The 53,370-nt window shown below is 60.0% G+C and carries 50 protein-coding genes and 2 pseudogenes; 24 read left to right on the forward strand and 28 right to left on the reverse strand.

The window, feature by feature from the left end:
• Positions 1–448: 448 nt before the first annotated feature.
• From PU724_RS30225 to PU724_RS30300, 16 genes are all read right to left on the reverse strand, one after another.
• The gene (locus tag PU724_RS30225) at positions 449–829 is read right to left on the reverse strand and encodes an exopolysaccharide production repressor protein (RefSeq protein ID WP_426213735.1); all 381 of its coding nucleotides are present in this window, start codon (positions 827–829) and stop codon (positions 449–451) included.
• A 27-nt stretch (positions 830–856) separates the two neighbouring features.
• The gene (gene fdxB / locus PU724_RS30230; RefSeq protein WP_354425383.1) at positions 857–1,174 is read right to left on the reverse strand and encodes a ferredoxin III, nif-specific; all 318 of its coding nucleotides are present in this window, start codon (positions 1,172–1,174) and stop codon (positions 857–859) included.
• Positions 1,171–1,374, reverse strand: a complete 204-nt coding sequence (locus PU724_RS30235; RefSeq protein WP_354425381.1) for a CCE_0567 family metalloprotein — start codon at positions 1,372–1,374, stop codon at positions 1,171–1,173. The genes fdxB and PU724_RS30235 overlap by 4 nt, the downstream gene beginning before the upstream one ends.
• A 26-nt stretch (positions 1,375–1,400) precedes the next feature.
• Entirely contained in the window at positions 1,401–1,871 is a 471-nt protein-coding gene (locus PU724_RS30240; protein ID WP_426213736.1) for a DUF269 domain-containing protein, read from the reverse strand.
• A 356-nt stretch (positions 1,872–2,227) separates the two neighbouring features.
• Positions 2,228–3,385, reverse strand: coding sequence for a TlpA disulfide reductase family protein (locus tag PU724_RS30245; protein ID WP_354425378.1), 1,158 nt, complete (start codon positions 3,383–3,385; stop codon positions 2,228–2,230).
• A 1,336-nt stretch (positions 3,386–4,721) separates the two neighbouring features.
• Positions 4,722–5,588, reverse strand: coding sequence for a universal stress protein (locus tag PU724_RS30250; RefSeq protein ID WP_354425392.1), 867 nt, complete (start codon positions 5,586–5,588; stop codon positions 4,722–4,724).
• Positions 5,589–5,688: 100 nt separating this feature from the next.
• On the reverse strand, positions 5,689–6,393 hold the full coding sequence (locus PU724_RS30255) for a winged helix-turn-helix transcriptional regulator (protein WP_354425376.1): 705 nt from the start codon (positions 6,391–6,393) through the stop codon (positions 5,689–5,691).
• A 102-nt stretch (positions 6,394–6,495) separates the two neighbouring features.
• On the reverse strand, positions 6,496–6,975 hold the full coding sequence (locus tag PU724_RS30260; RefSeq protein ID WP_354425374.1) for a NifX-associated nitrogen fixation protein: 480 nt from the start codon (positions 6,973–6,975) through the stop codon (positions 6,496–6,498).
• A gap of 12 nt (positions 6,976–6,987) precedes the next feature.
• Complete coding sequence (gene nifX, locus PU724_RS30265) at positions 6,988–7,491, reverse strand: nitrogen fixation protein NifX (RefSeq protein ID WP_354425372.1); 504 nt, start codon at positions 7,489–7,491, stop codon at positions 6,988–6,990.
• Positions 7,457–8,839 (reverse strand): nitrogenase iron-molybdenum cofactor biosynthesis protein NifN, encoded by a 1,383-nt coding sequence (gene nifN / locus PU724_RS30270; protein ID WP_354425370.1) that lies wholly within the window; start codon positions 8,837–8,839, stop codon positions 7,457–7,459. The genes nifX and nifN overlap by 35 nt, the downstream gene beginning before the upstream one ends.
• Positions 8,840–8,848: 9 nt before the next feature.
• Positions 8,849–10,339 (reverse strand): nitrogenase iron-molybdenum cofactor biosynthesis protein NifE, encoded by a 1,491-nt coding sequence (gene nifE / locus PU724_RS30275; protein ID WP_354425368.1) that lies wholly within the window; start codon positions 10,337–10,339, stop codon positions 8,849–8,851.
• Positions 10,340–10,499: 160 nt separating this feature from the next.
• A complete protein-coding gene (nifK, locus tag PU724_RS30280; protein ID WP_354425390.1) occupies positions 10,500–12,041 on the reverse strand; it encodes a nitrogenase molybdenum-iron protein subunit beta in 1,542 nt (513 codons plus the stop codon).
• Between the two features lie 133 nt (positions 12,042–12,174).
• The gene (gene nifD, locus PU724_RS30285) at positions 12,175–13,677 is read right to left on the reverse strand and encodes a nitrogenase molybdenum-iron protein alpha chain (protein WP_354425366.1); all 1,503 of its coding nucleotides are present in this window, start codon (positions 13,675–13,677) and stop codon (positions 12,175–12,177) included.
• Positions 13,678–13,775: 98 nt separating this feature from the next.
• Positions 13,776–14,669 carry a nitrogenase iron protein gene (gene nifH / locus PU724_RS30290; RefSeq protein ID WP_354425365.1) on the reverse strand — a complete coding sequence of 298 codons (894 nt, stop codon included), beginning with the start codon at positions 14,667–14,669 and terminating at the stop codon, positions 13,776–13,778.
• Between the two features lie 537 nt (positions 14,670–15,206).
• Positions 15,207–15,635: a hypothetical protein gene (locus PU724_RS30295; protein ID WP_354425364.1), complete on the reverse strand. Its 429-nt coding sequence runs from the start codon at positions 15,633–15,635 to the stop codon at positions 15,207–15,209.
• Positions 15,636–16,427: 792 nt separating this feature from the next.
• Positions 16,428–16,685 (reverse strand): hypothetical protein, encoded by a 258-nt coding sequence (locus PU724_RS30300; RefSeq protein WP_354425362.1) that lies wholly within the window; start codon positions 16,683–16,685, stop codon positions 16,428–16,430.
• 140 nt (positions 16,686–16,825) lie between these two features.
• Between PU724_RS30300 and PU724_RS30305 the strand changes: the two genes are divergently transcribed.
• Together PU724_RS30305 and rpoN are read left to right on the forward strand one after the other, a co-directional pair.
• Positions 16,826–17,359 (forward strand): peroxiredoxin, encoded by a 534-nt coding sequence (locus PU724_RS30305; RefSeq protein WP_354425360.1) that lies wholly within the window; start codon positions 16,826–16,828, stop codon positions 17,357–17,359.
• Positions 17,360–17,428: 69 nt separating this feature from the next.
• Positions 17,429–18,916 carry an RNA polymerase factor sigma-54 gene (rpoN, locus tag PU724_RS30310; RefSeq protein WP_354425358.1) on the forward strand — a complete coding sequence of 496 codons (1,488 nt, stop codon included), beginning with the start codon at positions 17,429–17,431 and terminating at the stop codon, positions 18,914–18,916.
• A gap of 582 nt (positions 18,917–19,498) precedes the next feature.
• On the opposite strand, the gene PU724_RS30315 is transcribed toward rpoN, so the two are convergent.
• The 6 genes from PU724_RS30315 to PU724_RS30340 form a co-directional block, all read right to left on the reverse strand.
• Positions 19,499–20,113, reverse strand: a complete 615-nt coding sequence (locus PU724_RS30315) for a nitrogen fixation protein NifQ (RefSeq protein ID WP_354425356.1) — start codon at positions 20,111–20,113, stop codon at positions 19,499–19,501.
• Between the two features lie 27 nt (positions 20,114–20,140).
• Positions 20,141–21,193 (reverse strand): LLM class flavin-dependent oxidoreductase, encoded by a 1,053-nt coding sequence (locus PU724_RS30320; protein WP_354425355.1) that lies wholly within the window; start codon positions 21,191–21,193, stop codon positions 20,141–20,143.
• Positions 21,194–21,467: 274 nt separating this feature from the next.
• Positions 21,468–23,066, reverse strand: a complete 1,599-nt coding sequence (locus PU724_RS30325) for an SDR family oxidoreductase (protein ID WP_426213737.1) — start codon at positions 23,064–23,066, stop codon at positions 21,468–21,470.
• 323 nt (positions 23,067–23,389) lie between these two features.
• Positions 23,390–24,031 carry a nuclear transport factor 2 family protein gene (locus tag PU724_RS30330; protein WP_354425387.1) on the reverse strand — a complete coding sequence of 214 codons (642 nt, stop codon included), beginning with the start codon at positions 24,029–24,031 and terminating at the stop codon, positions 23,390–23,392.
• A 210-nt stretch (positions 24,032–24,241) separates the two neighbouring features.
• On the reverse strand, positions 24,242–24,451 hold the full coding sequence (locus tag PU724_RS30335; RefSeq protein WP_354425354.1) for a ferredoxin: 210 nt from the start codon (positions 24,449–24,451) through the stop codon (positions 24,242–24,244).
• Between the two features lie 47 nt (positions 24,452–24,498).
• A complete protein-coding gene (locus PU724_RS30340; RefSeq protein WP_354425353.1) occupies positions 24,499–25,716 on the reverse strand; it encodes a cytochrome P450 in 1,218 nt (405 codons plus the stop codon).
• 420 nt (positions 25,717–26,136) lie between these two features.
• Between PU724_RS30340 and PU724_RS30345 the strand changes: the two are divergent.
• A pseudogene (locus tag PU724_RS30345) lies at positions 26,137–26,432 on the forward strand (hypothetical protein).
• 115 nt (positions 26,433–26,547) lie between these two features.
• Positions 26,548–26,700 carry a hypothetical protein gene (locus PU724_RS30350; protein ID WP_426213738.1) on the forward strand — a complete coding sequence of 51 codons (153 nt, stop codon included), beginning with the start codon at positions 26,548–26,550 and terminating at the stop codon, positions 26,698–26,700.
• Between the two features lie 617 nt (positions 26,701–27,317).
• Here PU724_RS30350 and PU724_RS30355 read toward each other — a convergent pair.
• The 3 genes from PU724_RS30355 to PU724_RS30365 form a co-directional block, all read right to left on the reverse strand.
• On the reverse strand, positions 27,318–28,430 hold the full coding sequence (locus PU724_RS30355) for an IS110 family RNA-guided transposase (protein ID WP_354425352.1): 1,113 nt from the start codon (positions 28,428–28,430) through the stop codon (positions 27,318–27,320).
• A 198-nt stretch (positions 28,431–28,628) separates the two neighbouring features.
• Entirely contained in the window at positions 28,629–29,690 is a 1,062-nt protein-coding gene (locus PU724_RS30360) for a hemin-degrading factor (protein WP_354425350.1), read from the reverse strand.
• A gap of 33 nt (positions 29,691–29,723) precedes the next feature.
• Positions 29,724–30,023: a hypothetical protein gene (locus PU724_RS30365; protein WP_426213739.1), complete on the reverse strand. Its 300-nt coding sequence runs from the start codon at positions 30,021–30,023 to the stop codon at positions 29,724–29,726.
• 248 nt (positions 30,024–30,271) lie between these two features.
• Here PU724_RS30365 and PU724_RS30370 point away from each other — a divergent pair, with 248 nt between their 5' ends.
• The 19 genes and pseudogenes from PU724_RS30370 to PU724_RS30460 all read left to right on the forward strand — a co-directional run bounded on the left by PU724_RS30370 (position 30,272) and on the right by PU724_RS30460 (position 49,145).
• Positions 30,272–30,592 (forward strand): HesB/IscA family protein, encoded by a 321-nt coding sequence (locus PU724_RS30370; protein WP_354425348.1) that lies wholly within the window; start codon positions 30,272–30,274, stop codon positions 30,590–30,592.
• Between the two features lie 15 nt (positions 30,593–30,607).
• A complete protein-coding gene (gene nifS, locus PU724_RS30375; protein ID WP_354425346.1) occupies positions 30,608–31,825 on the forward strand; it encodes a cysteine desulfurase NifS in 1,218 nt (405 codons plus the stop codon).
• Complete coding sequence (nifV, locus tag PU724_RS30380; protein ID WP_354425344.1) at positions 31,822–33,030, forward strand: homocitrate synthase; 1,209 nt, start codon at positions 31,822–31,824, stop codon at positions 33,028–33,030. The genes nifS and nifV overlap by 4 nt, the downstream gene beginning before the upstream one ends.
• Positions 33,027–33,407 carry a nitrogenase stabilizing/protective protein NifW gene (nifW, locus tag PU724_RS30385; RefSeq protein ID WP_354425343.1) on the forward strand — a complete coding sequence of 127 codons (381 nt, stop codon included), beginning with the start codon at positions 33,027–33,029 and terminating at the stop codon, positions 33,405–33,407. The genes nifV and nifW overlap by 4 nt, the downstream gene beginning before the upstream one ends.
• Positions 33,408–33,590: 183 nt before the next feature.
• A complete protein-coding gene (locus PU724_RS30390; protein WP_354425341.1) occupies positions 33,591–34,442 on the forward strand; it encodes an electron transfer flavoprotein subunit beta/FixA family protein in 852 nt (283 codons plus the stop codon).
• Positions 34,443–34,457: 15 nt separating this feature from the next.
• The gene (locus PU724_RS30395; RefSeq protein ID WP_354425339.1) at positions 34,458–35,564 is read left to right on the forward strand and encodes an electron transfer flavoprotein subunit alpha/FixB family protein; all 1,107 of its coding nucleotides are present in this window, start codon (positions 34,458–34,460) and stop codon (positions 35,562–35,564) included.
• A gap of 10 nt (positions 35,565–35,574) precedes the next feature.
• Positions 35,575–36,882 carry an FAD-dependent oxidoreductase gene (locus PU724_RS30400; RefSeq protein WP_354425337.1) on the forward strand — a complete coding sequence of 436 codons (1,308 nt, stop codon included), beginning with the start codon at positions 35,575–35,577 and terminating at the stop codon, positions 36,880–36,882.
• A 10-nt stretch (positions 36,883–36,892) separates the two neighbouring features.
• The gene (locus tag PU724_RS30405) at positions 36,893–37,186 is read left to right on the forward strand and encodes a ferredoxin family protein (protein ID WP_354425335.1); all 294 of its coding nucleotides are present in this window, start codon (positions 36,893–36,895) and stop codon (positions 37,184–37,186) included.
• Between the two features lie 238 nt (positions 37,187–37,424).
• Positions 37,425–39,116, forward strand: coding sequence for a nif-specific transcriptional activator NifA (gene nifA / locus PU724_RS30410; protein ID WP_426213740.1), 1,692 nt, complete (start codon positions 37,425–37,427; stop codon positions 39,114–39,116).
• Between the two features lie 276 nt (positions 39,117–39,392).
• Positions 39,393–40,427: an L-threonine 3-dehydrogenase gene (tdh, locus tag PU724_RS30415; RefSeq protein ID WP_354425331.1), complete on the forward strand. Its 1,035-nt coding sequence runs from the start codon at positions 39,393–39,395 to the stop codon at positions 40,425–40,427.
• A gap of 79 nt (positions 40,428–40,506) precedes the next feature.
• A pseudogene (locus PU724_RS30420) lies at positions 40,507–40,809 on the forward strand (homogentisate 1,2-dioxygenase); the annotation flags it as partial.
• A gap of 152 nt (positions 40,810–40,961) precedes the next feature.
• A complete protein-coding gene (gene nifB, locus PU724_RS30425; protein WP_354425329.1) occupies positions 40,962–42,443 on the forward strand; it encodes a nitrogenase cofactor biosynthesis protein NifB in 1,482 nt (493 codons plus the stop codon).
• Positions 42,444–42,476: 33 nt separating this feature from the next.
• Positions 42,477–42,671 carry a 4Fe-4S dicluster domain-containing protein gene (locus tag PU724_RS30430; protein ID WP_354425327.1) on the forward strand — a complete coding sequence of 65 codons (195 nt, stop codon included), beginning with the start codon at positions 42,477–42,479 and terminating at the stop codon, positions 42,669–42,671.
• A 94-nt stretch (positions 42,672–42,765) separates the two neighbouring features.
• A complete protein-coding gene (locus PU724_RS30435; protein ID WP_354425325.1) occupies positions 42,766–43,092 on the forward strand; it encodes a nitrogen fixation protein NifZ in 327 nt (108 codons plus the stop codon).
• The gene (gene nifT / locus PU724_RS30440; protein ID WP_354425323.1) at positions 43,089–43,301 is read left to right on the forward strand and encodes a putative nitrogen fixation protein NifT; all 213 of its coding nucleotides are present in this window, start codon (positions 43,089–43,091) and stop codon (positions 43,299–43,301) included. The genes PU724_RS30435 and nifT overlap by 4 nt, the downstream gene beginning before the upstream one ends.
• Positions 43,302–43,341: 40 nt before the next feature.
• On the forward strand, positions 43,342–44,226 hold the full coding sequence (locus tag PU724_RS30445) for an SIR2 family protein (RefSeq protein ID WP_354425321.1): 885 nt from the start codon (positions 43,342–43,344) through the stop codon (positions 44,224–44,226).
• Between the two features lie 71 nt (positions 44,227–44,297).
• Positions 44,298–46,172 carry an ABC transporter ATP-binding protein gene (locus PU724_RS30450; protein WP_354425385.1) on the forward strand — a complete coding sequence of 625 codons (1,875 nt, stop codon included), beginning with the start codon at positions 44,298–44,300 and terminating at the stop codon, positions 46,170–46,172.
• Entirely contained in the window at positions 46,172–48,079 is a 1,908-nt protein-coding gene (locus PU724_RS30455; protein ID WP_354425319.1) for an ABC transporter ATP-binding protein, read from the forward strand. Before PU724_RS30450 ends, PU724_RS30455 begins: the two co-directional genes overlap by 1 nt.
• Positions 48,080–48,359: 280 nt before the next feature.
• Complete coding sequence (locus PU724_RS30460) at positions 48,360–49,145, forward strand: GGDEF domain-containing protein (protein WP_354425317.1); 786 nt, start codon at positions 48,360–48,362, stop codon at positions 49,143–49,145.
• Between the two features lie 486 nt (positions 49,146–49,631).
• On the opposite strand, the gene PU724_RS30465 is transcribed toward PU724_RS30460, so the two are convergent.
• Positions 49,632–51,053, reverse strand: coding sequence for a dicarboxylate/amino acid:cation symporter (locus PU724_RS30465; protein WP_354425315.1), 1,422 nt, complete (start codon positions 51,051–51,053; stop codon positions 49,632–49,634).
• Positions 51,054–51,678: 625 nt separating this feature from the next.
• On the opposite strand from PU724_RS30465, the gene PU724_RS30470 reads away from it, so the two are divergent.
• Positions 51,679–52,362 carry a Pycsar system effector family protein gene (locus tag PU724_RS30470; protein WP_483238253.1) on the forward strand — a complete coding sequence of 228 codons (684 nt, stop codon included), beginning with the start codon at positions 51,679–51,681 and terminating at the stop codon, positions 52,360–52,362.
• Here the strand turns inward: PU724_RS30470 and PU724_RS30475 are convergent.
• A complete protein-coding gene (locus PU724_RS30475) occupies positions 52,279–52,695 on the reverse strand; it encodes a hypothetical protein (RefSeq protein ID WP_354425311.1) in 417 nt (138 codons plus the stop codon). The genes PU724_RS30470 and PU724_RS30475 overlap by 84 nt on opposite strands.
• A complete protein-coding gene (locus tag PU724_RS30480) occupies positions 52,688–52,966 on the reverse strand; it encodes a hypothetical protein (RefSeq protein WP_426213741.1) in 279 nt (92 codons plus the stop codon). The genes PU724_RS30475 and PU724_RS30480 overlap by 8 nt, the downstream gene beginning before the upstream one ends.
• Positions 52,967–53,370 lie beyond the last annotated feature (404 nt).

Genomic DNA, 53,370 nt, shown 5'->3' on the forward strand with positions numbered 1-53,370 from the left:
GACCCCATCATGCGGCGGCCTAACGTCGACCGCGAAGAGAAGCGAGTGACCCGCGGGGCGACATGGTCCGGAAAATTATCAGCAGGAGCTTGACCTCAACGACCCCAATCAGAGAAGCCTGCTAGAGATGCTTGCTGAGCCGGTCGAGCTTCTCGATGTGCGTCGGTCCAAAGGTAAGCGGATAGCGTTCGAACTTTTCCAGCATGTTCTCTCCGGCGATGCGTGAATGAGCCGAGACTAGCTATGCACATCAGCTTAAGGGGCGTGTTTGGTCTGAGGTCAGCTGCGCTGTCGACGTCTTAGAAGAGCTTCGTCACTATTCCAGCGCCTCATTCGCCTTCTCGACACGCAACGGCCACGCCGGCGTCCCTACCAATGCCTGTCGCTCCGAAAACTGCGTCGTGGGGATTGGAACGACGGAATGCGATCGCCGTCGACCGCACCAAGCTTAGCATTCCCCGTTGATCCGAAGTGGCGGGAATCTGACTTTGATCTCGCATCGCGCCTCAGTGGAGCAGCGATAGCCGCCCATCGGAAAGACCGGAGGCACATCGGAAGATTTATTCCTCACCATCTCATCATCGTCAGGCGGCTGATATTCCAACTGCGTCGCAACTCCGAAATGTTCAGCCCTTTGGCCAGATCTGCTAGTGCCGCCAGACCGCCAGATCAGAAAGAGCACGCTTGCGAAATAGACTATTTGGAGGAGCAGCGAACAAGCCAGCGTTGTGACGACTACTGTGCGGATGGAATGAGAAGCAAAGTAAACAGCCAAAGCGTTGCTGCACAGGACGACCCAAAAAGCGCGAAAAAAGATTCTGAAGGGCAACGCCGTTCTCCTGGTTTTCTCGCCACATCATGCAGCGACCTTGTCGGCCGCAACATGTGTCTGGCAGTTCTTCGGGCAGACGCGGGCGCAGGCTCCGCAGCCGACGCAGCGGCCGGCATGATCGACGACCATGATCATTCGATTGAGCTCGCCATCGAAGTCGTCGTCTTCGCCGTTGCAGGGCCCGAGGATTTCGCCCGCGTCATCGACGCCGTAAAGGTGCATGACCTCGCGCGAGCAAACCTTAAAGCAGCGTCCGCAGCCGATGCAGGTCGTGCCATCGATAGCGGTGAGATATTGCGGCATCCATTTGGAGCCGTCGCGGGTGACGAACGCGCTCATCATCGCGCATTCTCCGTTGCAGCGAGATCTCTCTTGGCAGCGTCCCACTCGGCAAAGACGGCGAACGTTCTCTCGGCAATCACCTTAATCTCGGTCCAGTTGACCGGGAGGTCTTCGGCAAGGTCGTGCAATTCCATCTGCGCGGTTCCCGCACGCGACTGCAGCTTGCGGACCTTCTTCTGCAGCTCTTCAAGGTTTGACATTAATCCTCCCTCGAAAACGGATTCCATTACACCAGCGCGACGTCGGGACTGACTTCGGTGTCTGGGGTCGCATCGTCGACCAGTTTCGTACCGGCCTCCGCGAGTTGTCGGAATGTCTCGAAGCCGAACCGGTGGATGTCTGGACAGAACGGCCCAACGCCTGGCATCGAAAAGCCCGCGCCCAGAGGCCTCACGGGTTTGGCCTCCACATTTGGCGATGTCACCAGGCGCAAACGCTCCGCGATCGCAAGCCCGACGGCGCTGTAAAACATGTCGAGCCTCCACAGCGCGTGGGGATCGGCATAGCTCATGCCAGGGATCGCGCGGCGCCTTTTTCTGGTGACGATGAAGCCGGCCAGCAGCGCTGCGTCCGATTTGCCTTCCCATAAGCAGTAGGACTCCTCAGCACGTATCAACCGGGCGAGGCATTTGACGAACGGGGTGGCAAGGGCCGCCTCGTCCTCGTTGATAGCAGCGCAGATCGCGGCTTCGGGCAATTTCATATCCTCCCCATTTCAGGCCTCTTCCTCGAATTTCCTTTGTCGGCAACGCCTAGTTCGGGCACATATGCGTGGCCGATGCCCGTCTCGGAGCGGGCAATTCCAAGCAATTGATGTCGCGGTGACGGCCTTGGACGCGTCTTCGACCGCGAGGCCTTCCACCACGGCGAGAATTCACGTCCAACATCACTTGCGCCATCACTTTGCGCCGCGACGCGGCCGCAGGTCATCGCAAATTTCGAGCTTTGAACTGCCGCAAACGATCCACCCGGTGCTGCATAGGGCCTACTTGCTGCAACCACGCCAGGGAAATGGACGAATTGGCCAGTAAACATTCAGATTGGCGCCTCTTTTTATGTATTTTTTCCGGCCGATCGCGCTTTGGTGTCGGGGGGAAATGTTTTGCGAAGCCGCGAAAAGAGCGCTGTAACGGCCCTCCCAGCCTTGTAGCTGGCTAGGGCCTGCAGCAAATCCGGTAGAAGGTGCTGTTTCAGGGCGTCCGGAATAAGCTCCGGACCTTCAAGCGACTGCAGTGCCAACCTGAGCAACTCGATCGCGCGATCCTTATTGCCGCTGTCGTAATAGTACCTAGCGACCGCCGGATAGGACCGGAACTTAGGGCCGTCGCCTTGCGGGGGATTGAGCGCCAGGATGTGTTCGGACAGCTTTTTGCCCATCGCGAAGCGCTCAGCAGATGGAAAGTGCGAATGGTCGTGCGCCGGACCGAAGATCTGGCCTAGCGCTGCAAGAATCCAGTTCTCGGAGTTTCTGTCGATTGCGTCGCGAACCAATTGGCGCATGACGGGCATGCCTTTTTGCATGTCGTGCATTCTGTGAAGTAACAGATGCACATGAGCCAGGCGAAAATTGATAGCGTCCGGCATCAAGGCGATGCCCTCTTCGATCGCCGAGAGCGCCATCGTCCAATCCTCTACCTTTATCGCCGCCCAGAATCTGTCATTGATCGGCTTCTTCAAGGCCTGTTCGCGCGCTACTGCGCCGCTTCTGACGATCCGCGCCGTGTCGGCGGCCTTCGCTTCATCGCTGGCGCGCCAGCTGCCGTTCAGCACCTTCGGCAAAACCTCGTCGAGGTGCCTCGGATGACCGATAAAGGCGATGTGACCGTCCCGGTCGACTACGAACGAGGTCGGAATTCCGACCGAAAAGCTGGGCTCCCTCCAAAGCTTGTTCATTTCGCCTGTAGGGTCGAACGCGATCCGATAGTTCAGATCCGGGCACTTTTCGGCCAACCACGCGCCCAACTTGGCTCGGGCCTCAACGGGCGAGAGATCGTCTTCATCGGCCGCGACTCCGACGACCTCAAGTCCGGCGTCCTTGTATTTCTCCTGCAGTTGCACCAGTTGGAGTGCCGCCGCCGCACATGGTCCGCACCAAGTCGCCCAAAACTCGACGACGTACACTTTGCCGGGCTGGAAACTCGCAAGCGGCTCGCCACGCAGCCAGGTCTCGACCTTGATCGGGGGAGCCTGTGACTCTATCTGCAATGCCATGTTGCTCTCCAGGCTATCGCCAAAGCTTGCGCGACTTTACGCGCGAGCTTGTTTCCCTCTAAGCGAGGGGCACACGGGGGGGGGAGAGCGAGCATCACTCGTCTCGCGCGTCTGCGCGCCTTGAGCGTTTACTCAGTCTTGCCGCATCCAGTGTTGCCGAATCTCTACTAGCAAAGGCTGTGCCAATGCGCTCAGCTCCAGTAACGGGTGATTTCGTTTGAAACCCAGCATGCGACGAAGACAGCCGGTTGTATTGAACCCGACATGTTTGCCGCCGTTGTCAGGTTTCTGACATGCATCACGCGCGGCGCGCCGCCAGCAGAGCTTTGGCCACGGACCACTCAACATGTATGCCGGCCAAGGGCCGAGCAGATGGACGTATCATGACTGCGTCGGCTATCGCCGGGTTCGTCACCATCGCCCGCTTCGCACCCATTGGGGTGAGCTGTGTGCCGTTGCGATACCTCAGGCGGTAGCGGAACTCGGCATTTGCAAAATAGCAAAGGGCCGCTCCATGCGCGTGCCGCTGTGCCCCCTCGCCCGCCTTGCGATTGAATTTCCCGGCTGGTGACATGGGCGTCCTCCATGACGACGCTGGTCCCGCTGCGGCCCGCCACTACCGCCATCGCCAATGCCGCCATTGTCAAATTGACTATGACGATCGTGGCCGGACTGGCCAGGAGTGCTGCTTGTGTTACCCAGTCTGCTTCCGGCGCCCGGGCGCTACAGCGCCCCCCGGGGTGCGAATGCGAACGTTGTCGGATTTGATCAGCCCAAGACCGTTCGGGCGCCACGTGGATCGGGCCGGACCGACTGAATACACTGAAGATGCGGTGTCCTCGCCCCTCTACCATCTCAGCCAATGACATAATGATTGATGCCATCGCTTGCCGCCCAATCCGGCAAGGGCCCGGCCGTCCAGACTCGAGGGTCTTGGCCGCGGTATTATGATTGCGTTGTTCAGCCCCAAGCCAGTAGTAAGTGCGATCCGTGATTTCGCCCGGGGGCCGATACGGGTCCGAACGGCGTGCCGCGTCGAAAGGATTCTCGTTTTTCGACCTGACGCCGACCTGCGAAGCCTTGAGTTTGACTGCATTGAGAAGCCGAGTACGTCGGCGCAGCCGTTGAGTTCCGCTCACGGATCATCTAGGGCGAGCAGAAGCCGTCCTAGGGCACGCTGGAGACGTCCGGGATGTCTCGGGCCGAGGCGCCTGTAAATTGTCTCGAGGCGCTCCGCGAAAACGTTGCGTTTGCCGAGACTTTGGCCGACTTGGCATCAGGATAGGCGACCGAGGGAAGCAGAGCTTCGAACAGCATCGGTGCGTCTTCGGAACCGTCACCGCGCCAAAAACAGCGGCAATACCGGCTTCTCAAAGATCCATTTGGTCACACCACCGAAGAGCCGCTCGCGCAGCCGCCGGCTGTCATAAGCGCCCATGACAATCATGTCGGCAGACGTGTCGATTGCGTGCTGCGCGAGCACCGTTGCCGCCGGCTTGCCGGCGCTCGGCAGCCGGTCGACCGACACCCGAGCACCATGCCGGGTGAGATAGGCAGCGACGTCGGCTCCCGGCTCGGTGCGGTTTCCGGTGCAGGTCACCTCCGGATCGACTAATGTGACGCGAACTTCCTCGGCACCTGATAGCAAATCCAGCGCTTCCCGAACCGCACGAGACGCCTCGACGCGCGAATCCCAGCCGACTAGCACGCGCCGCGGCGACAGAGTCGCTTCGGCACCCTTCGGTACGACGAGCACCGGCTTTCCGGTATCGAACAAGCTGCCGTTGATAACAAGAGGTCCTAGAATGATGTCGTTGAGAAGTGCGGGGCCGACGATGGTCAGGTCACTGCACAGCGTCCGCTGTCGCACCGTGTCGCCGACGCTGGCTTGGTCGCAGTATTCGGTATCGACGTCATAGCAAATCCACAGCTCTCTCAGCAGCCTTTGAATATCCCTTGATGTCTTTTCCAGAATGGCCATGTCGTGTGAAAATTTCTCGATTTGCCTATACCGCTTTTCCAGTCTGGCGATGGCCGCTGCGCGTCGTTTTGGCCACTCGGGGATGGAACCGCCTAGCGGCGGAGGCGCCATGATAAGTACCGAAAGGTTCGCGCCGACCTCGGCACACAAGCCGGCAGCTATTGAGACGTCCTGATCGGAGTGTTCAGCTCCGGTGACACTCAGTACGCTTTTGAAGGCCATGTGATCTGCTTCTTTTTGAGTATGTTGTACCTGCAGGCGTTTCGACGCCGCAAGACTTGGCCTCGCGAGGGAGATGGGAAATGGCAAACCGGCTCGCCATTCAGCCATCCGGCTTCTCGAGCGAGTAGCCGGCCGATCTGACGGTACGAATGACGCTGCCGGGCGAGGCCGCCTTCAGCGCCTTTCTGATCCGGCTGATATGGACGTCGACGGTGCGTGCACCGATATGGATATTGTCCGGCCAGGCCGCGTCGATCAGCTCGTCTCGGCTGAAGACTTTGCCGGGAGCTTCAAGCAAATGGCGCAGCAGGTTGAACTCGAGTGGTCCGAGATGGATGTCATGGCCATTACCGCGAACTCGGTAGGCATCGAGCTTCATCTCAAGGCTGCCGCAGCAGAGCCAGCTGCCGTTTTCGGTCCCGTTTGAACCCGACTTGGGCAGCGCCAGCTTCGTCCGCAGACAGTCAAGCAGCGTGGCCGGCGCGATCGGCCTCACAAAGCTCTCGTCAATACCTGCCTTCAAGAGTCCGAGGTGCTGGTTCTCGGCGCCTGGGGCGATCAGGGCAATCACGGGAAGGTCGCCGGTTCGGGGCTCTCTCTTGAGCCTGGCGCAGATTGTGGAGGCCGTCGCGTTTGCCGGCCCGCAATCCAGCACGACCGCCTGGAGCTCTCGTTCATCGGCCGCTGCAAGTGCTTCCTTCACGCCGCCTGCCGGCTCACTCGTGAAGCCGTCCACCCCCAGAATGTGGCTCAGGAACAGATACAACTCCGCATCTTGCGAACAGATCAAGACCAGTGGGTTCATAGGCGCTACCCCAAGAAGCAAATCGGTATCGACCGCCTCGGTTGGGTGGGCTGGTATGTCCTCAACGCCCGGCATGATCCCCTTGCTCGAAAATCGCTTCCATCACGCCCGCGCCACCTCGGGATAGACTTCAATGGCCGCGATCGCATCGCCGGCCAGTTTCGTACCCGCCGCCGCGAGTTTCCAGAACGTCTCGAAACCGAACCGGTGGACGTCGCGCAGGGTCTTCGACAGAACGACCAACCGCCCGGCCGTGAAGAGCACGCGCCCGAAGCCCTCATGGCTCATCTCCATCATCGGCGATGCCATCAGGCCGGAGCGCTCTTCGATGGCGAGCCCGACGGCGGTGTAAAACATGTCGAGCCTCCACAGCACGTCAGGATCGGGATCGCCGATAATCGGGATCGCACGGCGCTGTTCCTTTGTGATGATGAAGTCGCCCAGTAGCTCGGCGTCCGATTTGCTTTCCCATGTTCCGTAGGAATCCTGGGCACGGATGAGCCGCACGAGGCATTTGACGAACGGGGTGGCAAGGGCCGCCTCGTCCTCGGCGACATCAGGGCTGACCACGGCGTCAAGCATTTCGCCTACTCCTCATTTGAAGTCCTCGTCTTCGAAGCACGGTTTCTTTTCGGCAACGCCGGCCTGGCCCAGCACCTTGCGCAGCCAGGGGGGAGGAGCCTTCCTGAGCATCGTCTGCGTGCGCAACAGCACCTCTTGGATGGTTTGGGGCTGCGGCACTTTGATCGGATGGATTTTCGCCGAGATAACCTTGGCTGCCGAAGGTCCCCCAATAGCCAGGCAAAACAGGAGATGACAGCCCTTCAGCGCCTCCACCTTCGGAGTGATGCGATCGTCGCCCTCGCTGCGATGCGTCCCGCTCTCATCGGAAACGTCGTCGAAGGCCACGGCTTCCACAAGTTGCCATTCCTCGCGCGTCACGTCGTAGACTGCAAAGCGCTTGGCCGACCCGAAATGAGCGTTGAGGTTCTTCATGTCTTGCGTGGCGATGGCCACGCGCAAAGCGCCGGCTTGCCGCAGCGGCATAGATGCATGAACCTCGTCAGTGACGAGCGAGAGGCGACGAACGGAGCTCATCTGGCATTTCTCGGTGGGGGAATGGATCAAGCGCCTCAGGCGTCGGCGCATGCCGGTTGGCCTGGAAGATGTTGGCAACCTCGAAGACCAAGTCGCGGGTCCCCTGATAGAGGATTGTGAGCTTGTGCTGGCTGCCGAGCCGGTCGAAGATGGGGAAGCCGATCCGCATGAGCGGAACGCCAAGGCGCTGCGCCGCCTGGCGGCCGTGGGAATGAGTAACGAGAAGATCAGCGCCGGCGCCAAGAACTTCCAAATCGCTGAGATCGCCGATTTGAACCGACTCCGCCGGTATTTTCTCCAGAATTTTCGACATATCGGTCGTGGTGACCGCCGCCGCGATTTCGGAGCCCATGCCGATGAAGAAGGTCGCGAGTTGATACAATTGGTCCGGTTCAGCAGCGATCGCAATTTTCTTGCCTCCGAAATGGAAATGTCCGTCGAGCAACGCGTCCTGCAACTGCGCCCGGCGACGGCGCACCCTGGCCGGCACCGCTGCGCCCGAAATCGTAGACAGCAGCGAGACGAACCGGTCTGCCCTCTTCAATCCAGTCAGCGACTGGAACAGCACGTAAGGCACGCCGGTCAACCTGTGCAACATCTCCGCCGGCTGTCTCGTATGCTCGCCTATCGCGATGCAGTGCCCAGCCGAGCCAAGCTCGCGGATGTCCTCGATGCTTGTGCCGCCATAGGTGGTCGGGATCCAGCGGTCTGGCACCTTTCCGTCGAGCGAGCCGGAGATGTCCGGCACAATCACCGGCTCGAGCCCGAAGCTTTCAACCATCTCACGCAAATGCTCTATGTCGGCCACCGTGAGGTTCCAACCGGGCAGGATCACGATCTTCTTCGGCTGCCGCGCCCGCTGGCCGGGCCGTGTGATCCTTTCGAGCATCGCGGTGACAGCCTTGGCCCATCCTTCCTCGATCGCTCCGTCGAAATCCGGCGTATTGGCGAGCACGACCTCAGTACCCGCAAGTTCTTCCGCGCGCTTCAGCCTGATATCGGCCATATCGCCTGCGAAGTCTTCGCCACGTGTCTCCACCAGCGCCGTCGTGCAGACCCCAATCAGCTTTGGCATTGTGCGGGTCTTGAGGTTGATGATCGCCTGTTCCAGATGATCGGCGCCGCAAAGGATTGTCGCCACTTCGTCCATCGCCGTTGTTTGCAAGGGGATGGCTTCCTTGAAATGCCGCACGAGCAGCACCAGCGCGAAGCTGGTGCAGCCCTGGCTACCGTGGAAAAGCGGGATTGCGCCATCGACCCCAAGAAAGGCCAGGGCTGCACCCAGCGGCTGCGACGACTTCAGCGGATTGACCGCCGCGGCTTTGGTCTGGGGAAGGATGCGGACCATTGGCTTTCCTCAACACTCGCCGAAATCGTCGGCCGTCGTGCCGGCGCATTTCTTGAAGGCGTGGACAGTCGCGGTCTTGCTCTTCGAACTCGGCGATCCGTCCTCTAGGGCGGTCTGGCAATCCCACGGCGGCGGCTCCCGCACCTGGCGCCAGACCGGGTTGTGGATGGCGAGGTCGATCTGGCGTACGAGTTCCACCATGCCGTCATAACCGGCATAGGGCTGGTGACGCTCCTGGTTGATATCGAGCCAGGGAGTTGTCGCCTTCAGTGCAATGAATTGCGTGCGCCCGCCCGACAACATGATGTCGGCCTTGCGTTGCGAGAGCATGGCATAAAGGTCCCGCGGCGCCATAGACTCGAACATGTGGTTCTCGTCCTTGAGGATCTTCTTGATGCGCTCCTTGTCTTCGAGCGTTGATTTCTTGACCGAGGTGCCGACGATCTCGATGCCGATCTCCATCAGTGCGTGGACGACCGACCAGGACTTCACACCGCCGGTGTTGAGAAGCACGCGCTTGCCTTCGAGCCTCGGCCGGTAGGCCGCGAGCTTCTTCCAGGCAATCGCCTCCTCTTCAGCAATCAATGCCTCAGTGCGGCCGAGGATCTCCGGATCGGCACCCTTCTTCACGAGCAGTCGAGATATCTGCCGGAGCGCCTCAGAAGTGTCGGTGATGCCGTAGAAGGAGCCCTCGAAAAACGGGATCTCCCAGCGCTGCTCCATCTCGCGGGCGAGTTTGATGAGTGCGGTCGAGCACACCATCATAGTCGCCCGGGCGCGGTGCGCTGAGGCAACGTCGAGGTAGCGAGCGTCGCCCGGAATTGAGGCGCGCACCCGGATGCCGAGCCGATCAAGGAGCGGCTTCACCAGCCAAAATTCGCCCGAGAGGTTGAATTCGCCAAGGATATTGATGTCGTAAGGGCCGGCATCGTCGGGCTCGACCGTGCCGATTACATGGTCGAGCAACGCCTCGCCGGCAAGCTTGTTGCCGAGATTCTTGGAACCGACGAAGCCCGGCGCATTGACCGGCACCACCGGCAGGCCGAACTTTTCAGCCGCGCGTTTGCATACGGCCTCGATGTCGTCGCCGATCAGCGCCGTCACACAGGTCGAATAGACGAAGATTGCTGGCGGCGCGTAGGCTTCCTTGATCTCGCGGATCGCTTTGAAAAGCTTCCGCTCGCCCTGCCCCATCACCGCGTCGAGTTCGGTGAGGTCGGTCGTGAAGCTTGTGCGCCATAGGGTTGGCCCGGATGAAGCCGCGCCGCGGTTGTCCCACGAATTGCCCTCGCAGGCGAGCGGTGCATGGATCAGATGGGCAACATCGGTGATCGGCTGCAGCACGATTTTTGCGCCATCGAAGGCACAGCCGCCGGCTGCCGCCCCGGGGATCAGCGGCATGGTGCAGCCCTTTTTGCGCGCCTTGGCATCCTTGCCGCGGTTCTTCTCGCAGCCAGGCTCATTGAAGACATCCTGGATTTTGGCATTGAGCGAGGACATCGTGCCGGTCTCCAAAGTCCATTGAGAAGACGACCAGCCTCACCGAAAAGCCGGCCGCCCTAAAGCGCGTCGTGATCTTTCAGATTCGCTCCGTGCGCTTCAGGTTTTTGATTAGGCATGTCTTCGCCCCGAAACCGGTTCCACTTTCGGGAGACATGTTTTAGCGGGTGAGGTCATAAGAGTAGTCCGTCACCCCCGTCTTACTTGTCTCGCGATCGAGCTTGTCGAAGATCTTGTCGAGGATTGTCGTCAGTACGCGCAACCCGCCTTGGTAGCCCATGAGCGCAAAGCGATGGTGATGGTGCCGGTCGAAGATCGGAAACATCAGCCGGATCAGCGGCGTGCCGGTGTCGCGCTCCAGATACTTGCCATAGGAATTGCCGATTAAGAGGTCCACGGGCTCGGTGAAGAGCAGCGACCGCATCGCCCACAGGTCCTTGCCCGCCCAGATTTGAGCATCCTTGCCGAAGGCCGATGATGAAAGCAGCTCCTTCATCTCGGCTTCCCACGCCGCCGTGCCGTTGGTGGCGAGGCAATGCGTCGGCTCGCCGCCTGTCTCCATGATGAAGCGGGCCATGGCGTGGACAAAGTCCGGATCGCCGTAGATTGCGTATTTCTTGCCGTGCAGCCAGGATTGGCTATCCGCCATGGCGTCAACAAGTCGGCCGCGCTCCAGGCGGATTGCCTCGGGGATTTCCTTGCCGGAAATAGCGGAGACCTCCATCAGGAATTCGTCGGTCGCCTGAACGCCCAGCGGGTAATGGAACGAGGCCGTGGCCTGCCCGACCTCCTCGCAATATGACAGCGTTTTTCGGGTGTTGTGATGCTGTAACGAAAGTGTCGCCTCGGCGTTGAGTGCATTCCTCACGTCTTGGATCTTCGTGCCCCCGTCATACATGCGGTATTCGCCGTCCGACGGTGTGTCGAACTGGTCGGAGGCATCTTGGATGAAGGTATAGGACACACCCATCAGATCGAGCAGGCGTTTGAGTTCCCGGTTGTTGCCAACGCAAAAGCCGTCGAATCCCGGAATGATGTTGATGGTTCCTGAGGCTTCCGTCCGCTCCTCGCCTTTCCAGAAGTGCTCCAAAATGCCCTTGACCGTACCGTCATAGCCGTCGACATGGCTGCCGACGAAGGCCGGCGTGTGGGCGAAGGGCACGTCGAAGTCGCGCGGGACCGAGCCTTCTTCCTTGGCGTTCTCGATGAAGCTGTGCAGGTCGTCGCCGATGACCTCGGCCATACAGGTGGTCGATACGGCGATCATTTTCGGGTCATAGAGTTTATACGTGTTGGCGAGCCCGTCGATCATGTTCTTCAGGCCACCGAACACTGCTGCGTCCTCGGTCATCGAGGAGGAAACCGCCGATGCCGGCTCCTTGAAATGGCGCGACAGGTGCGAGCGGTAGTAAGCCACGCAGCCCTGGCTACCGTGGACGAAAGGCATAGTTCGCTCGAAGCCCGCGGCCGCGAACACCGCGCCGAGCGGCTGGCAGGCTTTGGCGGGGTTGATGACAAGTGCTTCGCGTGCGAGGCTTTTTTCGCGGTACTCCCACGTCTTGGTGAATTCGCGTTGATCGGCAACGGCCTGATCCGGGTGCGGACACTCGAAGTTCAGCTTCTTCTCGGCGAGCATCTGCGTGTATTCCGGCTCGCGGAAGAGGGGCGCATGGTCGAGAATTTTTCCGGCCGACTGCGGCATGGTGGTCACCTCTTTTTGCATCTGACCGCGCCATCCGGCGCGACAGGAACATCAAACGTTTCAGGTCTTCCGCGGATCGCGCGGCCGCGGGGGTTTATCGTCTCATTGGGGAGACCAGGCCAAGGCCAGGCGTTTATTCGGCAGCTATCGCCCGCCCACGGCTCGGAGTTCTTTTCCAAGGCGCCTCGAATAGGCCCCAGACCGGGTTGTTGATGGCAAGATCCACGTCACGGGCGAAAACGGCAAAGCCGTCATAGCCGTGATAGGGACCCGAATAATCCCAGGAGTGCATCTGGCGGAAAGGTATGCCCATCTTTTGCACCGGGTATTTTTCCTTGATGCCGGAGCCAACGAGATTAGGGCGAAGGCCCTCGATGAACTTCTCCAACTCGTAACCGGTCACGTCGTCATAGATCAGCGTGCCGTTCTTCACGTAGTGGGCGGTGCGTTGATAATCGTCGTTGTGGCCGAACTCGTAACCGGTGCCGACGATCACCATGCCGAGGTCCTCGTAGGCTGTGATGACGTGACGGGGGCGCAGGCCGCCGACATAGAGCATCACGGTATTGCCTTCGAGGCGCGGCCGGTATTTGGCGATGACCTCGTCGACCAATGGGCGGTATTTGGCGATGACTTTTTCGGTCTTCTCCTCGATTTCCGGCCCAAAATGCTTGGCAATCTTGCGCAAGGAGGCTTCGATCTGGGAGGGACCGAAGAAATTGTACTCCATCCAGGCGATGCCGTACTTTTCCTCCATGTGCCGGCAGATGTAGTTCATCGACCTGTAGCAATGGATGAGATTGAGCTTGGCCTTCGGCGCACGCTCTATCTCGGCGAGCGTAGCGTCGCCCGACCAGTTGCCCACCACGCGCAGGCCGATTTCCTCTAGCAGGATGCGCGAAGCCCAGGCGTCGCCGCCGATATTGTAGTCGCCGATCACATTGACGTCGTACGGGCCACCCTCGAAGTCGACGTGCTTCTTCTCGAAGACCCAGTCGCGGATCGAGTCGTTGGCGATGTGGTGGCCAAGTGATTGCGAGACACCGCGGAAGCCCTCGCAGCGCACCGGTACAATCGTCTTTTCCAGCTCCTTGGCCTTCTTGCGCGAAACCGCTTCGGTGTCGTCGCCAATGAGACCGATCGGGCATTCGGACTGCACGGTGATGCCGTTGTTCAGCGGAAACAGTTCCTCAATTTCGTCGATGATCTGTTCCAGCTTCTTGTCGCCGCCGAAAACAATGTCCTTCTCCTGGAAGTCGGAGGTGAACTGCATTGTCCCGAACGTGTCGATGCCCGTCATACCGACGTAGTAGTTGCGGCGCTGCGACCAGGAATATTGCCCGCAGCCGACCGGGCCGTGCGAGATATGGACCATGTCCTTGACTGGACCCCACACCACGCCTTTTGAGCCGGCATAGGCGCAGCCGCGAATCGTCATCACGCCGGGAATGGACTTGATATTCGATTTGACGTCGCATTCGGAAAGGACCTCCCCTTCCTCGCCGGCCTCGTCCCCGCTCTTTGCGACGCTGAGGTGCTTTTTGCGGCGCTTCGCCGTCTTGTCGGGATATTGCGAAAGCACCTCTTCGATAAGCTTCGCATGAATCGCACCGTCATTTTCGTATTCCAGGCTCATGGGACCCCTTTCAAGGTTCGCGTGGCGCCTTGCCGGCAAGGCGCCGTTGTTCCAAAGGCGCGTCAGGCCAAGGCTGCGCCTCATGTCGACAACGCTGGTTACAGTGCGGCCGCCTTCGCCACTTCCTTCGCCTGAAGCTCGGCAAGCATCTGCTCGTCGGTCTTCATGATGCCAAAGTCGAGCAGCATCTCCTCTAGCTCCTCCATGGTGATCGGGGTCGGGATGGTGCCCTGGCCCGAATTGGCATGGATCTTCTCGGCGAGCGCCCGGTATTCCCCTGCCTGCTTGGAGTCCGGCGCATACTGGATCACTGACATCTTTCTGAGCTCGGCGTGCTGGACGATGTTGTCGCGAGGCACGAAGTGGATGAGCTTGGAATTGAGCCTGGATGCCAGTGCCTCGGCGAGGTCGAGCTCGCGGTCGGTTTGGCGCTCGTTGCAGATCAGTCCGCCGAGCCGGACGCCGCCCGAATGGGCATATTTGAGGATGCCTTTGGCGATGTTGTTGGCGGCATAAAGCGCCATCATCTCGCCGGACATGACGATGTAGATTTCCTGGGCCTTGCCCTCGCGAATCGGCATGGCGAAGCCGCCGCACACCACGTCCCCGAGCACGTCGTACGAGACATAGTCGACATCATCATAGGCGCCGTTCTCCTCGAGGAAGTTGATCGAGGTGATGACGCCGCGGCCGGCGCAGCCGACACCCGGCTCGGGGCCGCCCGATTCCACGCACTTGATGCCTTTGTAGCCGATCTTGAGCACGTCCTCGAGTTCGAGGTCTTCCACCGAACCTTCCTTTGCCGCAAGGTGCAGGACGGTATCCTGCGCCTTTGAGTTCAGGATCAGGCGGGTGGAGTCGGCTTTGGGGTCGCAGCCGACGATGAGGATTCTCTGCCCTAGGTCGATAAGGGCGGCGAGCGTATTTTGGGAGGTGGTGGACTTGCCGATGCCGCCCTTGCCGTAAAAGGCGATCTGACGCAGACCTGACATGTAGCTTTCCTTCCTTCTTCCATTCATCGCGACTGTCCGCGACATGAATGCCGGTCGGCAGCTCTCGCCGCCTCGCACCGAAGGTCTCAAGACTCGTGCCAACTTGCCTGATCGGGTGGAAGAAAAATTTCGTGTTTGCTTTCAGCTGTTTAGCGCGAGGCAAAACAACAGATGGGCAATCAGCTCCTGCGTAGCGGACCCGACAAAGGCGACAGGACGCGTCGGATTCCGTCGCTTGCGACCGCTGTTGACGGCCGAAACGCGCAGGCGTCATTCATTTCAATGCGATTGAGGACCTGCGAACAAGAGGCCCGGCCTTCGACCGATCTAGGGGTGAGAAAAAGCCATTCTCATCGCGAAGTTCCTTGGCGGAAATCTGCGTGAACGCAAGACGCACAAGGTCAACGGGGAACGCTGCTTCTCCGCGCGACGATCCTTCACGTTGAAACCAACCTTAACGGCTACCTCCTCGGTCAAGCAATATCTCTGCCCGACCTACCTGAAAGGCGATGCGAGGCGGCAACATGACAACCAGTGCTAACCATCACTGAAATGCGGTGAAGCAGCTGGCGAGTTTGCCCAACTGCCAGATCCACTAAGGGTCCGCCCATGTTCAGGCGGATACGCATGGGGTGCTGATTTGGCAGCCTCCCGAGGCACCGCCGCATCATCATGCGTATCGAGGACCATCAGGAGCCCGAATATGAACGCCCACGCTTCCAGTTCCGCACGCCCCGCCTGACCCCGAAGATTCTGAAACGTCCGGATCCGTGGCGTTTTATTCACGTCGATCACGACGCTGAGGCGCGGAGGTGCGAAATACCAGGACGGCCAGCAGCTCTTGATGGCCGCGGAATGCCGGGACAGCCCATTCAGCGCCTCGTCAAGGTTCACGAAGAGGAAGCCAACGCGATCTTCTGCTGTCTCCAGTGGCCCGGGACGAATGGCGAGCCCGTCTGCCGCCATTGCAGCGTTCTCGACTGCTACGCGTTCCGCAGACGTGCCTTCAAGTGTTCTGTGTGCCGCCGCGAGTTCTCGGTCACCTCTGGCGCCGTGTACGCCTTCCACAAGCTCGTCCGTTGCACAACTTCTCCGTTCCCGCGGCCCGGCCCATCGCCCTTGGTCGAGCTTTCGACATTTTTTGTCCACCTCCGGACAATTCATCGAATCGGTCTGTTCGCGACCTCTTTCACCCCCCCGGGCATTAAACGCGTCTCACCGAGGTGCCCGCGGGCTGTTGCCGCCGCAGCGGCAATGCGGCGCCGGAAAGGAACTGGTGATCGATGCGGATACGGACGATGGCGCAGTCGCCGCCACGGGCGGGGGCTTTGACACTACACAGCCCAACATGTCTAGTCTGATGAGATCGCCGACTTACCGGCGGGCTTTGCCCCGTAGCCTGCCGCGAAGGCGTGGTCCTTCTGTTCAAAGCGAAATCGCTGCGATCTCTGCTTTCAAGTCAGATGGCATGGCATTTGCGCAAACTCATCAGAACCATCGAAACACACAAACTGAGAGCAAACCATGGCTGAAAGGCGACGCTCCAGACAAGCGCCTGAGGAGACGATGCCCAGCGCGAATAAACACCGGGAGGTTGTCCCCTCCAGACGTCCGTGCTCGGTAGCTTTTCAGCGCACGTTTGGTCCCCAGCCAACATCCAAATACGTGGCGTTGGCCCATTTGCTGCTTGCCGGTCCTCATCAGCACGTGAATGCTAGAGTGCTCCATCAAAGGGCCATCCAAGCTAGCGCCGGCACGTCACTGGGAACCATCTACAAGTCGCTGGGAACCATCTACAAAATGCTGAACCAGTTTCGCGAAGCGAGGCTCTTGCGCGACGTCGCAGTTGCGGCGCCACACGAAACTGACACTGTCGATCACCACTACTTTCTCCTCGACGACAAGCAGCCAGTAATCGACATTTCTTGCAGCGCCATTTGCCCTAAAAGGGTTGCTCGATCCGCCCAAATCGCCCATATCGATCCGGCCGTTCGGATGACAAAGAGGATGGGCCAAGCCCTTCCCGTACAACCGGATGGAAGAGCGATTTGGAAGCCGCCAGGGCCTTCATCTCATTTCCGGCATGCTTGCCGAGTCGACGTTGCGTCGGCCCAAACCGAGAAGCCGTGCCAGTTTTCTTCTAAAGGAGCAACTTGATGACTAACACGAATAAGGTTCCCTTCGTTACCTTTCGCACGCGTGTTCGCGATGAGTCCATCGAGGGGCCAAATCCATACCGCTGGCAAGACAAGACATCCGACGACTATTTCGATGGCAAGCGCGTCATCCTGTTCTCGCTGCCTGGCGCCTTCACCCCGACCTGCTCGACCTACCAACTGCCCAATTTCGAAAAGCTCTATGACGAGTTCGAGAAGGAGGGAATTGACGCAATCTACTGCATCTCCGTCAACGATTCCTTCGTCATGAATGCGTGGGGCAAATCCTTGGGGCTAAAGAAGGTCGAGCTTATCCCGGACGGCTCAGGCGAGTTCACGCGCAAAATGGGCATGCTGGTTGCGAAGGACAATCTCGGCTTCGGAATGCGCTCCTGGCGCTACGCCGCCCTGATCGACAACGGTGCGGTGGAGCAGTGGTTCGAGGAAGAAGGTTTCTCCGATAACTGCGAGACCGATCCCTATGACGTCTCATCCCCGCAAAATGTTCTTGAAACACTGAAGGCCGCCGCATGACCGAGTGAACGTCTGGCAGCCCCATTACACACGGCCAAGAGCCTCCTCGATAGGAGTTTCACGCTCATCATGCTGTCCTCGGCAAGGCTACTTCAACGCCAGAAGCAATCTATGGTGGCATCGCCTCAGCTCATTGAGTCGATTCGCCTGCTGCAACTGGCGCGTGCCGAACTGCATCAATTCGTGGAGCAGGAACTCGAGAAGAACCCACTTTTGGAGCCCGCTTCAAACGACGGCGAGGCTCTTGGCGATGTTTTGCCGAACTCAGGAGAGGATCAAGACCCCGACGCACGCGAAAAAGACATTGATAGGCCGACGAGCGCGGAGTCCCCCGAGCGGCTGGGGGAATGGAAATCGGTGCGCAACACGACGAACAACCCCACGGGTAGTCGCCCTGCCCTGGAAGATTTTGCCGCCTGCACCGAAACATTGCACGATCATGTCGCCCGTCAGATCGCGCTCACTGCATTCGCACCACAGGAGCGGCTGATTGCCGGCGAGCTTGCAGCCCATCTGGAAGAAACCGGGTATCTGCAGGTGGACCTTTTGGAATTGACCCGCAGACTAAACGTCAGAGAGACGGATGTGGAACGGGTTCTCGCAGCCTTGCAGAACTTTGATCCACCAGGACTTTTTGCTCGCACTCTCAGCGAATGTCTCGAGATCCAGTTGTGCCAGCGAGACCGGTTCGACCCGGCGATGGCCGCCTTGGTTGCCAACCTTGAGATGCTTGCGCGACGCGATTTTGAGGCATTGAAGCAGCATTGCTGCGTTGATGAAGACGACCTTCTCGAGATGGTGCATGAAATCCGTGCGCTCGACCCCAAGCCTGGAAACCGATTCCAATCCGGAGCGCCCGAATCCATCATACCTGATGTCCGGGTCACGCACTCGCCCGGAGGTGGATGGCAGATCGAACTTGACCCGGACGCGTTGCCCAAGGTTTTGATCAACCAAACCTATTTCGCAGAAGTCTCGCGACACACCGTCCAGAATTCGAAAGATCAGGCCTTTCTGAATGAATGTCTACAAAACGCGAACTGGCTAATCCGCAGCCTCGATCAGCGCGCCAAGACCATTCTCAAGGTTGCGGCTGAAATCGTGCGCCAACAGGATGCCTTTTTGGAACACGGCGTCGCCCACCTGCGGCCTCTCAATCTCAAAACTGTCGCCGACGCAATCAACGTGCATGAGTCAACGGTGAGCCGGGTGACCTCGAACAAGTATATGCTTACGCCACGTGGGGTGTTTGAACTGAAGTATTTCTTCACTGTCGCGATTGCCTCCTGCCAAGGCGGAGACGCGCACTCCGCCGAGGCTGTCCGCCATCGGATCAAAGCGATAATTGCTCAAGAGTCGCCCGGTGACGTGCTTTCCGACGACGACATCGCCGTCCAACTGAAGGAAACCGGCATCAATGTCGCGCGCCGCACCGTCACAAAATATCGCGAGGCGATGAACATCCCCTCCTCCGTGCAACGCCGCCGGGAAAAGCGCCTGCGGCTCAATGGCGATCAAGCTTGGCCGCCTCATACCCCCGACGAACACGCCTCTTAGTCCAATGCGATCCCGTTCTTGATCCTTGCGAGGCTGCGTTTGCCTTCCTCAAATGCACAGACAGGAGCCGCCTCAACTGAGGTAGCCTTAGAGAAACACGCAGTTGAAAGGCTACTGCGTGTTGGCTGAAGTCCCGATTGAAGATTCATCTCTTGCCAATCTAAAAGCTCCCACTTGCCCTTTGCTCCACGCCCGCTGTGCGTCGAACAAGGGCTGAGACGCTAGGGAGCGAGGGAGCGCGCCCTCAAAAGCGCCGTAGCGACCGAGCGACCGGTTTACAAGACATCATGGCTCGCATCGTTTCGCCGCGCTCGAACGCCGCATCGTCCGATGACTGGTACCAGCGAGAGCCGCGTGGTTTTTTGCATGAGAGGCCTCGGTCCTCTCGATCCGTCTTGTTCGTTGTCTCAACATTCTTGTCCTGCTTCCGAAACAAAGAGGTCTCGACCCGAGCCGAATCGACCCGCGCTCACCGCGATCAGGCGATGAACATCCCTCCTCCTGTGTAACGTCACCGGGAAAAGCGCCTACAGCTCGATGCGATCAAGGTTGGCCGCCTCATACCACTGTCGAAAGCAGCACTTAATCCAATGCAATGTCATTCTTGATTCGTTCGAGGCGATTTTCGCCTTCCTCCGGGCCGAAGCAGCTTGCGAAATCATTGCATTCCCGGCAACTGGCCGCGGTGCATAACGAAAACCCTTCGGCCTCACAGAGCTTGCGGTAAAAGTACTTCTTCCATTTCATGTTTTGGGTGTTGCCGGCCGCCAGCGTCGGAAAATGCGTGGCAAGCAGGCGGCTCAGCTCGGTGCGATTTAAAAGGCCAAGGCCCTGCCAGAGATGGTCGTTTCGCATGGCACGACGGGCGATGATCTTGGCAAACCGGGCGCTTGCCGGGTCGCCCGGCAGGGCATGGGCCAGGAGCAGCTCGCGCAGAAGTTTTTCCTCCGGGTCCGGCTCGGGTTCGCCCATCTCTTCCAGGGCGAACGCCTTGACGGGGACAGTGGGGAAGCTGCGAGCCAGGACATCGAGCAGTTCGGCGCGCGAAAGACCGGTTGCCTCCGTCGCCGTCGCCTCGCCGGCCTCGATTTCCTCGAGCGCACACGAAAGCACGCAGGTAAGCACATGCTGATCAAACTCCAGCTCGATCCGCGACGATTGGCCAGCGCAGATGCAGCCACAGTGGTGGACGAGCATGGGTGCCATTCTCCTGGTTTTGTCCCTTCAACCGCCCTGATGAGCGAGCGACTTGTTGACCGCCGGGATGATCTTGTCTCCCCAGAGCTCGATCTGGCGCAGCATGGTCTTTTGGTCGAAATCCCCCAACTGGGTCTGAATTGCGATCTGGTTGGGTTTCAAGATATCGACCTCTTCCAGTAGGCGATCGATCACGCGATTCACGCTGCCGATCGGCAGGTTCCGGCGCATCGTCGCGAATGACATATCTTGCTCCGTTGGCGTTTCTTTTAGCAGATAGCCGTCCAAGCTCTGATGGCGACGCTGATGCAGTGCTTCAGACAGCCGGCGCTGGAAGCGGGCATTGTCGAGATAACTGTTGATCTCTGCCTCGTCGTCGCTGGCATAGCAGCAACGCAGCAGAGATATCTTGGCGTCCGTGACATTCTTACCTTCGGCAACCGCCGCCTTCTCGATTGCTTCGCGCAGCGCGCTCAAAGCCTCCAAGCCGTTGTGGAATGCTGTGACAAAAAAGTTGTGGCCCTCACGATAGGCCCGGCGTATGCGCGCGCTCCCACCGGCGATCCAGATCGGCGGGGTCGGCCTCTGGACGGTGCGCACCGAAATCGCCGTTGGGGGTATGTTCTCATACTGGCCGTCGTGCTCGAAGATGTTCTGGTTCAGGCCCTTCAGAAGGATGTCCAAGTGTTCCGAAAAGATCGCCGGCGCCTCATCGATATTGACGCCGAAGCGCTCGAACTCGAATTGCTGGTAGCCCGAGCCAACGCCAAGCTCGAGGCGGCCGTTCGCAACAATGTCGGCGAGGCCGACCTCGGAAAGCAGGCGCTGCGGTTGATAGAGCGGCAGCACGCACACGGCAGTGCCAAGGCGAATGGTACTCGTCAAGCCGGCGCAGTGCGCCACCATCATCAAGGGCGAGGGAATGAGGCTATAATTATTGAAGTGGTGCTCCGCGAACCACGCGGTATCGAAGCCGGCCTGCTCCGAAAGAACGGCCTGTTCGATGGAGTTGCGGACAACGCTCTCGCACGATTGGTGATATCCGCGCTGGGCGGCCAGGATGAAGGTTGCGAATTCCATGGTGTTTCCTTGTTTGCAGACGGAGTTACCCGATCTGGCCGCGGTCTCGATCTTGCCCTTGGCGGCGGCGCGGTCATGCGCCAAGCCGTTCGGCAATTGCAGGTGCACGGAGCGGTTGGAACTGCTTCGACACCGATGAGGACGGACGTTTCGTCTCGCCGGGATGACATTTTCGGTCACAGCAGTTCGGGCGCGGCGCCCAACCGGACCATGAACCTTTCGACGAACTCGGCTTCGATGAGCCGCGGCCCGTCGCCTGGCGAATAGTCGACGATCAACTCGCGGCCTCCGCGAAATACTCGTTATCCAGTTCGCTGGCGTTTCCCGCATCACCGAAAGAGGTCCAGCCGCCGTCCACGTACAGGATGGAGCCGTTGACGTGTGAGGCAGCAGACGAAGCCAGGAAGAACGCTGCGTCAGCGACGTCTTCCGGCTGTCCCATCCTGCCCATCGGGATGCGTCGTGCGATCGTTTTCATGTCGATGCGGCCGACCTTCGCCAACTGAGCAACGCCAGGCGTGCAAATGAAGCCAGGAGCGACGGTGGCCGTCCGTATGCCGACCGGCCCGAGTTCGGCCGCCAGGCATCGGGTCAGAATGTCCAGCCCCGCCTGGGAGGCACCGTAGGCATGGCGCGGCGCGAAAGGCAGAAAGCTGTTGATCGATCCGATGTTGAGGATCACGCCGCCAGCGCGCATCGCCTTGATCGCTTCGCGAGCGCAGGTGAAGGCCCCGGTAAGATTGACATCCAGGACCTGTTGGATGTGTTCCGGTATTTGTTCGATTCCCAACAGCAAAGTGTCGGCGACAGCAGCACCGTTGACGAGCACATCGATGCGCCCGAAGCGCGCCCGAAGCTCCTCGAATAGCGCTACGACCTCGCTCTCGACGGCCACATTCACGCATTTGGCCGGGTTCTTGCCGCGGAGCCACGCAGCGAGCTCTGCCGCTGCAGCACCATCTTTATCAGCAATCACAACGGTATCGCCGTTTGCTGCAAAGCGGCGAACGATGGCCGCGCCTATGCCGTTCGCGCCGCCGGTGACGAGCACGATTCGCGCGTCGGTGTTTTCGGCCGGACAGCAGAGTTCGGCTTGGGGTGTCCCATCCACCGGCGGGTACGCATCCCCCGGCTGGTTGAATGACATCCAGCCTCCGTCGACCGCCAGCACTGAACCGGTGATGTAGCGCGCCTGCGAGCTGGTCAGAAAACACACGGTGGAGGCGATCTCGTCCGGGCGCGCCAAACGCCCCAGCGGCACGCGGCGGCGCACGGCCGCTAGGTCCACTTTACCCGCGCGTTCCAGTTCCGCTACCATCGGCGTGCGCACGTAGCCGGGCGCTACCGCCGACACGCGAATGCCGCGAGAAGCCCACTCGCATGCAAGCGACTTCGTCAACGAGATCAGGCCCGCTTTTGAGGCCGCGTAGGCGTTGCGCTTGGGATTGCCTACGACGCCCGCCATCGAAGCGACGTTGACGATGGCACCGCCCGGCCTCATGCGCCTCGCCGCTTCGCGGGCCATGACGAACGGTCCAATAAAGTTTACTGCCAGGGCCAGGCGGAAGGCATCGACACCAGTGTCGACGCTCGCAGCCATGGTGGGTCCCATCGCGGCGTTGTTGATGAGGACGCTGATCTGGGCGAACTGTGCTTCGACCCGACCGTAAAGCGCGAGCACATCCTCCTCCCGCGAGACGTCGCACTCAAGGCCGAGATGCGGGTGGCCGAGACCACGGGCGAGTTCAACGACGCCACTGCCAGGAAGGTCTACCGCAACGACAGTGTCTCCATCCCTGGCAAGAACTTCGACCAGGGCGCGGCCGATCCCACCCGCGGCGCCCGTAATGATGACGATGCGTCCTGTCTGCATGATGAGGACTTCTCCCGCGCTCCCTTCAGGGATTTCCGCCCATCAATTTTGAACGGCAAAATGATGCGTCGCGCTGAAGCAGCGCGTCCTGGCGATGGTCGGTTGCATATCCGGAAAGACGACGCAGCGATCCGGCTGCGGTCCAACTTCCGGTTTGGTAGCAGAGACTGCTGGGAGCCGGCCGAGGACAGGAGCTTGCCTCGATCATCGGCGCTGCCAACGACCCGCACATTTGGGCAAAACCAGTGTCGTCGGCGGGCTCATGGGACAAGCCGATCGCTCACGCCGTCGCGGGCAGAAAGGCAATCCAATTTGGCGCATCTTCACCGCGCAGTCTTTCGCCGGGATCGCTGTGGCATTGCAAAGTTGTCACGGCCTTGAGTCTCCACGGCCGATGCGGCTGTGTCGTTCGAAGCCTCCGAAGTGTCATGGCGAGAACGAATGCGACGATTTCCGAGCCTGTAGACCGGATCGTCCGGATGCGGTGCTCCAATCGGCCGTCGTGGGCCGAACCGATCTGCCTCAACGATTGCTGGTGGAATCTGCTCCTCTATCCAATCGTAGACGACTGTCCGTTCGGCAATCCGCCACTCCCCCTCCCTCTTGTGAAACAGATCGCAGTAACGGCCACACAGGAGCGTCTGGCGTACGTCTCCGTCTTTGTCCGGTGCGCGTTGCAGCGCGGTTAAATAGCTCTCGACCGCAGCCTCTGCCGAGTTGATGAATTCGATCAGGATGTTGGTGACCTGGTGGATGTTACGGGGTCCGCTTTTGAAGACACCGAGTGCAAACTGGATAAACCCCTCTGCCGGGCCGCAATAGGCCCCGTGATTGTCAAGCGCATCGGGCCAGTACGCGCTGCGTAGCGCCGCCTCATCGGCGCGGTCGATCCCGCGGCAGTACCGATAGAGGCAGTCGCGGATCGCCTCACGGTCGATCAGTTGAGCAATTTTCGTCTGTTCCATCGGCTTTGCCACAAATTCTGTGATTGGAAGAGGTGTTTCGCGAACCGCGCCTTGGCGTTTGCGCGTCATGGGAGGCATCTCGACACCCGTAGGTGCCCTGCGCAGTGGGACGAGGACGGTGGTGGAACAGAAGGCGCGTGCCTCCGTTCGCGTATGAGGCCACTTGGTCGATCCGTTTCATGCCCGCCGGACTCGGTGGATGACGTCGGTTCAACTCGTGCTGCAGGGTTCACGGTCGAGTTCAAGTGCACGTTCGGGACAGGATCGCGCGCCTCGCGATGCTGTCAGTTCCTCCCCTTCCGCAACTTCGATGTTACCGGGCAGGATGTAACCGGCATCATCGAGCTTGAAGATGTGTGGCGCGTGCGCCGCGCATCGCGCGTGACCCTGGCATTTGGCATTTTGGACGATGATGCGCATGGCGCTGCCTCCATTGTCTTTGCACCTCGGCTCGGGGCGGGGCTTGGTCAGGACCAGTCTAGGATCAGATTTTCGATCCCGAACACATGGCCGCCAGAGGTGATGGGTGCCGTACCGTTCTTGATCCGGAAGGCGGGGACGCGCGCCAGCCACTCCTCCAGGCCAATGACGATCTCGCGCCGGGCAAGGTGTGAGCCAAGGCAACGGTGGGGTCCATAGCCAAAGGTGGCATGGCGGTTGTCCTGTCGCCCCAGGTCGATCGTGTTGGGGCATTCGAATTCCGCTGGGTCGCGGTTGGCGATCATCGTGGCACAGGAAACATAATCTCCGTTGCGGATCGGCGCGCCTTCGAAGTCGATATCTTTCGTTGCCACGCGGATCAACTGAACGGGCGGATAGGCGCGCAGCAATTCTTCGGCCGCGGCCACGATCCGGCCTGGTTCGCCGCGCAGCAATTCCTGATCCTTGAGGTTGCGTGCGAGATAGGCCAGGTCAAAGCCTATGGCTGCTGCAACAGTGTCGAGCCCGGCAACAAAAACAAGCACGCCGACGCCGCGTACTTCCTGTTTCGTCAGGCGGCGGCCCTCGACCTGTGCCTGCACGATGAAGGTCATGAAATCATCAACCAGGTCCTTGCGGCGGGCGGTTGCAAGTTCATCAATGAACGATACGATCGTCCGGGCCGCGGCCCGCCGTTTCACATCGTCGCCGTGGAGCAGATCTCTCCCCCATCCGACAAATGTGTCGATTCGGTTATCCGGCAGCCCAAGGAGATGGAGGAAGACGCTTACCGTGAACGGAAATGCGAAATCCTTCATGACGTCGCAGCTTGTGCCCGATGCGGCGATCCCGTCGATGAGCCTGATTGCCCGCTCGCGGACAGCCGGCTCCAATGCCGCCACCCGCTTTGGCGAAAGCAGCGGATTGAGCAGGGAGCGAAAGGCGCCATGGGCCGGGGGATCGAGTTCAAGTGGAATCATCGGCCAGCTTTCGCCCAGCGCGGAGGCAAAGATGCTGCGATGGCTGGAAAAAGTTTCGGTGTCCTGCAGCACCTTACGCTGGTCTGCGGCGCGGGTGATGACCCAGGTACCCTTGCCGTCGCGCGTGTTGAGGGGTGAATAAAAGATAGGCGATCCGGAATGGACGCAAGCGACTGCTGCGTGAGGATCCCCGTTGGGAGCCGGTGACATGCCGGGCGAAGTAAACAGGCTGAAGTCCCTCACCATTTCGGGCGGGACATGATCTGGAACCGGATTTGTCGCCATTTGGCCTCTTCTCCTAAACGTCAGGCGTTCATGCGCTCGATTGAGATCGCCGGCCAGTCATAAGGTCGATGGCCAGCGCCCGCTAAGTCTCGGCTCAGGTGCCTTGCGATGGTGTTGCACGATGCACCCGACCTGCGCACCAGAGCGCAAAGAGAGCAGTCGCGAATTCAATCACTGCTGAGCTCCGCGACGCACTGGTGACGCCCCGCTGATAAAATCATCTAAGCAAGTAGCGTGCCGCATTGGCGCACCGATAGTGCTGTACCGAGCGATGCCCAGCCTGCACTGGGCCGCCTTCGCTCTAGTTGATGATCAACTTTCCATTTGTTAGGACCAACGTCTGATAGCCGACATCTACGGTCGGTTTGTCGGGTCTGCTACACGGGGCTGTTCAGCCTTGACTCCTGCCGCACCATATTTATGCCATTGCCTCGATCGCCTGGGGGCGGTGGCGAGCACACGATCGCCGTAGTAGAGGCGATCCAGCGCAAGGATCGGGTCCGGTTGGACAAGACTCAACGGCGCCTGCGCGAGATGATCGAGATCATCAACAAGGTCGAGCCGCGTTTCGGTTCGGCGCTGATGGCCTATGCCTGATATCGCTCGGAGCACTGCCAGGCTTTTCAGGTCAGACGGCGATGCAGCTCGTGCGCAGCAGTCGGGCCGACGACGTGCTCGACTATATCGATGCGGTCGATTCCGGCGTGCACACCTGAGCGTCCGCATGCGCTATGTTGGCAAGCTCTATCGCATGTTGAGCCCTATACATGCCCGCCAGCCGCTGTCTGGACGTGGCGCCTATCTCTATGGGGCCGCTTCAATCCGAATGGCTTGTCGGCGCTCTACCCATCCTTGCCTGTTATGACGGCGATGCGGGGAACCAACCAGGTTGGCAACCTGCAGCCGACAACGCTCGTCTCCTACGACGCCGAGGTCGACGACATCTTTGATTGCCGAGACTCGGCCCCGCTTGCGGCCGAATGATTGGACGCCACCGCCCTCCCGAAACGACATGGCGTGATCAGATCAAGGCGAGCGGCGAGGCGGCCTGAGTGGCGGCGGCTATCACGGCCTCCTTGTTCGAAGCTTTGCTGCCGGTGCGACTGCCCAGGATATTAACCTCATGCGGTGGAGGTGGTCCGACATTCCCCCACCCGTCTCATCCTGATCGACAACGAGAACCGCCTGTCGCAATAAAGCGCCTACGCGGCGATCTTATGACCGTGGTCAAGGGTGATGGATGAACTTTTCCGTCCATGTCCTTGCCACAGGTTTGTTGCCGTTGATTGGGGACAGCACGGGGACGGGATGGGGCCTTCAGACGACGGTCGATCAAGCTCTTATCCGCGGGTTGGTTACCGCACTTCCGTAATTCATCTTAGGGCTTTCCCTGTCTACTGTCGGGCGTTGGAGCGATGCTCCAGCCACATAGCTAGCACGGGAGTTTCCCCACCGTGGCCACATCCCGTCGCCGTGCTGTCCCCGGTGTTGCCGCCGGATTGAAGCCCGGTCAAATGGGGGGCTTCAATCCGGCGGCGGCGCCCGTGCGAGCGGAAGCCTTGCCACAAGCGCGATCTTCAAGGCGCAAGCGTACCGCATCGTCAGTGCACCGGTTCGACCTGGTGACCGATGGCCCACAGGAAGGCTGCCATCTCGCGCGCGATCGCCGCAACGACGATGGGTTTCTTCTTGCCGGCCGCCGTCATGCGGCGGTAGCGGGTGCAAAGCCGGGTCTGCGCCTTCCAGGCGATCTCCCGTACCGCCTTCGGCAGGCCCTCGAGCCGGACGCGAATGGGTTCGGTCACCCGGGCGGGATAGCGGTAACTCCAGGCGCCCTCGACCAGCACGCGGCGCGCACGGCGATTGCCAGCAAGCGTCAGGCCGCCGCGCTTGACCGTCTCGCCGGTCGAGCGCTCCGAGGGCACCAGGCCAAGAAAGGCCATCAGCTGGCGCGGATTGTCGAAGCGGCGGACATCGCCGACTTCGCTGACGAAGGTGACGGCAACGATGAAGGAGACCCCACGCAGCGCCTGATAGGCCGCCACCACCGGCGCCATCGACCAGCTCGGCACCAGCTCGGCCAGCTGGGCGTCCAATCGCTCCAGCCGAGCCTGCGCATCGGTGATGACGTCGACCTGGTCCTGGAACACGATCTGCTGGGCCGGATGATTGAACTTCTGCGCCGCCAGCCAGCGGGCATGGGCCCGGCTCCAGTGCTTATGGCCGCTAAACACCCGGCCATGGCGCAGCAGGAACGAAAGCAGCATCTGGCGCTTCTTGCGCAGGTCCTCGCTCGCCGCGGCACGCACCCGCGCCAGATCGCGCACCGCCTCGTGCACGATGTCGGGAACCCAGATGCCGGTCAGTTCGCCGGCCCGCAACAGCCGCGCCAGGCTGACCGCATCGCGCCGGTTGGTCTTGACGCGCTCGCCCGCACGCTTGGGGATCAGCGAGGGCGCAACGACATCGCAGCGCTGGCCGAGCGCAACGATCTGGCGGTACAGCCCGTAGCCGGTCGGGCCGGCTTCGTAGCAAAAATGCAGACGCGGATGCTTTTGCTCCAGCTTGCGCACGAAGCGCTCCACCGCCGCCTCTGTCGCCTCGATCTCGCCAAAATAGCGGACCTCTCCCTCCCGGCCTCCCGCGGCAATCGCAATCGCGTGCTTGGCTTTCGACACGTCGACACCGACGTAAAATACATTATCTTGCTTCATGGCCCGTCCTTCCTTTGCTTGAGGCTCGGCTCGCCGTTTGCTTTACAGCTGCAAAGTCTAGGGACGGGCCACCGCTCACACCACGGTCATAACGTCTACGCGCTCATTGGCTCCACTGGCAAAGCGACGGCCAGCAGAACGCCGAGCCCCGGCGCAAGCGCCGAGCGAAGCGGAAAACAACATGCAATGGGTCTTACCTCATGCAGCTGTCGGACCGGGAATGCGGGGCAAGGTTTCGGCCAGGAACCGCCAGTCCTCGCGCTCGCCCTCGCCTTCGTGGCGCTTGCCAAAGAACTGGATGATCATTTTGCCGTCGGCGCCGTAGGCTTCGAGCGAGGTAACGTTACCGTTCTTCGTCGGCTTGCGAACGGCCCAGACCTCGCGGATGTGATGGGTCCCGAGATGCAGGTGGAAGGTCTCGTCGAGCACATTGATCCACGGCCCGATTGTTTTGACCGACTTGATCGGACCGGAATGGATCTGGATGCAGCCACGATTACCGACAAAGCACATAATCGGCATCTCGTCTTCGGCCGCCTGTTGAAACATGGCACCAATGGCGTCCTTATCGAGTGCCCAAGCGTAATCCTCGCCGACCATACGGATCGCATCGCAGCGGCTGAGCTTCAGTGTCTTCAACATCCCGAAGAACTGATGCACGTCGGTCAGCTGGCTCCAGCGCTCGCGTAGATCCTCCACCGTGGCGGCTTGGTCGGGAACCTCTGCGTCATCGACCACTCCGCTCGCCTTGACAGCTACGATCGGCGCCTGGTTGCAGGATTCCAGCTCAGCCACCAGCTTCTGATAGGCATCGAGGTCTGAGGCGGCTCCGAGTTGCACCTTGTGCATCGCCTTGCCGGCGGCATCAAAGAATTGCAGGCTACGGCTGATGTCGTTGCCATTGCGTTTCTCGACGGCAAAGCCAGACGCCCAAACTTTTGGGAAGATACGCAAGTCGATGTCGTCGCCGAGCACCAGAGCATGCTCGTTGCCGGTGACTACCTTGTCGTAAACGCCGATCTTTTCGTGCATGGCACTTTCATTGCGGGTCAGCGCCGTCACCTCGCCGACCGTTTCGAGGCCGGACAGCAGATCATTGACGCGCGGCTCGACACGAACGGCGCTGAGACCGCAATGCGCGGCGATCAGCTCCGCCTCCGAAATGCCCAGCCGGGCGGCGAGATCGTGCTCACGGCTCTTCGGATTGTCTTCCTTCGCCCGCCGGATTTCGTGCAGTGACGGTTTCTCGCGCTGGTCCATGTGTTAACCCTGCTTTCACCTGCTTGCTGGGGATCAGCTGCCCTGCCGGGTGGTCAGTCGACTGAGCGCGCCGTAATGCTCGATGCCGCGCTCATGCTCGTCCAGGAACAGGGTGCTGCTGGCGAGAGTGAGTGATCGCCATCGAAACCGGGCGTGTCGTCTGAGCGGCGAGGAGCCGATTCCACCGGCGCAGAGCGGTTCTGACCCGACCCTGACATGTTGCTTTCCTTGCTTCATTCGATCGATCGCGAGGGCACTCGCGGCATGATGGTCTGCGGTTTTTGCCGCATCGCCAATAGGCGTTTCAAAAGTCGTGCCAATTCGCCTGAACAAGCGCAGAAAAGATTCTTCCGCAAAGATTTATGTGAGAGTTCAGTGGGGACCAAGGCCGGACACTTTGTGTGACGTACTCGACAAACCCGACAGTGCGTGTCGGCTGCCCGACGTCTTTCCACCAATGTCCAACAAGATTGATATCGGTTCTAGAGGGATCGCGCCGTGTTGAAACGGTTTTTTTCGCTTTGGCACGGTCCCTGCGACGTGATCCGCAAAGACGTCACGGATTGAGGAGAAATCTCGCCATGATCACGCTCACCGACGATGCTGTTGCCGCCGTCAAGACCGCTCTTTCCCGCGCCAGCGAGCAAGCGGAGGGCTTTCGCATTATGGTCCAGACCGGCGGCTGCGCCGGGTTCAAATACATAATGGGCCTGGAAAGCGTCTCGCGCCAGGGCGATGTGATCACGGAGACAGATGGGATCAAGCTGTTTGTGGACGCAGACTCCCAACCCCATGTCGCCGGCATGACCGTCGACTTCGTCACCGGGCTCAATTCTTCCGGCTTTGTCTTCGACAACCCCAACGCGCGGGACAAGTGCGGCTGCGGCAAGTCCTTCAGTTAACCGAGGGCTGTTCGTATGAGGCCTGTCTACCTCGACAACAACGCAACGACACGGGTCGATCCTGACGTTGTGCAAGCGATGTTGCCTTACTTCACGGATCAATTCGGCAACCCTTCGTCGGCGCACGCTTTTGGCGCCTCAGTCGGTGCGGCGATGAAACAGGCACGGCGGCAGTTGCAGGCGCTGATCGGCGCGCAGTTCGACGATGAGATCACCTTCACCTCGGGTGGAACAGAAAGCGACAATGCAGCGATCCTTTCGGCGCTTGAGGGCACGCCCGACCGAAATGAAATCGTGACGTCCGCGGTCGAGCATCCCGCCGTGTTGACGCTGTGCGCGCATCTTGAGCGGACTCGCCGCGTCAAGGTCCACCGGATCCCCGTGGATCGTCGTGGCCGGCTTGACCTCGACACCTACAAGGCAGCCCTCTCGCCCCGCGTGGCAATCGTCTCAGTAATGTGGGCGAACAACGAGACCGGCACGATCTTTCCCGTGGCCAAGCTTGCCGAGTTGGCCAAGGAAATTGGCGCCCTTTTCCATACCGATGCAGTGCAGGCGGTTGGCAAGCTTCCGATGGACCTGAAATCGACCGCAATCGACATGCTGTCGCTCTCCGGCCACAAGCTTCATGGACCCAAAGGGATCGGCGCAATTTGGATAAAGCGTGGCGTGCACTTCCGCTCGATGATCAAGGGAGGGCACCAACAGCACGACCGGCGTGCCGGTACCGAGAATACGCCCGGCATAGTCGGGCTCGGCACGGCAGCCGAACTCGCCTTGAAATTCATGGACGACGCGACCACACGGGTAAAGTCGCTGCGCGACCGCCTGGAGGATGGCATCCTCCAGCGCATCCCAAACACCTGTGTCACTGGCGATCCGATGGAGCGGTTGCCAAACACTGCAAACATCTCGTTTGAACATACCGAAAGCGATGGAATCCCACATCTGCTCAGCCGCGTGGGCATCGCCTGCTCCTCCGGCTCCGCCTGCACCTCCGGCTCAATGGAACCCAGCCATGTCCTGAGCGCGATGAAGATGCCACACGCGGCAGTCCGCTTCTCGTTTGCGCGCGATAACGGCGAAGAAGACGTCGACCGGGTGCTTGAGGTCATCCCGGCAATCGTGGAGAAGCTGCGTGTCTCTCCCGGTCCTGGGCCGCGTGGGCGAAGTCCCGAAGACGTTCGATCCGGCCAATACCTGACCGGCAGCAGAACAGGCTGCCATTCATGAACCGTGATGTCTTCCTCAACGACACGACCTTGCGCGACGGCGAGCAGGCGCCCGGTGTCGCCTTTACGACGGCGGAAAAGCTGGAGCTCGCCGAGTCTCTTGTGGCCGCCGGCGTCCCAGAGATCGAGATCGGCACCCCGATCATGGGCGCCGACGAGATCGAAACAATTCGCGCCGCGGTCGCGCGGCGTTTCCCGGTTCGGCTCATGGCGTGGTGCCGGATGAAGGCGCGGGATCTCGACGCAGCGATCGAGAGCGGCGTCGGCGCCGTCAATCTGTCGCTACCTGCATCGGACATTCAACTTGGCGCCAAGCTCGGCCTCGATCGGGCGGGAGCGCTCCAGCTCATTGAGGATATGGTGAGGCGGGCAGTCGCTGGTGGCTTCTTCGTCGCTGTGGGCTGCGAGGATGCCTCGCGGGCCGATCGGGATCATCTTGCCCGCGTCATCGAAACGGCTGCGCGCGCCGGCGCAAGCCGCGTTAGGCTGGCCGACACGGTCGGCACTCTCGACCCGTTCTCGACTTTCGAACTTGTCGCCCAGCTCATGGCGAAGTCTGAAATCGACCTCGAATTTCATGCGCACAACGATCTCGGCCTTGCAGCCGCCAACACGCTGGCCGCGATCCGCGCAGGCGCACGCCATGCGTCCGTCACCGTCCTCGGGCTCGGCGAGCGTGCGGGTAATGCCGCGCTGGAAGAAGTGGCGGCCGCGATGGCCGTCATCGACGGCGCGGATACCGGCATCGAGCTGACCGCATTGCCCGATCTCGCCGCCCAGGTGGCTTGCGCCGCCCGCCGGCAGACGGCGGCTATTAAGCCGGTCGTGGGCGCCGATGTTTTCACCCACGAATCCGGCACTCACGTCGCAGGGCTGCTGAAGGACTCGCGCGCCTATCAGGGGCTCGACCCGGCACTCGTGGGCCGCTGCCGGCGTATCGTCATCGGTAAGCATTCCGGAGCCACCGCGATTGCCCGTGTGCTGAGCGAAAGCGGTCGCGATCTCGACCCGAATCTGGCAGCCGCAATCGTGGCTCGCGTCCGCCGCAAGGCGGCCGAGACCAAATCGATCGTGACAGCAACTCAACTGGTCGAGATCTACGATGGAATGTGCAGCGAGGCACGCCTCGCGGATGTCACCGGTCCAGGCCAGTTCGGCGACGAACATGGCGACGCCACAGTTGTCCGACCAGCGAGATTGCAATGAATTGTTCCCCTGACGGCCGCCCCATCGACGTTACCGACATCCTCGCGCGACTGAAGGGCCTGTCGGCCGCGGAGGAGTTCTTCGCGCTCCTTGGGGTCTCTTATGATCCAAAGGTGCTGAATGTCTCACGGCTTCATATCATGAAGCGCGTGGGCCAATACCTTGCCGAAGAAGATCTATCCGGTCTGCCCGACCAGGTGGTCGCCGCGCGGGTGCGCGCAACGCTGCAACGCGCTTACGAGGACTTCGTGACTTCCTCGCCGCTTACGCAGCGGATCTTCAAGGTGCTCAAAGACCACGATCCGAACAAGCCTGCCAGGCCCGGCCGCACCTTCGTCCCGTTCGAGTCCGTACTGAAGCGGTTCGCAAAAGAATGAGCGCGACATGGTTGCGACGCGACGATGTCGAGAAGCCGACAAATCGTGTCATCACGAACGCTCCCCTGGAAGGAACCAACCGAGCCTCGAGGAATAGGAGCACGCAAAACAGTTGGCACGAATGATGCTGCCAAAGATCAACTGCCTAGCCCGCATCCCGATAGAAGCCTAGAGAGACCGCCAATGCACATCGTCGTCTGTATCAAGCAGGTGCCGGACTCGGCACAGATACGGGTCCATCCCGTCACGAACACGATCATGCGCCAGGGTGTGCCTACCATCATCAATCCTTTCGACCTATTCGCCCTCGAAGAAGCACTCAGACTGCGCGACGCTTATGACGGCGAGGTCACCGTGCTCAGCATGGGTCCGCCCATGGCGGAGGACGCATTGCGCAAGGCGCTCGGGTACGGCGCCGACCGGGCGGTGCTCTTGACCGACCGTTATTTTGCCGGCTCTGACACGCTGGCGACCTCCTTCGCTCTTTCCCAGGCGATCGCGAAGGTTGGCGAGACGTTCGGCACGCCAGACATCGTCTTCACCGGCAAGCAGACGATCGATGGCGATACCGCCCAAGTCGGGCCAGGCATCGCCAAGCGTCTCGATCTCCTGCAACTCACCTATGTCGCGAAGATCCCCTCCATTGACCTCGCTGCCCGCGAGATCAAGGTCGAGCGCCGCTGTGAAGGCGGTACGCAGATGCTGAAGAGCAGGCTCCCTTGTCTCATCACGATGCTGGAAGGCACCAACGAGCTCCGTCGGGGCTCGCTCGAGGACGCTCTATGCGCCGCACGCAGCCCGGTCTTGAAATGGAGTGCGGCCGACGCCGGCATTGATGACCTCACCAGATGCGGCCTGCGCGGCTCGCCGACGGTCGTCAAGCGCGTGTTCGCCCCTACTGCGCGCGCAGAAAAAGCAACAGTTATCGACACCGCTGAGATGACCTTGCGCGATCTCGCTGACGAACTCATCGCCGCGATCTTAACCCGCAAGCCGGCCCTGGAACAGGAGCTCGCCTTCAACGGCGGCGCGTGACGGCAAGGAGAGACGATGTCGACCGCGAACCGAGACCCCCGCCCTGCTGCCGGCCGTGCCGGCACAAAGAAAGAGCTGCCCGAGCGTTTCAAGGACTACCGCCACGTCTGGGTTTTCATCGAGCTCGAGCGCGGCCAGGTCCATCCCGTATCATTCGAATTGCTCGGTGAAGGTCGCAAGCTCGCCGACAAGCTTGGCGTCGAGCTTGCGGGGATCGTGCTTGGACCGCCGGGAGAGACCACCCACTCTGCGGTAGCCGAGGCTTTCGCTCACGGCGCCGATCTTGTCTACTGCGTCGAGGCGCCGCTGTTTGCCGACTATCGGAACGAGCCTTTCGCCAAGGCGATGACGGATCTGGTCGATACCCACAAACCCGAGATCCTGCTTCTCGGGGCGACCACACTCGGCAGGGATCTTGCCGGTTCGGTCGCGACGACGTTGCAGACAGGGCTTACAGCCGACTGCACCGAACTCGATGTGGATACCGACGGTTCGCTCGCCGCGACCCGTCCGACTTTCGGCGGTTCCTTGTTGTGCACGATCTATACGCTCAATTACCGACCCCAGATGGCGACAGTGCGGCCGAGGGTCATGCCCATGCCGCAGCGGGTGGATAAGCCGGTCGGGCGTGTTATCCGGCACCGACTATCGGTAGTGGAGGACGAGATCGTTACCAAAATCCTCGGCTTCTTGCCGGATAGCCAAGCGGCAAAGGCGAATCTTGCTTATGCCGACGTTGTGGTTGCGGGAGGTCTCGGTCTAGGCGCGGCGGAGAACCTGCAGCTTGTGAAGGATCTCGCGCGAGCAATTGGCGCAGAGCACGGCTGTTCGCGCCCGTTGGTCCAGAAGGGCTGGCTGTCGGCTGATCGGCAGATCGGCCAAACTGGCAAAACCATCCGGCCGAAGCTTTACATAGCGGCCGGGATTTCCGGCGCCATCCAGCACCGGGTTGGCGTCGAAGGGGCGGATCTCATCGTGGCCATCAACACCGACCGGAACGCGCCGATTTTCGATTTCGCCCACCTTGGGATCGTCACCGACGCGATCCGCTTCCTGCCCGCACTGACGGAAGCCTTCACCAGACGGCTGTCGCCCCACAGTCGCGATAAGCTTGCGAGCTAGAGAACTGGACATGATCGAGGAAAAATTCGACGCCATCGTTGTTGGAGCCGGCATGTCCGGTAACGCTGCTGCTTACATTATGGCAAGCCACGGCCTGAAGGTGCTGCAGTTGGAGCGAGGTGAATATCCGGGTTCCAAGAATGTCCAGGGTGCAATCATGTACGCGAACATGCTGGAGAAGATCATCCCGGATTTCCGGGATGATGCGCCTCTCGAGCGGCATTTGGTTGAACAGCGGCTTTGGGTGATGGACGACACATCCCACACCGGGATTCACTATCGGTCGGACGACTTCAATGAGGCCAAGCCCAACCGCTATACGATCATCCGCGCCCAGTTCGACAAATGGTTTTCGCGTAAGGTGCGCGAGGCCGGTGCGACGGTTCTGTGCGAGACGACCGTGACGGAACTCGTGCGCGATGCCAAGGACAAGGTGGTCGGCGTCCGCACCGACCGGACCGGCGGAGAGATTTTCGCGGACGTTGTCGTTCTCGCAGAAGGTGTCTCCGGACTGCTTGGCACGCGCGCCGGGCTTCGCGAGATGCCGAGACCGAAATCCGTGGCGCTCGCCGTCAAGGAAATGCATTTCCTGCCTGAAGAGGTCATCGAGCAGCGGTTCGGCCTCAAGGCCGGTGAAGGTTGCGTGATCGAGGCCGTGGGTACGATCTCCCGCAGCATGGCCGGGCTGGGCTTCCTTTACACCAACAAGGAGTCGATCTCACTGGGCATCGGCTGCCTTGTTTCGGATTTCGCTGCGACGATGGAGAGCCCATACGTCGTGCTCGATACGTTAAAAAATCATCCTTCGATCCGGCCTCTAATCGCCGGCTCAGAGGTGAAAGAATATGCCGCGCATCTCATTCCCGAAGGTGGCTACAAGGCGATTCCGCAGCTTTTTGGCGACGGTTGGGTGGTGGTCGGCGATGCCGCGCAATTGAATAACGCCGTCCACCGCGAGGGTTCGAACCTCGCCATGACCTCCGGCCGCATCGCCGCTGAGGCAATCGTGCAGGTCAAGAGCCGCAAGCGTCCCATGACCAAACAGAACCTTGCGCTCTACAAGACCATGTTAGACAAGTCTTTCGTAATCAAAGATCTGAAGAAGTACAAGGACATGCCGGCCCTGCTCCACACCAATTCACGAAATTTCTTCACTACCTACCCGCAGCTGATGTCGCAGGCGGCCCAGAACTTCATGCGGGTCGACGGCACCCCGAAAATCGACAAGGAAAAGGCGACCACTGGTGCCTTCATCAAGGCGCGTTCGCGCTGGGGGCTGCTGAGCGACGTGGTCCGCCTGACATTTGCCTGGCGCTAGGAGACACGAGATGACAATCGCAGCATCACGCATCGAGGAGAAGCTCTACCAGAATCGCTACTTGGTCGATTCGGGGCGCCCGCATATCAAAGTGCGACCACACCAGAAGCCAAGCGCCAACCTGCGCGCGTTGACCCGCGTCTGCCCGGCCCAATGCTATGAATTGACCGACGAGGGCCAAGTGGAGATCACCGCCGACGGATGCATGGAGTGCGGCACCTGTCGGATACTGTGCGAGGCCAGTGGTGAGATCGAGTGGAATTATCCGCGCGGCGGCTTCGGTGTCCTCTTCAAGTTTGGATGACCCTGCGCACGCATGCGCCGTCGCCAAGGCGTGCTGGTACCTGCAATTACCGCAATTGCAACCTGACAACTTGCAATCGAACAGGGGCTCGTTGATACTGAGGTCTCGCGAGACGAAATACAAACAGGCGCTTTGGGAGGAGCACCCTGCAACCCCTGAGGTGTTTTCCATGGCTCAAATAATGCGGGATCGGGTGGATGGGATAGGGCCTTTCAACGCCCGGCCACCAATCAAAGCCATGCACGAGCCGAACATCCCGCTCAGGGGAATCTACGAGATATCCGAGATCCTGACCGCTCCCACGCGGCTGGAGATCACGCTTGCCAATGTCGTCAACATACTCTCCTCGTTTGTGCAAATGCGTCATGGAGCAATGGTCGTCCTGGACGCGGAAGGAGAGCTGGAGATTGCCGCAACCGCCGGCCACAACCACGCACCTCAATCAGACCGGCGGCGCGTCATACCGCAGGCCGTGGTAGACCGGATTGTCGCTACGGGGACGCCGCTCGTCATACACGATGTCAGCAAGTCCGAACTATTTCAGGCTGATCTTCAAACGGCTTCGAGCCGCGCCACCATGCCGGTGACCTTTATCGGAGTGCCAGTAGAGGCTGACGATGAAATCCTCGGGACATTGTCGATCGACCGTGTCGGGGACGGCGCCGCCAGCGTGCGTTGCGACGAAGACGCACGCTTCCTGACGATGATCGCCAACCTCGTCGGCCGGACTATCCGCCTCCATCGCATCCTGAGCACAGATCGTCAGCGGCTTGTCGAGGAGCAGCGGAGACCGGAGAAATCGGTCGACGAAAAGGAGACCCGCCCTGCCCGGCATTCGCATGTCAAAATCGACGGGATCATCGGGGAAAGTCCCGCACTCAAGCAGGTTCTTGAAACCGCCGCGGTCGTAGCAAGGACTAACTCCACCGTGCTTTTGCGGGGTGAAAGCGGCACCGGCAAGGAGTTCTTTGCACAGGCCATCCATAAGCTTTCACCTCGCAGTAAGAAGGCTTTCGTTAAACTGAACTGCGCCGCGCTGCCTGAAAGCGTTCTGGAATCGGAGTTGTTTGGGCATGAAAAGGGCGCCTTCACCGGGGCTGTCGCGCAGCGCGCCGGCCGTTTCGAATTGGCGAATGGCGGAACCCTGTTGCTTGACGAAATCGGCGAGATTTCGCCTGCCTTTCAGGCAAAGCTGTTGCGCGTCTTGCAGGAAGGCGAGTTGGAGCGCGTCGGCGGCACCAGGACGCTAACGGTCGACGTCCGGCTCATATGCGCCACCAACAAGGACCTCGAGACAGCTGTCATGAACGGAGAGTTCAGGGCCGATCTTTACTACCGCATCAATGTGGTGCCAATCATGCTGCCACCGCTCAGAGAGCGACCCGGCGATATTTCACGCCTTGCGAAGGCCTTCCTCGACCGATTCAATAGCGAAAACCATCGCGAGCTCGCCTTCGCGCCATCGGCGCTTGACCTGATCTCGCAATGCTACTTCCCTGGCAACGTCCGCGAGCTGGAAAACTGCGTGCGAAGGACGGCCACGCTTGCGCGTTCAAGCACGATCGCTACTTCTGATTTCGCCTGCCAGAACAGCCAGTGCCTGTCTTCCCTCCTCTGGAAAGGAGCCGACCGTTCAAATGACAGCAGTGCCAGCGATAAGTTCGGCCGCAACAGGATGCCGGTTGAATCGCCGCCGGGAGCCAGGCGCATCGGCGCCTCCGAGGGCGCGGCGGTGCCCGTCAACGGCCGCGATCCGAGCGATCCTGCCTGGAGTGCAACAGGTATGCGTGTGACCGATGGCGACCGGCTGATCGACGCGATGCAGAAGGCCGGCTGGGTGCAGGCCAAGGCTGCTCGTATCCTCGGCCTCACGCCGCGGCAAGTCGGCTATGCCCTGCGTCGGCATGGTATCGAGGTGAAGAAGTTCTGAACGCCCTGCGACGTCAAACCTAAAGCCTCCTCGCGCCGTGCGAATGGTGCCTTTCAGACGTCACTCGACGCAGGGCATGTTGAAGCGCGGCATCTAGGTCATCGGCCTCTCCTAGGCGGGTGTCCGCACGCAGATGTCGGCGGCCCATTCCAGCACCGACATCGATCGGGCGGTCGAGGCGTTCGGCGCGATCGGGGCGATCGGCAGGGAAACTGGGCGTGCCTTCCTGTGCGTCCGAAAAGCGATTTAGGATCAAGGGCTTCAAGGAACAAACCAATGTCCAACATGATGAAGGCGCTGGTGAAGGCCAAGGCCGAGCCGGGCATCTGGATGGAAGAGGTGCCGGTGCCGGAGATCGGTCCCAACGACGTGCTGATCAAGGTCAAGAAGACCGCGATCTGCGGCACCGACGTCCACATCTACAATTGGGATCAGTGGGCGCAAAAGACCGTGCCGGTGCCGATGGTGACCGGCCATGAATTCGTCGGCACGGTCGCCGATTTCGGAGCCGCGGTCACCGAATACAAGGTCGGCCAGCGTGTTTCCGGCGAAGGCCATATCGTCTGCGGCCACTGCCGCAACTGCCGCGCCGGGCGAGGGCATCTTTGCCGCAACACGCTTGGCGTCGGCGTCAACCGCCCCGGCGCCTTCGGCGAATACATGGTGATCCCGCAGCACAATGTCGTGCCGATCCCAGACGACGTGCCGGACGAGATCGCCGCCATCTTCGATCCGCTGGGCAATGCCGTGCACACCGCACTCTCCTTCGACCTGGTCGGCGAGGACGTGCTGGTCACCGGCGCCGGTCCGATCGGCATCATGGGCGCGCTGGTGGCGCAATGCGTCGGCGCAAGGAAAGTCGTCATCACCGACATCAACCCGGTCCGTCTGGACCTGGCGCGCAAGCTCGGGGTCCAGCATGTCGTCGACGCCTCGAAGGAGAAACTGCGCGACGTCATGCCGTCGATCGGCATGACCGAGGGTTTTGATATCGGGCTGGAGATGTCGGGCGCAGCACCTGCCTTCCGCGACATGATCGACACCATGAACAATGGCGGCAAGATCGCCATCCTCGGCATCGCGCCCACCGGCTTCGAGATCGACTGGAACAAGGTCATCTTCAAGATGCTGCACCTGAAGGGGATCTTCGGTCGCGAGATGTTCGAGACCTGGTACAAGATGATCGCCCTGGTGCAGGGACCGCTTGACGTCTCCGGCCTCATCACGCACCGCATCGGGATTGACGATTTCCAGGCTGGGTTCGATGCGATGCGAAGTGGTAGTTCTGGGAAGGTCGTTATGGATTGGTAGGCGTTACGCCTCCCTGATGCTTGTGGCTGTTGAGACAGACCACGTTCTATCATCAGCTCGAAGCGCAGCACCTTCTTGCATCACCGTTGAAGAAGGGGCGCAAGCCGAATACCCCCATCTACCAGGCTCGCTGCCGCAGGGGCGCAACTCGCCGCAGCGACCGGCCTACGGCCTCTATGCCGAGGAGCTTTCGGGCTCGCCCTTCACCGCGCCGCGTGGCACCAACGAGCGCTCCTGGCTCTACCGCATCCAGCCGAGCGTCCGCCACACCGGCCGCTTCACGGCCGCACTATCCGCTTGGACGACCGCGCCCTATCTCGGCGACCATGAGCTGGCGCTCGGCCAGTATCGCTGGAACCCGGTGCCGATGCCGAGCGAGCCGACCTGTTCAAGTCGGAAGCCCGACAAAATTGTGACGTAACGAACAGGCGGAATCGCACATGAAAGCCGACATATTGAACTGAAAACCGCTTTTTTGAGCAGGCACAACTTTTGCGCTTTGAACAGCGACGTCCACCAGGAACGGAGCCGTTCATGTCTGTACCGACGATTTCGCTTGAGAGTTTGGTCAGCACCAAATCCTTCGACCAGTTGCTGACGACCGCGAAATCCGCCGGTTGCGCATCTTCATCCTGCGGCTCGTCCGCAAAGCCGGACGAGATGGACTGCGCTGTCTGGGACAAGATCAAGGACCATCCATGCTATTCAGAAGAAGCGCACCATTATTTCGCGCGGATGCATGTGGCGGTCGCGCCAGCCTGCAATATCCAGTGCAACTACTGCAATCGCAAATATGATTGCGCCAATGAAAGCCGGCCCGGGGTCGTCTCGGAAAAGCTGACCCCAGACCAGGCGCTGCGCAAGGTGATCGCGGTCGCCAACAAAGTGCCGCAGCTTTCCGTGCTGGGCATCGCTGGGCCGGGCGACGCCTGTTACGACTGGAAGAAGACGAAGGCAACTTTCGAACGCGTGGTCGGGGAAATCCGCGACATCAAGCTGTGCATCTCCACCAACGGACTCGCGCTGCCGGATCATGTTGCCGAGCTTGCCGACATGAATGTCGATCACGTGACAATCACCATCAACATGGTCGACCCCGAAATCGGCGCAAAGATCTACCCCTGGATCTTTTACAACCATCGCCGCCACACCGGCATCGACGCTGCCACGATCTTGCACAAGCGGCAGATGTTGGGCCTGGAGATGCTGACCGCGCGCGGCATCCTCACCAAGATCAATTCGGTAATGATCCCCAGCGTCAACGACGAACATCTGATCGAGGTAAACAAATGGGTCAAGGAGCGCGGCGCGTTCCTGCATAATGTCATGCCGCTGATTTCCGACCCTGCGCACGGTACGCATTTCGGCCTGACCGGGCAGCGCGGCCCAACGGGGTTGGAACTGAAGACGCTTCAGGATCGCCTCGAAGGTGGCGCCAAGCTGATGCGCCATTGCCGGCAGTGCCGGGCCGATGCTGTCGGCCTGCTTGGCGAGGATCGTGGCAAGGAGTTCACGATCGACCAGATTTCGGACGACATCACCTACGACGCCAGCAAGCGCGAGGCCTATCGGGAGGTGGTCGCGCGCGAGCGCAGCGATCACGTGGTAGCCAAGAGCGAAGCGGTCGCGACGGTGAAGGCAGCGGGTTCCGGCAAATCACTCCTCATCGCTGTGGCGACCCAGGGCGGCGGCCGGATCAACGAACATTTCGGCCATACGAAGGAATTTCAGGTTTATGAGGCCTCCCAGAGGGGGATCAGCTTCATCGGGCATCGCAAGGTCGAGCAGTATTGCCTCGGCGGCCGAGGCGCGGACGCCACCCTCGAGAGCATCATAGCTGCGCTCGAAGGCATCGACATCGTGCTGTGCGCCAAGATCGGAGATTGCCCCAAGGATCAGCTCGCGGAAGCTGGAATCCGGGCAATGGATGTTTATGGCTACGACTACATCGAGACCGCTATCAGCGCGCTTTACGCTGCCGAGTTTGCGAGCGAACCACTGGCGGCGACGGCTTGAGCGTCTCGTCCCAACCGAATCAGGAGTTGAGAAATGGCCTTCAAGATCATCGCATCCCAATGCACGCAATGCGGTGCTTGCGAGTTCGAATGTCCATCGAGCGCGATCAAATTCAAGGGCGAGACCTACGTGATCGATCCGAAGCAGTGCACCGAATGCGAGGAGGCCTTCGATACCCAGCAATGCGCCTCGGTGTGCCCGGTGGCGGGGACCTGCATTCCCGCCTGACCTCCAGTCGCGCTAGCGGCACGGTCGGGGTCGCTTCCGGAGGACGCCGTGACCTCCTTTGTTGACAAGCTCCCGCGAGAAAGGATGGAAGGCGATGGGCCTCGGACGCGAACAGGAGGTCGAGATCCGCAAGCCTCCACGATTTATGCCAGGCGAGCGGGTCCGTGCCACACGCCACATAAAAAATGACGGCACCTATCCCGGTAGCGAGATAGGCGCAAACCTCGTTCGGAAGGGCGATGAAGGCTATGTGCGCGACATAGGCACCTTTCTTCAGCAGTTCTACATCTACGCGGTCGAATGGTTCGATCGCGGCACCGTCGTTGGCATGCGCGCCCACGAACTGATCAGCCTCGACAGATCGGGGGTCCTTGCAGTGCCGAAGTCACTTGTGGCCACGAATAGGGGAACAGCCCGATGAAGGTAATGATCCGCAGGACCGACACCGGCCTATCGGCGTATGTTCCCAAGAAGGATCTCGAAGAGCCCATCATCAGCGTCGAGAATGAAGACCTATGGGGCGGGTCCATAACGCTCAGGAACGGCTGGCGGCTGGTCTTGCCCGACCTTCCGCGGGAAACGCCTCTGCCGATCACCGTCGAGGCGAGGAAGATTTCCAACGAGGACTGATGCTGCAGGTCGGCAAGATGAGCACCAACCGGAAATGAGCATGAACACGATCCTGACCTTGGACCATCTCTTGATCAATCGCGACAGTCATGCCGCAAAGCAGCTCGACATGCTGAAGAAAGCGCTCTGCGCCGATGAGGTGATCCCATATCTCGGTCCGGGTCTGCTCTGGCTTGGGCCAGCCGAACCACTTGTACCGCACACGCCACAAGCCGTCGCCGCGGAACTCAACGCGCGAGCGCCAGCTCCTTCCAAGATCCGCACCAATATGTGGTCGGTCGCCCAATTCATAGAACAGCGCCGGCATCGCCGGACGCTCCAAGCTTGGATGGCTGAGATATTCGCAGGGCCGGCGGCGCCGACCGTCTTCCATGCCTGGCTCGCAACACTGCCGGTCTCCCTCATCGTCGACAGCTGGTACGACGGCGCCATGCGCGCGGCCCTCGCAAAGACCGGCCGAACGGATGTCGTTGAGGTTCAAGGCGTCACGCGGGCGCACGCATTCGGCGACATTTGGACGAAAACCTACGATTTGTCCGGTGCGGAACTTCGACTCGGATCAATGGCAACAACGGTTCTCTATTCGCCGCATGGCAGTATCAAGCCGGCTGCAAACTTCCTCGTCGCAGACTCGGATTATGTCGAAGCCCTAACTGAAATCGATATCCAGACGCCGATCCCTCAAGTCGTAAAGGAACGGCGCACCAAGCGCGGCTTTTTCTTCTTCGGCTGCCGTTTCGACGATCAGATGCTTCGCACCTACGCCCGACAAGTCATCAAGCGCTCAAGCGGCCCACACTTTGCCGTCATCGATTCCGCAACGCTCACCAAAAACGAACGCCGTTTTCTTGCAGCAAGCGCAATCACCGTCATTGACATGCCGGCAGCAGAAGCCGCGGCTAGGCTTGTCGGAGCAAGCGTCTAGCAGGGTGGCCAGCTTTGCATATCAGGGTTCATTTGACGGGAGAGTCATCCCGCTCAAGATCAGTCTGGAATATACCCTCGAACAGTAAGGCTATTCGCGGCGTGACGAAGCCCAGGAATTCGCTCGCGCACGGAGAGGCGGCCGGTTCGGACCGGCGCTTGAGCACGATAGCGCGCATTACCCGGATGAATTTGCGGCACCCGTGGCAGGTCGCCGTCGCTATCGGCTCGACACTTGTCGCGGCATCGCTCCAATTGCTGATCCCCGAGCTCCTCGGCCAGGCCATCGACCAGACCCAGACAGCCGTCGGCGGGGGTGCCAGCGGGGCGGCAGCGCAAGAGGCGCTGCGGACCTCGGCCTTCATGCTGCTTGCCGTCAGCGTGCTGCGCGGCCTTTTCACGCTGGCTCAGAACTATTTTGCCGAAGCGGTCGGACATCACGTCGCGTATGAGCTGCGGGTCGCTTGTTATGAGAAGATCCAGCGGCTCAGCTTTTCTTTTCACGACCGGGCGCATTCGGGCGATCTCATTACGATCGGCATACTCGATCTGGAAGGCGTGCGGATGTATTTTTCTGCCGCTCTGGTTCGCGCCGTCCTGCTCGTCATGTTGATCGGGATCGGCGCCTACATGCTGATTTCCACCAACGTGGTTCTTGGCCTCCTCGCGCTGAGCTTCGTGCCCTTCGTCGCGTGGCTCTCATCAATCACCCAGCTCAAGCTGCGCGCCACCTGGTTTGACCTGCAGGATCGGCTTTCGGTCCTCAGCCGTGTCATGGAAGAAAATTTCGGCGGCATCCGGGTTGTTCGCGCCTTTGCAGCGCAGGCCTATGAGATGCTGAAGTTCGACCGCGCATCCAAGAGTGCGCTTGGCCTCATGCACGAACGGGTCAAGATTTACGTGCGCAACATTTCCGCGATGAATTTCTCCTTCTTTTTAGCGATGGGACTGGTTCTGTGGATCGGCGGCAACAAAGTCATCGCGGGCGAAATCAGCGTGGGCAAACTTGCGACGTTCCTGACCTTTATGACCATCTTACAGATGCCGGTTCGCCAGATAGGCTTGATGGTCGACGGCTTCGCCCGCGCCTCGACGTGCGGTTCGCGCCTGTTCGGGTTGCTCGATCTGGATATCGCGATCAAGGACACAGCAGACGCTAAACCGCTCGAAATCAGCGAAGGCACCTTGCGCTTCGACAATGTTTCATTCGCCTATCCCGACGCCGAGAACCGCCCAATTCTGAAGAATATCAGTTTCGAGGCCCGCAAGAGCGAAACGATCGCTATTGTCGGCCCGCCCGGCTCCGGCAAATCGACGATGGCTCATCTGGTCCCTCGTTTTTACGACGTCGCCGGCGGCGTCATCACGCTTGACGGCCAGGATATCCGCGAGGTCACCCTCGCCACACTTCGCAGCGCGGTCGCGGTCGTGCAGCAGGATGCATTCCTTTTCACTACGACGATCGAAAACAATATCGCCTATGGCGATCCCTGGGCCAAGGAACAGCGGATCGCGCGCGCGAGCGAGTCAGCTCAGCTTCACGACTATATTCTCGACCTGCCGGCCGGCTACAAAACGGTGGTGCGCGAGCGCGGCGTTTCCCTTTCGGGCGGCCAGCGTCAGCGCCTGGCGATCGCTCGCACGATGATGCTGCGCCCGTCGGTCATCATCTTCGACGACTCGACTGCCGCGATCGATGCAGCCACAGAGCAGCGCATACGGCGCGCCCTGCGACTCTTTGCCAAGGATCGCGTGACCATCATCATCGGCCACCGGCTGAGTTCGCTCATGCATGCCGACCGCATCCTGTTTATCGAGAACGGCGAGATTGTCGAGCGTGGCACTCATGAAGACCTTCTGGCGAAGGGTGGACGCTACAAAGCCCTTTACGATCTCCAGGTGCGCCCACTTGACGACATGCTGCCCGAACAAGAGGGGGCGAGCTGATGCTCCAAACCGGACAAGTCGAGACGGAACGCAACGACGCCCGCGATCACGACCGGCGCCCGCCGCATGCGGTCGTCGGCTCGCACCGCACCGAAGAGGAGATATTCGGGAGGGCGTTTGACAAGAATATCGTACGACGCATTTGGGCGTTCGTCCGGCCCTACCGCACAAACCTGATCAACTCGGTTGCTGCGATTTTGATCCTCACCGGCACGCAGCTTCTCGTCCCGCTGATCATCCGCTTTGCGATCGACCACGGCATGCACGGGGAAAGTGGCGATCGGTCGGCTCTGCTTGCAGCCGCCTGCGCCTTCCTTCTCACCATTGGGGTCAATTTTGCCGCCAGCTACACGCAAGAGATCGTGGTCCACAAAATGGCGCAGAATGTTCTGTTCGATATGCGCCGCGCCACGTTCGGCCATCTGCAGGACGTGGCGCTTTCTTTCATGGACAAGACAGAAGTAGGACGGCTGATGTCGCGTCTGCAGGGCGACGTCAATTCTATGCAGGAATTCCTCGAGACCTCAGTCTTTTCGCTGGGCGACATCACCCTTCTTTTTGGCATCGTCTTCGTCATGCTGTGGCTCGACGTTCGCTTGGGACTCCTTACGCTCTCAGTGTTGCCGGTTCTCTTCATCGTGCGCATCTTCTGGCTGCCGCGCGCCCGGGACGCCTTCATGGCCGCCAATGAGGCCAATTCGGTTTCCAATGGCGCGCTGGCTGAAGCCATTCACGGCGTACGGGCAGTGCAGTCCATGGACCGCCAGCAGGTCAACTTAATTCTTTACGATGACAAGGCTCACGCCGATCTCATGACACATCTGACCGCCGCCAAATACGCCCAGATCATGGTGCCGATCGTCGATAGCCTGATGGGCGTTGCCATGGCTGTCGTCATCGTCATCGGCGGCTCGATGGTCATGAACGATCGCATTGACGTGGGTGTGATGGTCGCTTTCCTCTTCTACATCCAACGCTTCTTCGATCCGATCCGCTCTCTGACCTTGCAATATTCGATTATGCAACGCGCGATGGCGTCGGGAAAGCGCCTGACCGACGTGCTTGACGTCAAGATTGAGGTCCAGGACAAACCGAATGCCAGGGTGCTTTCGCCCGACATGGACGGCTCGATCGAGTTCAGGAACGTTACTTTCGGCTATGATCCCAAGCATCCGGTATTGAAGGACGTGTCGTTTCGGGTCAATCCCGGCGAAACCGTCGCCCTGGTCGGCCCGACCGGTTCAGGTAAATCGAGCGCAATGGCCCTCGTCCACCGCTTCTATGATGTCCAGCGAGGTCAGGTGCTGGTCGGCGGATATGATGTGCGCGATCTCACCCAGGAATCGCTTGGCCGTCAGGTCGCCATGGTGCTGCAGGAGCCGTTCCTTTTTACGGGTACGGTTTTCGAGAACATCCGCTACCACAAGGCTGAAGCCACACGGGAAGAGGTAATCGAGGCCGCCATGGCGGTCGGCGCGCATGGCTTCATCGTGCGCCTTCCTGGTGGATACAATGCCGCTCTAGGTGAACGCGGTGGCAATCTCTCGCTGGGCCAACGCCAGCTTATCAGCTTCGCGCGCGCGCTTGTGGCAAATGCCAAGATCCTCGTCCTCGACGAGGCAACGGCCAATATCGACAGCTATACGGAAATGCTGATCCAAAAGGCACTGGTAAGGCTCCTCGAAGGCCGCACGGGCCTCGTCATCGCCCATCGCCTTGCCACAGTCCGAGGCGCCGGCCGTCTCATCGTTCTCCAGAATGGCAAAGTCGCCGAAACCGGCAAGCACGACCAGTTGATCGCCAGAGGCGGTCTCTATTCCAAACTCTACAACCTCAATTACGCCTCGTTCGACGACATCTCCGACGAGCAAATCGATACCTCCGTACCAACCGGCTTGCGAACCTGAAGCGGACGGCAAAAAACTGGTACAGTTTTTCGGATCAGGAAACCTTCACGATCGTTTGTCCATGTGATTGCGAAAACTGCCGTTTGTTGCCGCCTGAAGGGCAGAAAGCCCCTTCCCTGTTGCTGTTGCGGCCGTATCACCAATCCCACATAATCGGGATATTCCGAATGGTCATGGAGGCCCACAATCTTCAATTCGGAATAATCGTAATCGAACGGCTAAGAACTCGTTTACCGCCATTGTCTAAATAAGCAGACACTCATCTTCTTAAAGAAATAATATGACGCCGCGAACCAAGCGTATTGTGGGCAAATCGATAGTCGTGACGATAATTGCAATCGTCGCGACCTTTGCTCTGTCGTTTACGGCAAGAATCGCGTTGCACATGCCGATCGACTGGCTGAGCTGGGTGGAATGCACCTTCATCCCCATTCTGATCGGAATGCCCGTCGGCGCCTACATTTTCGCCCAGGCGGAAACCATTCAAGACACATGTGACAAGCTGGAGAAGTCGTACGAGGCGCTCAGGGACACGCACGATCGGCTGACCTTCGTAACCAGTCACGATCCGATGACGGGGCTTCTTAGCCGTGGCGAGTTCATGGCCAGGATGGACCGGCAGCGTGATGACGGAGAACGCGACACACTTTTGTTGATCGATCCCGACCACTTCTCCCTGTTCAACGACAAGCATGGTCATGCCAAGGGTGACGAGACCTTGGTGCAGATTGCGAAAGCGCTCGTTTATCTGACGCGCCCAGGCGACTCGATTGGCCGTCTTGGCGGCGAAGAATTCGGGGTCCTGCTGCGAGGCGTTTATAAAGAGCAGGCAATGATCATTGCGGAAAACATCCGCCGGCATGTTGGAGGACTTCCGTGGATCAAGGGATTACCGGATGATGTGAAGGTGACCGTCAGCATCGGGGGTGCGGAAGTCGCCGGCAATGCAGATCCCCAAGATGTCCTTCGCACAGCAGGACGGTGCCTTCTTGACGCCAAGCAACGTGGGCGGAACCGCGTTTCGTTTGACTATGAAGCGGCCAAGTTGCGATTCACGACGCCGTAGTCGCTCTCCTGGGACACCCAGGTGTAAGAAGCGTCCGGGTGCTGGTTGGCTGATGCGGTGACCACAAAGTCAGCAGGTGCCGCCAGCGAATGGGCACGCGCATTAGAGCTACCAACCACGACCATGCGCAGTAATCTAAGAACTGGCGCTTTATTGTGCCCGTCAGTGTTGTGCTCTCGAGTGGCAGGGAAAGCATCCGTACCTTTGCAAACGGAGGAGGAAGGGCCTACGCAGGCGAGATTTGCGCCACTGGCGGCGGCCTAATTTGCCGATTGTCGATTGGTGGCGACCCATGTCGGCACATATGGGCGCTGATCGGGCCTAAGCGTCAAGGGAACGATCATCGAGCCGGAGCTGACAGGACCAAGTCGTTTGAGTCTCTAAGATCGACACCGTGCCGGGGACAGCGCTCCAGGCGAAACCTAGTGCGAATTGATGCGCGTCGTTTGTTCAGGCGAGTTTGCGCATTTAACGTCTCTGATTTCATCAGTCCGCGAGTCCCTGCTCAGGGTCCGCCGCTCGATTGTGCTGTGCTTGTGACCGACCATCGTCTTGCAGCGGTGTGACCTCACTCGGCACGGGCGCGATGGGTGGTTGGCTGGCCAATGTTTCGGCGAGCTGATGCCCCGCAAAGGCGGCTTCCAATCGCGCTTGGTCCAACTCGCCTTCCCAACGGGCGACCACGAGCGTTGCCACGGCGTTCCCGATGATGTTCGTGAGGGCCCGGCACTCGGACATGAAGCGGTCGATGCCGAGGATCAGTGCCATACCAGCCACCGGAACGGACGGTATCACTGACAGCGTGGCGGCCAGCGTGACGAAGCCGGCACCGGTGACCCCTGCTGCCCCCTTCGAGGAAAGCATCGCAATGAGGAGCAACAGGATCTGATCGCCGATTGAGAGATCGGTGTTCGTGGCCTGAGCGATGAACAGGGCCGACAACGTCATATAGATATTAGTGCCATCCAGATTGAAGGAATATCCGGTCGGGATGACGAGGCCCACAACCGAACGCTTGGCGCCAGCCTTCTCCATTTTCTCCATGAGCGAGGGCAGCGCGGCCTCCGAGGACGACGTTCCAAGGACCAGCAGCAGCTCTTCCTTTATGTAGCGGATGAGAGAAAAGACCGAAAAGCCGTTGTAACGGCAGACCGGGCCAAGGACCACGCACACGAAAAGCAGAGCGGTGAAATAGAACGTCCCGACCAGCATCGCGAGGTTGACAACCGAGCCGATGCCGTACTTGCCGATCGTGAATGCCATAGCGCCGAACGCACCGAACGGGGCAGCCTTCATCACGATACTGACCAACTCAAAGACGGGTGCGGAGAGTGCCTGGAGAAAGGATCTGACCGGTTTCCCCGTCTCTCCGACCTTGCCCAGCGCAATGCCAAACAGAACCGAGAAGCACAGGACTTGCAGGATGTCGCCTTCCGCGAAGGCACCGACAATCGTGGCAGGGATGATGTTCATCAGGAAGCCTGTCACGGACTGCTCGTGGGCTTTTGCGGCATAGGTATCCACCGCCTCGAGGTCGAGCGAGGAGGGGTTGATGTTGAGGCCGGCGCCGGGTTGAACGACATTGGAGACGACCAGGCCAACGATCAGCGCGAGCGTCGAGAAGGTGAGGAAATAGACCATCGCCTTGCCGGCAACCCGGCCGACCTTCTGGAGATCGTTCATGCCGGCGATGCCGGTCGCAACGGTTAAAAAGATCACCGGCGCGATGACCATCTTGACGAGCCTGATGAAAGCATCGCCAAGCGGCTTCAGGCCCTCGCCGAGCCCCGGATAGAAATGGCCGAGTGCGACACCGAATGCGATGGCGGCAAGCACTTGGGCGTAAAGCTTGGTATAGAAAGGTTTGCGAGGCGCGGTGTTCCCGCTTCGGGCTTGTGGGGTCAACATCAATTTCTCTCCCTGGCCGGATAGGGGCGGCTTTTGCTCCCCTCCCCGGGCCTCTCCGGGCGCTGCGCTCCGGCCGAGCGCTCGCCCGAGGTTTGCCGCAAGAGCCATGCCAAACCGGAAATTCGAAAGAATCGCGAAGTCTCGGACTGCCTGGGGACTCTACGAGCACAAGTGTGCCGATTTCCGGAACGGCGCTTCCCCTGGCGGAATCCGGCACTGTTGTTGTGAATCTGGGATGCGGTGGCAGTAGACGACGAGGGCAGCTTGCACCACGTCCCATTCAACTTCCCTGCAGATCGGCCGTCGGTCGATTTCTCTGGCTCGCGGTTTTGCTCGCGCTTTTGGGGTCGGCCCTCGTTTTTTCGTTTTTGCAACTTGCCTTATCGCCGGCACCAGGGCTGAGATCTGCCGATCTTGCGGCGGCGCTTGAAGGCTGGCGCCTAGCCGGTGAAATTCTTCGACAGCTTCAAGGATTCGTCCCTGAAGTGCTGCGGAACAATGGACGAGTGCTCCCTCCGCGAGCTTGTCGGCACTGAACTGGCAAAGCCGCATAGGAATTGCGATGGCTAAGAACGATCAGCAGGAAAGCTATGAAAAGACCTTGGCTGCCAACCATGGTCGCATGATGGACCTCGTGAAATTCGCGGAAGCCAAGAATGCCGCACTGCTCACGTTTTGCTCCGTTTGGATGGGAACTATTATCGGAATCCTTCGCTCCGCGGATGAGCCTCCAATGGGCTATCGAACTGCCTTCCTGGTGGCGCTTCCGCTTCTGGCCGTGGCAGCGGTGATAACGCTGACGTCCTTCCTTCCAAGATTGCTGCACCATCTTCGCCCTGAACGGAAGGAAACTACCAACCTCCTTTACTTCAGTCACATCGCATCCCTGGAAATCGACGATTTCGGTCCGGTTTCCAGACCACGGTACTACCCTGTAGAAGGCCAATCCTTCACCGACGAATATCTGGATGATCTCGCAGTCCAGGTGGCCGTGCAGGCACGCATCGCCAATCGTAAATTCAAGACGTTCAAAGCAGCTGGCCGCTTGGTCCTGCCTCGTTTGTCTGTATGGCAGCCCCTCCGGTTATCTGGGCTGTCCAGGTCGTCTGGGAAGCCGGCCAGAACTGGATATCTCGCACCCACTAGGCTCACGGGATCATCGGCTCTTGTGGCCGGCATTAGGTGGCAAATGCCACCCAGATGTTACTCTCTAGGTCGACGTCGATTACTTCATAAGCTGAGCTTCCGCCCAGGTGACGAATTCCTCCAGCCGCTCGAGCGCACGTTCGGCATCGTCTCCCGTCTTTAAGCGCGAACCGTATTGCACCTCGTCCTTCTGCTCCAGAAGCACCTTGAGATTGGCCTCCTGACGGTTCGGCAGCTCTTTGCCGAGCGCGGCGCGAAGCAGCTTGACCACCGCTCTGTGGTCTCCCTGATTGATTTCGCCGCGATACCTTGTGGTCATGACGTCGGCATAGGCGACCGCGCAGTTGATGATCGCCGAGATGGAAGGGTTTCCAATGTCTCCCGGATCGGCCCACGCATTGCTGTTACGGGCCTCCTTGAGGTATCCTCGGGCGACGACAAGACGACCGGAAATGTAGGAAGCGTCCTTCTTCTTGGCCGATCCGGTTCTAACCATGTACCTCTGTTCCCGCCAACGACGGAAGTTCCTCGGGTCGCCTGCCCCCTAGCACGATGGCATCCTTGACCACGCTCGACCACCAAGGATCGTCGTCACGTGCCAGACGGCTGATATCCTCCAAGTCGAGGCCAACGACACTCGGGGTGAAGCCCATCCGCTCGGAATGGACGGCAAGGTTGTCCCGAATGGGAGGCAGGAGTCGATCGGGAAAATGGATCGTGATGATCTGGCCGTCGAAAGCCTTGGAAAAAGCCGCGAGCACCCTCAAATGAACTGAAACTGAGAGACTCCGCCCGGCAGGGCTGGCGTTTCCCACAGCGTTTTTGTTCTCTGTGCGTTCCGGTGGCTACGCAACGATTAGCGCAATCTAATATTATGAAAGCGCTGTCCGCAATCACCGCGCTTCGAATGGCATTACAAATGAAACCGTTCTACGCTTGCCATCGTCTGCCTTGCCGCGATATCGCCGACCTGTGGCTCGGTTCGCTCCGTCCCACCTCGGGCAACACACCCTCCTGTCAGAGCGAACTGAGCCACACCCAGAGTAAGACCGTATGTCCTTTCTGGTTGCCGGCTGTGAGGTGGTTCGCCCTACACTGGCAGTGTTGAAGCGAGGGTTGCTCGTCGAGCCTATCCTCATGCCAGGAGGACGAACCATGGAAGAATATAGCG

The sequence above is a fragment of the Mesorhizobium abyssinicae genome (genome assembly GCF_049887195.1).
GTDB classification, from domain to species: domain Bacteria; phylum Pseudomonadota; class Alphaproteobacteria; order Rhizobiales; family Rhizobiaceae; genus Mesorhizobium; species Mesorhizobium abyssinicae.

Bases quoted from the DNA above. Each gene is read 5' to 3' on its own strand.
- fdxB (WP_354425383.1), bottom strand. From the start codon at position 1,174: ATGATGAGCGCGTTCGTCACCCGCGACGGCTCCAAATGGATGCCGCAA.
- PU724_RS30235 (WP_354425381.1), bottom strand. From the start codon at position 1,374: ATGTCAAACCTTGAAGAGCTGCAGAAGAAGGTCCGCAAGCTGCAGTCG.
- PU724_RS30245 (WP_354425378.1), bottom strand. From the start codon at position 3,385: ATGGCATTGCAGATAGAGTCACAGGCTCCCCCGATCAAGGTCGAGACC.
- PU724_RS30250 (WP_354425392.1), bottom strand. From the start codon at position 5,588: ATGGCCTTCAAAAGCGTACTGAGTGTCACCGGAGCTGAACACTCCGAT.
- PU724_RS30255 (WP_354425376.1), bottom strand. From the start codon at position 6,393: ATGAACCCACTGGTCTTGATCTGTTCGCAAGATGCGGAGTTGTATCTG.
- PU724_RS30260 (WP_354425374.1), bottom strand. From the start codon at position 6,975: ATGCTTGACGCCGTGGTCAGCCCTGATGTCGCCGAGGACGAGGCGGCC.
- nifX (WP_354425372.1), bottom strand. From the start codon at position 7,491: ATGAGCTCCGTTCGTCGCCTCTCGCTCGTCACTGACGAGGTTCATGCA.
- nifN (WP_354425370.1), bottom strand. From the start codon at position 8,839: ATGGTCCGCATCCTTCCCCAGACCAAAGCCGCGGCGGTCAATCCGCTG.
- nifE (WP_354425368.1), bottom strand. From the start codon at position 10,339: ATGTCCTCGCTCAATGCCAAAATCCAGGATGTCTTCAATGAGCCTGGC.
- nifK (WP_354425390.1), bottom strand. From the start codon at position 12,041: ATGCCGCAGTCGGCCGGAAAAATTCTCGACCATGCGCCCCTCTTCCGC.
- nifD (WP_354425366.1), bottom strand. From the start codon at position 13,677: ATGAGCCTGGAATACGAAAATGACGGTGCGATTCATGCGAAGCTTATC.
- nifH (WP_354425365.1), bottom strand. From the start codon at position 14,669: ATGTCAGGTCTGCGTCAGATCGCCTTTTACGGCAAGGGCGGCATCGGC.
- PU724_RS30295 (WP_354425364.1), bottom strand. From the start codon at position 15,635: ATGGCGGCAGACGGGCTCGCCATTCGTCCCGGGCCACTGGAGACAGCA.
- PU724_RS30305 (WP_354425360.1), top strand. From the start codon at position 16,826: ATGACTAACACGAATAAGGTTCCCTTCGTTACCTTTCGCACGCGTGTT.
- rpoN (WP_354425358.1), top strand. From the start codon at position 17,429: ATGCTGTCCTCGGCAAGGCTACTTCAACGCCAGAAGCAATCTATGGTG.
- PU724_RS30315 (WP_354425356.1), bottom strand. From the start codon at position 20,113: ATGCTCGTCCACCACTGTGGCTGCATCTGCGCTGGCCAATCGTCGCGG.
- PU724_RS30320 (WP_354425355.1), bottom strand. From the start codon at position 21,193: ATGGAATTCGCAACCTTCATCCTGGCCGCCCAGCGCGGATATCACCAA.
- PU724_RS30325 (WP_426213737.1), bottom strand. From the start codon at position 23,066: ATGCAGACAGGACGCATCGTCATCATTACGGGCGCCGCGGGTGGGATC.
- PU724_RS30330 (WP_354425387.1), bottom strand. From the start codon at position 24,031: ATGGAACAGACGAAAATTGCTCAACTGATCGACCGTGAGGCGATCCGC.
- PU724_RS30335 (WP_354425354.1), bottom strand. From the start codon at position 24,451: ATGCGCATCATCGTCCAAAATGCCAAATGCCAGGGTCACGCGCGATGC.
- PU724_RS30340 (WP_354425353.1), bottom strand. From the start codon at position 25,716: ATGGCGACAAATCCGGTTCCAGATCATGTCCCGCCCGAAATGGTGAGG.
- PU724_RS30355 (WP_354425352.1), bottom strand. From the start codon at position 28,430: ATGAAGCAAGATAATGTATTTTACGTCGGTGTCGACGTGTCGAAAGCC.
- PU724_RS30360 (WP_354425350.1), bottom strand. From the start codon at position 29,690: ATGGACCAGCGCGAGAAACCGTCACTGCACGAAATCCGGCGGGCGAAG.
- PU724_RS30370 (WP_354425348.1), top strand. From the start codon at position 30,272: ATGATCACGCTCACCGACGATGCTGTTGCCGCCGTCAAGACCGCTCTT.
- nifS (WP_354425346.1), top strand. From the start codon at position 30,608: ATGAGGCCTGTCTACCTCGACAACAACGCAACGACACGGGTCGATCCT.
- nifV (WP_354425344.1), top strand. From the start codon at position 31,822: ATGAACCGTGATGTCTTCCTCAACGACACGACCTTGCGCGACGGCGAG.
- nifW (WP_354425343.1), top strand. From the start codon at position 33,027: ATGAATTGTTCCCCTGACGGCCGCCCCATCGACGTTACCGACATCCTC.
- PU724_RS30390 (WP_354425341.1), top strand. From the start codon at position 33,591: ATGCACATCGTCGTCTGTATCAAGCAGGTGCCGGACTCGGCACAGATA.
- PU724_RS30395 (WP_354425339.1), top strand. From the start codon at position 34,458: ATGTCGACCGCGAACCGAGACCCCCGCCCTGCTGCCGGCCGTGCCGGC.
- PU724_RS30400 (WP_354425337.1), top strand. From the start codon at position 35,575: ATGATCGAGGAAAAATTCGACGCCATCGTTGTTGGAGCCGGCATGTCC.
- PU724_RS30405 (WP_354425335.1), top strand. From the start codon at position 36,893: ATGACAATCGCAGCATCACGCATCGAGGAGAAGCTCTACCAGAATCGC.
- nifA (WP_426213740.1), top strand. From the start codon at position 37,425: ATGCACGAGCCGAACATCCCGCTCAGGGGAATCTACGAGATATCCGAG.
- tdh (WP_354425331.1), top strand. From the start codon at position 39,393: ATGTCCAACATGATGAAGGCGCTGGTGAAGGCCAAGGCCGAGCCGGGC.
- nifB (WP_354425329.1), top strand. From the start codon at position 40,962: ATGTCTGTACCGACGATTTCGCTTGAGAGTTTGGTCAGCACCAAATCC.
- PU724_RS30430 (WP_354425327.1), top strand. From the start codon at position 42,477: ATGGCCTTCAAGATCATCGCATCCCAATGCACGCAATGCGGTGCTTGC.
- PU724_RS30435 (WP_354425325.1), top strand. From the start codon at position 42,766: ATGGGCCTCGGACGCGAACAGGAGGTCGAGATCCGCAAGCCTCCACGA.
- nifT (WP_354425323.1), top strand. From the start codon at position 43,089: ATGAAGGTAATGATCCGCAGGACCGACACCGGCCTATCGGCGTATGTT.
- PU724_RS30445 (WP_354425321.1), top strand. From the start codon at position 43,342: ATGAACACGATCCTGACCTTGGACCATCTCTTGATCAATCGCGACAGT.
- PU724_RS30455 (WP_354425319.1), top strand. From the start codon at position 46,172: ATGCTCCAAACCGGACAAGTCGAGACGGAACGCAACGACGCCCGCGAT.
- PU724_RS30460 (WP_354425317.1), top strand. From the start codon at position 48,360: ATGACGCCGCGAACCAAGCGTATTGTGGGCAAATCGATAGTCGTGACG.
- PU724_RS30465 (WP_354425315.1), bottom strand. From the start codon at position 51,053: ATGTTGACCCCACAAGCCCGAAGCGGGAACACCGCGCCTCGCAAACCT.
- PU724_RS30470 (WP_483238253.1), top strand. From the start codon at position 51,679: ATGGACCTCGTGAAATTCGCGGAAGCCAAGAATGCCGCACTGCTCACG.
- PU724_RS30475 (WP_354425311.1), bottom strand. From the start codon at position 52,695: ATGGTTAGAACCGGATCGGCCAAGAAGAAGGACGCTTCCTACATTTCC.